This window comes from Streptomyces sp. NPDC048612, from assembly GCF_043199295.1.
GTDB lineage: Bacteria > Actinomycetota > Actinomycetes > Streptomycetales > Streptomycetaceae > Streptomyces.
In genome coordinates this window covers 227707-285377 of record NZ_JBICVV010000008.1, presented here as the reverse complement: position 1 = coordinate 285377, position 57671 = coordinate 227707, and the positions used below count along the sequence as shown (strand labels likewise).

General features: G+C 70.3%; 39 protein-coding genes (2 of these 39 only partly in view). 24 read left to right on the top strand and 15 right to left on the bottom strand.

Annotation, left to right across the window (positions count from 1 at the left end; all coding sequences use genetic code 11):
* Window positions 1-153 carry the beginning of a hypothetical protein gene (locus ACGFN2_RS15590; RefSeq protein WP_393360557.1) on the bottom strand. Its footprint begins 381 nt before the window's first position, so the window shows 153 of its 534 coding nt (coding positions 1-153); its start codon is at window positions 151-153; its stop codon lies off the left edge, out of view.
* Window positions 154-199: 46 nt separating this feature from the next.
* Window positions 200-1291: a hypothetical protein gene (locus tag ACGFN2_RS15585; RefSeq protein WP_393360555.1), complete on the bottom strand. Its 1092-nt coding sequence runs from the start codon at window positions 1289-1291 to the stop codon at window positions 200-202.
* Window positions 1292-1488: 197 nt separating this feature from the next.
* On the opposite strand from ACGFN2_RS15585, the gene ACGFN2_RS15580 reads away from it, so the two are divergent.
* From ACGFN2_RS15580 to ACGFN2_RS15560, 5 genes are all read left to right on the top strand, one after another.
* A complete protein-coding gene (locus ACGFN2_RS15580; RefSeq protein ID WP_393360553.1) occupies window positions 1489-2301 on the top strand; it encodes a PTS sugar transporter subunit IIA in 813 nt (270 codons plus the stop codon).
* Between the two features lie 63 nt (window positions 2302-2364).
* Entirely contained in the window at window positions 2365-3930 is a 1566-nt protein-coding gene (locus ACGFN2_RS15575; RefSeq protein WP_393360550.1) for a PTS ascorbate transporter subunit IIC, read from the top strand.
* 155 nt (window positions 3931-4085) lie between these two features.
* On the top strand, window positions 4086-5165 hold the full coding sequence (locus ACGFN2_RS15570) for an ATP-binding cassette domain-containing protein (protein WP_393360548.1): 1080 nt from the start codon (window positions 4086-4088) through the stop codon (window positions 5163-5165).
* On the top strand, window positions 5125-5988 hold the full coding sequence (locus ACGFN2_RS15565) for an ABC transporter permease (protein WP_393360545.1): 864 nt from the start codon (window positions 5125-5127) through the stop codon (window positions 5986-5988). The genes ACGFN2_RS15570 and ACGFN2_RS15565 overlap by 41 nt, the downstream gene beginning before the upstream one ends.
* Before the next feature lie 163 nt (window positions 5989-6151).
* The gene (locus tag ACGFN2_RS15560) at window positions 6152-7231 is read left to right on the top strand and encodes a polyprenyl synthetase family protein (RefSeq protein ID WP_393360543.1); all 1080 of its coding nucleotides are present in this window, start codon (window positions 6152-6154) and stop codon (window positions 7229-7231) included.
* Between the two features lie 19 nt (window positions 7232-7250).
* Here the strand turns inward: ACGFN2_RS15560 and corA are convergent, their stop codons facing one another.
* Window positions 7251-8408, bottom strand: coding sequence for a magnesium/cobalt transporter CorA (gene corA, locus ACGFN2_RS15555; RefSeq protein WP_362607284.1), 1158 nt, complete (start codon window positions 8406-8408; stop codon window positions 7251-7253).
* Between the two features lie 221 nt (window positions 8409-8629).
* On the opposite strand from corA, the gene ACGFN2_RS15550 reads away from it, so the two are divergent.
* From ACGFN2_RS15550 to ACGFN2_RS15505, 10 genes are all read left to right on the top strand, one after another.
* Window positions 8630-9019, top strand: coding sequence for a cell division protein SepF (locus ACGFN2_RS15550; protein WP_362607282.1), 390 nt, complete (start codon window positions 8630-8632; stop codon window positions 9017-9019).
* A gap of 55 nt (window positions 9020-9074) precedes the next feature.
* Window positions 9075-10499 (top strand): biotin transporter BioY, encoded by a 1425-nt coding sequence (locus ACGFN2_RS15545; RefSeq protein WP_393360541.1) that lies wholly within the window; start codon window positions 9075-9077, stop codon window positions 10497-10499.
* Window positions 10496-10855 carry a nucleotide pyrophosphohydrolase gene (locus tag ACGFN2_RS15540; RefSeq protein WP_393360539.1) on the top strand — a complete coding sequence of 120 codons (360 nt, stop codon included), beginning with the start codon at window positions 10496-10498 and terminating at the stop codon, window positions 10853-10855. The genes ACGFN2_RS15545 and ACGFN2_RS15540 overlap by 4 nt, the downstream gene beginning before the upstream one ends.
* Window positions 10856-11328: 473 nt before the next feature.
* On the top strand, window positions 11329-11784 hold the full coding sequence (locus ACGFN2_RS15535; RefSeq protein ID WP_362607276.1) for a DUF6099 family protein: 456 nt from the start codon (window positions 11329-11331) through the stop codon (window positions 11782-11784).
* Between the two features lie 550 nt (window positions 11785-12334).
* Complete coding sequence (locus ACGFN2_RS15530; protein ID WP_362607275.1) at window positions 12335-13258, top strand: LLM class F420-dependent oxidoreductase; 924 nt, start codon at window positions 12335-12337, stop codon at window positions 13256-13258.
* Between the two features lie 62 nt (window positions 13259-13320).
* Window positions 13321-14868 carry a 3' terminal RNA ribose 2'-O-methyltransferase Hen1 gene (locus tag ACGFN2_RS15525; protein WP_393360536.1) on the top strand — a complete coding sequence of 516 codons (1548 nt, stop codon included), beginning with the start codon at window positions 13321-13323 and terminating at the stop codon, window positions 14866-14868.
* Window positions 14865-17624 (top strand): polynucleotide kinase-phosphatase, encoded by a 2760-nt coding sequence (locus tag ACGFN2_RS15520; protein WP_393360534.1) that lies wholly within the window; start codon window positions 14865-14867, stop codon window positions 17622-17624. The genes ACGFN2_RS15525 and ACGFN2_RS15520 overlap by 4 nt, the downstream gene beginning before the upstream one ends.
* 138 nt (window positions 17625-17762) lie before the next feature.
* Window positions 17763-18998, top strand: coding sequence for an arginine deiminase (locus ACGFN2_RS15515; protein ID WP_393360532.1), 1236 nt, complete (start codon window positions 17763-17765; stop codon window positions 18996-18998).
* Between the two features lie 134 nt (window positions 18999-19132).
* Complete coding sequence (argF, locus tag ACGFN2_RS15510) at window positions 19133-20137, top strand: ornithine carbamoyltransferase (protein WP_362607268.1); 1005 nt, start codon at window positions 19133-19135, stop codon at window positions 20135-20137.
* Window positions 20138-20317: 180 nt separating this feature from the next.
* Window positions 20318-21832, top strand: a complete 1515-nt coding sequence (locus ACGFN2_RS15505; protein WP_393360530.1) for an amino acid permease — start codon at window positions 20318-20320, stop codon at window positions 21830-21832.
* Here ACGFN2_RS15505 and ACGFN2_RS15500 read toward each other — a convergent pair.
* Window positions 21795-22652: a hypothetical protein gene (locus ACGFN2_RS15500; RefSeq protein WP_393360527.1), complete on the bottom strand. Its 858-nt coding sequence runs from the start codon at window positions 22650-22652 to the stop codon at window positions 21795-21797. The two genes, ACGFN2_RS15505 and ACGFN2_RS15500, sit on opposite strands and share 38 nt — an antisense overlap.
* A gap of 301 nt (window positions 22653-22953) precedes the next feature.
* On the opposite strand from ACGFN2_RS15500, the gene ACGFN2_RS15495 reads away from it, so the two are divergent.
* Both ACGFN2_RS15495 and ACGFN2_RS15490 read left to right on the top strand, forming a co-directional pair.
* The gene (locus ACGFN2_RS15495; protein ID WP_362607264.1) at window positions 22954-23781 is read left to right on the top strand and encodes an enoyl-CoA hydratase family protein; all 828 of its coding nucleotides are present in this window, start codon (window positions 22954-22956) and stop codon (window positions 23779-23781) included.
* 2 nt (window positions 23782-23783) lie between these two features.
* Entirely contained in the window at window positions 23784-26111 is a 2328-nt protein-coding gene (locus ACGFN2_RS15490) for a bifunctional salicylyl-CoA 5-hydroxylase/oxidoreductase (protein ID WP_393360607.1), read from the top strand.
* Window positions 26112-26212: 101 nt separating this feature from the next.
* On the opposite strand, the gene ACGFN2_RS15485 is transcribed toward ACGFN2_RS15490, so the two are convergent.
* Window positions 26213-27193: a ScbA/BarX family gamma-butyrolactone biosynthesis protein gene (locus ACGFN2_RS15485; RefSeq protein ID WP_362607262.1), complete on the bottom strand. Its 981-nt coding sequence runs from the start codon at window positions 27191-27193 to the stop codon at window positions 26213-26215.
* A 145-nt stretch (window positions 27194-27338) separates the two neighbouring features.
* Window positions 27339-27935 carry a ScbR family autoregulator-binding transcription factor gene (locus ACGFN2_RS15480; protein WP_393360524.1) on the bottom strand — a complete coding sequence of 199 codons (597 nt, stop codon included), beginning with the start codon at window positions 27933-27935 and terminating at the stop codon, window positions 27339-27341.
* Window positions 27936-28161: 226 nt separating this feature from the next.
* Between ACGFN2_RS15480 and ACGFN2_RS15475 the strand changes: the two genes are divergently transcribed.
* Window positions 28162-29190, top strand: coding sequence for an NADP-dependent oxidoreductase (locus tag ACGFN2_RS15475; protein WP_362607258.1), 1029 nt, complete (start codon window positions 28162-28164; stop codon window positions 29188-29190).
* Between the two features lie 27 nt (window positions 29191-29217).
* Here ACGFN2_RS15475 and ACGFN2_RS15470 read toward each other — a convergent pair whose 3' ends face one another.
* Window positions 29218-29850: a TetR family transcriptional regulator gene (locus tag ACGFN2_RS15470; RefSeq protein ID WP_393360521.1), complete on the bottom strand. Its 633-nt coding sequence runs from the start codon at window positions 29848-29850 to the stop codon at window positions 29218-29220.
* A gap of 490 nt (window positions 29851-30340) precedes the next feature.
* On the opposite strand from ACGFN2_RS15470, the gene ACGFN2_RS15465 reads away from it, so the two are divergent.
* Window positions 30341-31063: an HAD family hydrolase gene (locus ACGFN2_RS15465; RefSeq protein ID WP_393360519.1), complete on the top strand. Its 723-nt coding sequence runs from the start codon at window positions 30341-30343 to the stop codon at window positions 31061-31063.
* A 24-nt stretch (window positions 31064-31087) separates the two neighbouring features.
* Here the strand turns inward: ACGFN2_RS15465 and ACGFN2_RS15460 are convergent, their stop codons facing one another.
* Window positions 31088-31936, bottom strand: coding sequence for a PaaX family transcriptional regulator C-terminal domain-containing protein (locus tag ACGFN2_RS15460; protein ID WP_393360517.1), 849 nt, complete (start codon window positions 31934-31936; stop codon window positions 31088-31090).
* Window positions 31937-31940: 4 nt separating this feature from the next.
* Window positions 31941-33548 carry an AMP-binding protein gene (locus ACGFN2_RS15455; protein WP_393360515.1) on the bottom strand — a complete coding sequence of 536 codons (1608 nt, stop codon included), beginning with the start codon at window positions 33546-33548 and terminating at the stop codon, window positions 31941-31943.
* Window positions 33549-33901: 353 nt separating this feature from the next.
* On the opposite strand from ACGFN2_RS15455, the gene ACGFN2_RS15450 reads away from it, so the two are divergent.
* The 5 genes from ACGFN2_RS15450 (at window position 33902) to ACGFN2_RS15430 (ending at window position 38961) form a co-directional block, all read left to right on the top strand.
* Window positions 33902-35035: an acyl-CoA dehydrogenase family protein gene (locus ACGFN2_RS15450; protein ID WP_393360513.1), complete on the top strand. Its 1134-nt coding sequence runs from the start codon at window positions 33902-33904 to the stop codon at window positions 35033-35035.
* 397 nt (window positions 35036-35432) lie between these two features.
* On the top strand, window positions 35433-36233 hold the full coding sequence (locus ACGFN2_RS15445; RefSeq protein WP_393360511.1) for a VOC family protein: 801 nt from the start codon (window positions 35433-35435) through the stop codon (window positions 36231-36233).
* A gap of 642 nt (window positions 36234-36875) precedes the next feature.
* Window positions 36876-37304: a hypothetical protein gene (locus ACGFN2_RS15440; RefSeq protein WP_393360509.1), complete on the top strand. Its 429-nt coding sequence runs from the start codon at window positions 36876-36878 to the stop codon at window positions 37302-37304.
* 77 nt (window positions 37305-37381) lie between these two features.
* Window positions 37382-38572 carry a hypothetical protein gene (locus ACGFN2_RS15435; protein WP_393360507.1) on the top strand — a complete coding sequence of 397 codons (1191 nt, stop codon included), beginning with the start codon at window positions 37382-37384 and terminating at the stop codon, window positions 38570-38572.
* 23 nt (window positions 38573-38595) lie between these two features.
* Window positions 38596-38961: a hypothetical protein gene (locus ACGFN2_RS15430; RefSeq protein ID WP_393360505.1), complete on the top strand. Its 366-nt coding sequence runs from the start codon at window positions 38596-38598 to the stop codon at window positions 38959-38961.
* A gap of 1446 nt (window positions 38962-40407) precedes the next feature.
* Here the strand turns inward: ACGFN2_RS15430 and ACGFN2_RS15425 are convergent.
* The 6 genes in view from ACGFN2_RS15425 to pglW are tightly spaced (at most 11 nt apart) and all read right to left on the bottom strand, a layout consistent with a single transcriptional unit that may run on beyond the window.
* A complete protein-coding gene (locus ACGFN2_RS15425; protein WP_393360502.1) occupies window positions 40408-42540 on the bottom strand; it encodes a DEAD/DEAH box helicase in 2133 nt (710 codons plus the stop codon).
* Window positions 42537-43865: a BREX system ATP-binding protein BrxD gene (brxD, locus tag ACGFN2_RS15420; RefSeq protein ID WP_393360500.1), complete on the bottom strand. Its 1329-nt coding sequence runs from the start codon at window positions 43863-43865 to the stop codon at window positions 42537-42539. The genes ACGFN2_RS15425 and brxD overlap by 4 nt, the downstream gene beginning before the upstream one ends.
* The gene (pglZ, locus tag ACGFN2_RS15415; RefSeq protein ID WP_393360498.1) at window positions 43862-46624 is read right to left on the bottom strand and encodes a BREX-2 system phosphatase PglZ; all 2763 of its coding nucleotides are present in this window, start codon (window positions 46622-46624) and stop codon (window positions 43862-43864) included. Before pglZ ends, brxD begins: the two co-directional genes overlap by 4 nt.
* An 11-nt stretch (window positions 46625-46635) precedes the next feature.
* Entirely contained in the window at window positions 46636-50535 is a 3900-nt protein-coding gene (locus ACGFN2_RS15410; RefSeq protein WP_393360496.1) for a PglY protein, read from the bottom strand.
* The gene (gene pglX, locus ACGFN2_RS15405; protein WP_393360494.1) at window positions 50528-54274 is read right to left on the bottom strand and encodes a BREX-2 system adenine-specific DNA-methyltransferase PglX; all 3747 of its coding nucleotides are present in this window, start codon (window positions 54272-54274) and stop codon (window positions 50528-50530) included. Before pglX ends, ACGFN2_RS15410 begins: the two co-directional genes overlap by 8 nt.
* A protein-coding gene (gene pglW, locus ACGFN2_RS15400; RefSeq protein WP_393360492.1) for a BREX system serine/threonine kinase PglW crosses the window boundary here: on the bottom strand, window positions 54271-57671 show its 3' portion. It continues 1045 nt past the right edge of the window; only the last 3401 of its 4446 coding nucleotides appear in the window; the start codon falls outside the window, past its right edge; it ends in the stop codon at window positions 54271-54273. The genes pglX and pglW overlap by 4 nt, the downstream gene beginning before the upstream one ends.

Sequence of the window (57671 nt, the reverse complement as noted above, 5' to 3'; positions counted from 1 at the left end):
CCGGAGCCGCTCGGCACGCTGCGAGCGCGCGGCGATCTCCGCCTGCACCCTGGCGGCCCGGGTGCTGCCGCGGCTGGTGACCCAACTGGCGAGCACCGCCGTGCCACCGGTCACCGCCGCGATCGCCAGAGTCCATACCGTGCTGTCGCCCACGCGGCGCCACATTACCGAGCGGCTCCGGCGCACCGGCGGCCGCCTACTAGGACGGGAACTCGCCGGGCGGCACCGTGCTCGTGGAGGCGTTGCCGCCGACCACCTTGTTCAGGGTGAAGGTCAGCACCGTGTACTGGGTCCCGCCGGTCACCCGCACCGTCCGGAAGTTCGCCCTGTCGTCGAACTTCTCGAAGCTGCAGCCGCGGGTGAAGGAGTCCTTCGCGCCGTTCCAGTCCTCACCGGTGGTGAAGTACACCGTGTACGACCCGCTGTTGACGCTGCGGACGGTCGCCTTCGAGCCCTTGCGGACGTACACGGAGAACGCCGTCCGGCCGCCGCGGGTCAGCGTCACCACCGCGTCGGAGCTGGTGCCGTTGTTCACGGTCAGCCGGCCCAGGCCGCCCCGGCTGCCGTCGCGCACGAAGGCGCCGTTCGCCAGCCGCCGGTGCTTGGCCCGCTCCGTACGCGGCATCCGCAGCGAGGCGTCGTAGCCGAGGGCCTTGAGCGCGCGGGTGGCTTCCCTGACGCTCTGCGGGCCATGGGCCGTGTCGAGTTCGACCCGGGGTGAGGTGGCGCAGCGGCCGCCGCTGCCGCGGGCGCTGCGCAGATCCTGGCCCAAGGCCCGCAGGGCGGTGGCGAGTTGGCTGTTGCCCGCGATCGCGTTGTCCGGTGTGGCGGCCGACTGGAGTGCGTCGGCGGCGGTCTCGGCCCTGGTCGCGGCGGTGTCCAGCGCCCTGTTGAGCGCCCCGCCCTCAGGCGCCCCGTCGACCGTGCGCAGCGCGCCGTCGAGCGGGCCGAGGGCGCCGGTCAGCGCCTGGCGGTAGGTGGCCGGGTCGACGGTCGGTGTGGGGCTGGGAGAGGGCGCCGCACCGGCCGCTGCGCTGCTGGAGCCGCCCGCCGGATCACCGCTCGCCCGGCCCGAAGAACAGGCCGCCAGCGGCAGCGTCAGGGCGAGGGCCACCGCCCCGAGCGCGGCGGCCCGTCCCGTCCCGCGCGCCGCCCGTAACCGCGCTGTCCGGCGGGTGGCGGCTCCGGCGCGGAGCCGCACGGGCCCCGATGCCCTGTCGGCGTCCGGCGACTTCCCGTCCGTGTCCGCCAATGCCCCCGCCGTGGTGTGCGCAGGCGTGTGCTTCACCATGAGTCCCCCGATTCCCCCGGTATCCCCCGACATCCGGCAACCGCCGGAAGAAACAGGCTTCTCCGCCCACAAGTGACTGTCAAGGCCGTTGTGGATAACGGCAGTTGCGCGGGGAGCGCGGCGGCGCGGGGATCTCCCGGAATTCGTTGTTCCGCACCGGTGTGCCGATCACCTGCGGATATGTAGAGTCCCCTGCCATGGCAGCGCTGAGTGATCTTCTCCCCGTGGCGGCCGTACGTCTCGACGTCCCTGCGGCGGACTGGCGGGAGGCGGTACGGACGGCGGGCGGGCTCCTGGTGGAGACGGGTGCCGCCACCGGCACCTACACCGCGGAGATGATCCGCAACGCCGAGGAGAACGGGCCGTACTTCGTCATCGCGCCCGGCTTCGCCCTCGCCCACGCCCGCCCCTCGCCCGCCGTGCTCCGCACCGGGCTGTCGTGGGTCCGTCTGGAAGCGCCGGTGGAGTTCGGCCACGAGGCGCATGACCCGGTGCAGCTCGTGGTGGCACTGGCCGCAGCGGACTCCGGGGCGCACACGGCGGCGATGGCGGCCCTCGCGAAGCTGCTCGCCGATCCGGCCACGGAGCGGGCCCTGCGGGAGGCGGCCGACCCGGAGGCGCTGCACGCGGTGCTCGCGGGCGCGGCCGGGGAGCGCGGGGAGACGGGCGGGGAGCGCGGTGAGACGGCGGGGGAGCGCGGCGAGCGGCCGCCCGGCGGGCCGGCCGTCCACAAGATCCTCACGGTCTGCGGCAACGGCGTGGGCACCAGCCTCTTCCTCAAGAACACCCTGGAGCAGGTGCTCGACCGCTGGGGCTGGGCGCGCCATGTGACGGTGGAGGCGACCGACACCATCTCGGCCAAGGGCAAGGCCGCCGAGGCCGTCGCGATCCTCACCTCCCGGGAGATCGCCAGGACGCTGGGCGAGGTCGGCATACCGGTCACCGTCGTCGAGGACTTCACCAGCGCCGTCGAGACCGACCGCGCACTCCGCGCCACCTACGACGTCTGAGCGGCGGCGCCCGCCCCCGACACCCCACGCCCCATCCACCGAGCCGGGAGGACGGACACCACCATGGACTGGCTCATATCCCTGGCCACGTTTCTCGTGAACGAGATCCTCAGCCAACCCGCGTATCTGATCGGCCTGATCACGGCGGCCGGTCTGATCGCGCTGAGGAAGACCGCGGGCCAGGTCGTCGGCGGGGCCCTCAAGGCCACGCTGGGTTTTCTGCTGATCGGCGCCGGCGCGGGCCTGGTGGTCAGCTCCCTCGGCCCGCTGGGCGGCATGATCCAGGGCACGACCGGCGCCCACGGCGTGATTCCCACCAATGAGGCGATCGTCGGCATCGCCCAGGCGCAGTTCGGCGCCCGGGTCGCCTGGCTGATGATCCTCGGCTTCGCCGTCGCCCTGCTGCTGGCCCGTTTCACCCCGCTGCGCTATGTCTTCCTGACCGGCCACCACATGCTGTTCATGGCGACCCTGCTGACGATGGTCCTGGCGACCTCCGGCCGGTCGGCGGTGAGCGTGGTGGTCGTCGGCGGGCTGCTGCTGGGTGTCCTCCTGGTGGCGCTGCCCGCCTTCGCGCACCCCTGGACCAAGCGCGTCACCGGCAACAACAGCATCGCCATCGGCCACTTCGGCACCGCCGGCTACGTCCTGGCGGGCGCCGCCGGACAACTCGTCGGCCGGCGCAGCCGCAGCACCGAGGACATGAAACTGCCCGAGGGCCTGCGCTTCCTGCGGGACTCGATGGTCGCCACGGCACTGTCCATGGTGCTGCTGTACGTCGTCATGTCGCTGGCCTATCTGGCCAGGGCGGGCCGGGCGACGGCGTTCAAGGCGTTCGCGTCCGACGGCGGCGGCAGCGCCGCGACCGGCCTCGGCGACTACGTCATGCAGTCCGTCATGCAGGGCCTCCAGTTCGGCATCGCCGTAGCGGTGATCCTCTTCGGCGTCCGGACGATCCTGGGCGAGCTCGTCCCGGCCTTCCAGGGCATCGCCGGCCGGCTCGTACCGGGCGCGGTGCCGTCGCTCGACGCCCCGATCGTCTTCCCGTACGCGCAGAACGCCGTGCTCATCGGCTTCCTCGCCAGCTTCCTCGGCGGCCTGGCCGGTCTCGCGCTGCTCACCTGGGTGGGCCATCCGGCGTTCGGTCTCGCGCTCGTCCTGCCGGGACTCGTACCGCACTTCTTCACGGGCGGCGCGGCCGGTGTCTACGGCAACGCCACCGGCGGCCGGCGCGGTGCGGTCGTCGGCGCCTTCCTGAACGGTGTGCTGATCACGCTCCTGCCCGCGCTGCTGATCGAGGTGCTCGGCGCGTTCGGCAAGGAGAACACCACCTTCGGCGACGCCGACTTCGGCTGGTTCGGCACCCTGATCGGCAACGCCGCCAAGGCGGGCGCCACCGGAGGCAGCATCGCGATACTGGCGATCGGTGCCGTCCTGCTCGGTGCCGCGATCCTCTTCCAGAAGCGCGTCGTGGACACCGGCTGGGACCCGGGCGCCCGCCGCGACGCCGTCCTGCCGCGCGCGACCCCCGCACAGGGCGGCACGGCCACGGCGGCGGGCCGGACCCACCCGAAGATCGCCCCACCACCGGGGGCGCCGGTTCCGCCGCCCCCTCCGGAGGAGGGCTGACCGGGGGGGCGTCCCCGGGTGGGCCGTTCGATACCCCGCCCAGCGCGTCCCGGTCCGCGGGTCCTCCCCGGACCTAAAATCGGAGCATGCCCGCAGGGAGTCCCGACCCGCCCGCCGAGGACGGGCCGGTGGCCGGCGGCTGATCCGGAGGGCACATGACCACCGACGACGAGGGTGGACGGGAACGGCCGACCGGCCCCGCGGGGCCGGACGAACGGCCCCCCTCCCCGGCCGCCCGCACTCCACACGCGCCCGGCCCGTACGCGGCCGCTCCCGGCCCGCAGCCGCCCGCACCCGACGCGGTGACCTGCCGTGCCCTGCGCTACTCCTTCGGCGAGACCAAGGCCGTGGACGGCGTCGACCTCGCCGTCCGGCCCGGCGAGGTCTTCGGCCTGCTCGGCCCGAACGGCGCGGGCAAGACCACCGCGATCCGCTGCATCACCACCCTGTTGCCCGTCCCGGCCGGCATGGTGCGCGTCTTCGGGCATGACGCGGCGAAGGAGCGGATGGCGGTGCGCCGGCTGCTCGGGTACGTCCCGCAGCAACTGTCCGCGGATGCCGGGCTGACCGGCCGGGAGAACGTCGCGCTGTTCGCCCGGGTCTTCGATGTCTCCCGCCGCGAGCGTGCCGCCCGCGTCGCCCAGGCGCTGGCGGCGGTCGGCCTCACCGACGCGGCCGGCCGGCTCGCCCAGACGTACTCCGGCGGCATGATCCGCCGTCTCGAACTCGCCCAGGCCCTGGTCAGCGCGCCCCGGCTGCTGATGCTCGACGAGCCGACGATCGGGCTCGACCCGATCGCCCGCACCAGCGTCTGGGAACACATCAACGCCGTACGGGCCGCCACCGGGATGACCGTCCTGGTGACCACGCACTACATGGACGAGGCCGACCAGTACTGCGACCGCCTCGCCCTGATGCACCAGGGCCGGATTCGCGCCCTCGGTACTCCCGAGGAGCTGCGGTCCGCCCTGCGCGCCCGCCGCGCCGCCCGTGCCGAGGCGGCCCCGCACCCGGCCCCGCACCCGGCGCCGGACACCCCGGGCACCGCCAACCCGGCCCCGCCCGCCAGTCCCTCCTCCTCTTCCTCTCCGTCGTCGGCCCCCTCGCGCCCGGAGGACGCCGCGCCGACCCTGGAGGACGTCTTCCGGGACGTCGCCGGCAGCGGCCTCGACGAGCAGTCAGGAGACTTCCGCGATGTCCGAAGCACCCGCCGCACCGCCCACCGGGTCGGCTGACCCCGCCACCGGCCCCGGCCGGCTGGACCTGCTGCTGGTACCGCCGCGCGCCCGCACCGGCTGGCGGGTGCCGGCCGCCCGGGTCGTCGCGATGTGCGTCGTCGAACTGCAGAAGCTGCGCCACGACCGCACCGAGCTGTACACCCGTGCCGTCCAGCCCGCCCTGTGGCTGCTGGTCTTCGGCGAGACCTTCACCCGTCTCAAGGCCATCCCGACCGGCGGCACCCCGTACATCGACTATCTGGCGCCCGGCATCATCGCCCAGTCCGCGATGTTCGTCGCGATCTTCTACGGCATCATGATCATCTGGGAGCGGGACGCCGGCATCCTCACCAAACTGCTGGTCACCCCCACCCCGCGGTCCGCGCTGATCGCCGGCAAGGCCTTCGCGGCCGGAGTGAAGGCGATCGTCCAGGCCGTGGTGGTGATCGTCATCGCCGCGCTGCTCGGGGTGGCCATGACCGGGAACCCCCTCCGGCTGCTCGCGGTCGCCGTCGCCGTGATCCTCGGCTCGGCGTTCTTCTCCTGTCTGTCCATGACGATCGCCGGAATCGTGCTCACCCGGGACCGTCTCATGGGCGTCGGCCAGGCCATCACCATGCCGCTCTCCTTCGCCTCCAACGCCCTCTACCCGGTGGCCATCATGCCCGCCTGGCTCCAGACGGTCAGCATGATGAACCCCCTCAGCTACCAGGTCGACGCCCTCCGCGGCCTCCTCCTGGGCACCCACGCCCATCTGGCCCTCGACTACACCGTCCTGGTGGTCGCCGCCGCCCTGGGCATCGCGGCCGCCGCTTCCCTGCTGGGGCGTCTGGCCCGTTGAGGGGGTGGGGTTTTCCGGATGCGTACGGGAGCGGGACCGGCGCCGAAGAAATCTCGCGAACTCGACAGACCTGTCCCGAGCACCAAGCGCTGTCGCCCCGTGGCAGGCGACGAGGAATACGGCCGGACGAGTACTTGGAGGCGAGCCTCATGAAGGTGGACCAGTGACCGCGAGAGAGGGAAGACCGGCAGGCGTACGGCCCGGCTCCTCCAGCCCCCAGAATTCCGCCGGACCTGATGCCTGGCGTCTCCTCAAAACTGCCCGGGAGCTGACCGAGCCGGAACTCCGCAAAGCGGTGGACCGCCTCGCCGAACCGGCCCGCTCGGTCGCCGGCTACCACTTCGGCTGGTCGGACGAGCGCGGCCGGCCGGCGAACGGGGCGGGTGGCAAGGGCGTACGCGCGGCCCTGGTACTGGCCGCGGCGCAGGCCCTCGGGGCGGCGGCCGAGGAGGCGGTGGCACCCGCCGCGGTGGTGGAACTCGTCCACAACTTCTCGGTCGTGCACGACGACCTCATGGACGGCGACCCCGTGCGCCGGGGCCGCCGTACGGCGTGGTCGCTGTTCGGCACCACACAGGCGATCCTGGCGGGCGACGCCCTCCTGGCCGTCGCCGTCGACACCCTCGCGCACCGTTTTCCCCAGCGGTGCCCCGAGGCCGTACAGGAGCTCTCCGGGGCCCTGCTCGCACTGGTCGCCGGCCAGGGCGCCGACCTCGTCTTCGAGGACCGGGCGGACGTGGGGCTGGACGAGTGCCTGGACATGGCGGCCGGCAAGACGGCGTCCCTGCTCGCCGCCTCCTGCGCGCTCGGCGCCCTCGCGGCTGGCGCCGGGGCGGAACAGGTGGACGCCCTGCGGGAGTTCGGCCGCCACCTCGGCCTCGCCTTCCAGCTCGTCGACGATCTGCTGGGTATCTGGGGCGACACCGCCGTCACCGGAAAGCCGGTCGGTTCGGACCTCCGGGCACGGAAGAAGAGCCTGCCCGTCGTCGCAGCCCTGCGCAGCGCCACCCCGGCCGGCGACCGGCTCGCCGGGCTCTACCACCGTACGGAGCCCCTGGACGACGCCGAGATCCGTACGGCCACCCGGCTGATCGAGGAGGCCGGTGGCAGGCGCTGGGCACAGGAGGAGGCCAAACGGCAGCGGACCGCGGCGCTCGGCCGACTGGCCGCCACCGAGGTCACTCCCTACGGCAGCCGCGCCCTCACCGCGCTCGCCGGACTGGTCACCCGCCGGGACCTCTGACCTCGCGCGGGGAGGTTGTTCACAGCCAGTCCCGCCGTTTGAAGATGAGGTACAGACTGGTGCAGACGACCGCCATCAGCACGATCGCGAAGGGGTAGCCGAATGCCCAGTGCAGCTCCGGCATCTGGTCGAAGTTCATGCCGTAGATGGTCCCGACCAGGGTGGGGGCGAAGAGGATCGCCGCCCAGGAGGAGATCTTCTTCACCTCCTCGTTCTGCTCGAAGCCGGCCTCGGCCAGCGCGCGCATCTCGGCGTTCTGCTGCTGGTTCACCAGGGTCGCGTTGACGGTGAGAATGTCCTGCAGGGCCTGCCGGAAGCTGTCCACACGGTCCGTGATGTGCAGGACGTGATCGGCCACATCGCGCAGATAGCGGCGCAGTTCCTCGTCGATGGCGTATTTCTCGAAGCCCGCTGTCAGGCCCTCCAGGATGCTGTTCAGCGGGCGGGTGGCGCGCTGGAACTCCACGACCTCGCGGGAGAGTTCATAGATGCGCCGGGAGACCCGGGGGTCGCCGCCGAAGACCTCGGTCTCGATCTCGTCGATGTCGTTCTGGACGCCGTCGACGACCGGCGCGTAGTCGTCGACGACCTCGTCGAGGATCGCGTAGAGCACGGCCTCGGGGCCGCGTTTGAGGAGTTCGGGGGTGTCCTCCATGCGCCGGCGGACGGCCGAGAGGTCGGGGGCGCCGCCGTGCCGCACGGTGATCACGAAGTCGCGGCCGACGAAGACGTGCAACTCGCCGAAGTCGACCTCCTCGGCGTCGTCGAGGTAGCGCGCGGCCCGCAGTACGACGAAGAGCGTGCCGCCGTAGCGCTCCAGCTTGGGCCGCTGGTGTGCCTCCAGGGCGTCTTCGATGGCGAGCGGGTGGAGGTCGAACTCCGAGGCCAGGGTGACGAGTTCGGCGGGGGTGGGGCGGTGCAGGCCGATCCAGGCGAGGGTGCCGGAGGCGGCGCGCTGCTGGCGGAAGGCGTCGGCGAGCGTGTCATGGGTGCTGACGCGGTGTCCCTCGCGGTAGAGGGCGGCGGTGATGACGCTGCTGCCGTTCCCGGCCGGCGGCTCCGGCGTGGCGGAGGCGTCCGTGGTCTCGGCGGGCGGGGGTCCGGCAGGCCGCTTCTTCGCGGGTTTGCGCAGGCCACGCAGGCCACGTGGCCGACGGCCGGGAGGCTCGGAGCTCACTGCGGAACGGACCTCCGTCACAAGCGGGGATGAAGAGGCACACAGAATCTCGACGCAGGATATCTGCCGAGGATGTCAGCACAGGTCAGCGGCCATGGTGCAGGATGGAAGCGGACGTGACGCGGCGTGTGTCGCGTCCGCCGGGCTTTGTATGTTTATCTCTAGAATCGTGCGATGCAGATACCGCAGACAGCGCGCGCTCCCCTGGGTGAGGTGATTCGGTGAACGGCCCCGATGCCACCGACGAGCAGTGGGAAGGGCTTGCCGAGGTCGTCCCGCTCCGCAGCAGCAGCGAATGGCCTTCCTGGCCCGACCACCGTGCCCTCCCCGAGGAGGAGCCGGCGGAGCAGATGCGGCGGTTCATCGTCATCCGCGTCCAGACCTTCGCGGACGCCCGCGAGGTCGCCGAGTACCTCATGGCGCAGATCCCCGTGCTGCTGGACCTCAGCAGCGCCGACTCCGATGTCGCCAAGCGCATCCTGGACTTCTCCAGCGGAGTCGTCTTCGGGCTCGGCAGCGGGATGCACCGCGTCGACACCAATGTCTTCCTGCTGGCCCCTGTGGGCACCGAGGTCGCGGAGACGGCACTGGGCGGCGTCCCCCGTTCGTAGGAAGAGCTGTTGGGCGTAACGGTTCTCCGGTCGGGGCGCTGCATAGCGTCCCGGCATGAATACCGACAACGTCCGGCCCGCGGTCACCGAATTACGGCTGTCCGCCTTCAAGATCCATCGTGGCGTCACCCTCCCGCTCACCCGGCTGACACTGCTGAGTGGCGAGAGCGGAAGCGGCAAGTCCAGTGCGCTGCAGGCGTACGAGATCCTCGCCCGGCTCGGCAGCGGGGAGTCGCTCGCCCGCGCCGTGCGGGAGGTGGCGGGCAGCCCGGCGGCGTGTGTGCCTGCGGGTGCGCGCCCCGACGAACAGGGGCGGCGGGGCTTTCGTATCGGCTGCACGGTCGACGGTCCGGCCGGTCCCGTCAGCCTCGACCTCGCCGTGCAGGCCGAGCCCGAACTCCGCATCGTCGGCGAGCGGTTGACCGGCGGCGGCGAGACCCTGCTGACCACCGCGCTCACCGACCCGGACCGCCCCACCGTCCAGGCGGCCTGGCACACCGCGGGTGCGACCCCGGTGACCCGCGCCCCGCTGCCCGACGACCGGCTCGGGACCTCACTGCTGCCGCTGCGCGTCGCCGGCAAGACGGCGGGCCAGCGGCTGGTGCTCGCCGCGGCCGAACAGGTCGTGGTGGCGCTGCGGTCGGCGTTCGTGTGCGACCCGCGGCCGGAGATCATGCGGGGAACGGGCACGGACGGGCCGGGGCGAACCGGGCCGGGCGGTGGACACGGTGCGGACGGTGCCGAGGGGGCGGGCCGCGGCGCCGGAGCGCGGCGGAGTGGCCGGGAAGCGGGCTCGCGCGGCGGGCCGGGGAAGCCGGCCGGGGCCGCCGGGGCCCGGGAGACACGGAAGCGCAAGGGGAACGGCGGCGGTGACGCGGGCGGCTGGGTCCGCGAGGCGGAGGGGGCGCGCGGCGAGGGACGGCTGCGGTCGTGCTGCGACAACCTGCCCGCGGTGCTGGAGCGTACGAGCCAGGAGTGCACGCGGCGGCACGCGGTGCTGGTCGCGGCGGTACGGGAGGCCTGTGCCGGGCCCGTCGAGGGGCTGCGCGCGGTGCCGCGGCAGGCGAGCGGCGGGGGAGCGGAGACCGTCGCCGCTGTGGTGGCCGGGCCGGTCGGCTCACCGGGGGCGCGGGCCGGGGCGGCGGTGCGCGCCGTCCTCGACCGGGGAGAGCTGGGTGAGCTGCCCGTCGAGCAGCTCGGCGACGGCGAGCTGCGGTTTCTCGCGCTGGCGCTGGTGCTGCTCACCGGGCCGGACGTGCTGGCCATGGACCCGGTCGGGGAGGTCCCGTCCGCGCATCAGCAGATGACGGTGGTGGCGGACGGCATGGACCGCTGTATGGACCCCAGGCAGGCGCGCGAGCTGGTGTCGCTCGCCCTGCGGATGACCGAGCGCGGGCATGTGCGGCTGCTGGGGACGGTGCGGGACCCCTCGGCCGCCGAAGGGCTGCCCGGCGTACAGGTGCTACACCTAGGGGTATGAGCGAGGATCTTCATGCGCTGCAGCGACGCCTGGCCGAGTTCGCGGCCGCGCGGGACTGGCAGCAGTACCACACGCCCAAGAACCTGGCCGCGGCGCTCAGTGTCGAGGCAGCCGAACTCGTCGAGATCTTCCAGTGGTTGACGCCGGAGGAGTCGGCGAAGGTCATGGCGAACCCGGGGAAGGCCGCCCGAGTCGAGGACGAGGTCGCCGACGTGCTGGCGTATCTGCTGCAGTTCTGCGAGGCGCTGGGGATCGACGCACTGACGGCGCTCGCCGCGAAGATCGAGCGCAATGAGACGCGGTTCCCGGCAGTCCGCTCGGCCCGGCCGGACCGGCCGCGGGAGGGCGAGGAATAGGGAACGGGCGCGGGCGGAGGGCGCCAGGGGATAGGGGGCAGGGGCGGGGCCGGCGGGGTGTGCGTGCCGGTCCCGCCCCTGTCGTTGCGGTTCGCGGTGCTCGGCGGACCGTGCGGCTGGCCTTCGCCGGGCTCGGCTTTCCCCCCCCGGCTCGGCTTCGCTCCGGCTCGGCTTCGCTCCGGCTCGGCTTCGCCCGGCTCGTTCGGCGTGGGCGACTCGTACTTCACCGGCGCCGCTTCGGGGGTTTCACGTGGCATGTGCCCGTCGTGTGAGGCGTGGGGGTGCTGGGACGGGAGGGGAGGGAGCGGGGCCGTAGCCGTGGCTTGTCACTCTCCGGAGTGGTGGATCTTTCCACACCGCCTTGCTTGTCCACAGATTTGCGAATTCCCCTGGCTTTTTTGGGTGTTCACCTTCACTCTGGGTAGTGAGAAGGGTGCAGGGTGCATGCGAATGGAGAGGAAAGGAGGGAGCGAATGGACGCGGTGCGGATCATCGCGGCAAGCCGGCGCGGTCTGGCGGAGGCGAACACGGTGCAGGGAGTGATCGTCGAGGCATGGCAGGCGCAGGCCCTGGCGGAGGCGGTCGGCAGCCATCTCGCGATATTCGGGCCGTACGAAGTGCGGTCCAGGGCCCAGGGGCTGGGCGACGCGGGCGGGCGGTTCAGCGGGGGACTGCTGTGCCCGGCGTCGGTCACCGGCGGGCTGCGGGCGGCTCAGCTGTCCGAAGTGCGCGATGCCAAGGCGGCGTTGACCGGCCTGTGCCGGCTGCTGAGAGAGGTGTGCGAGGCGCTGGTGGCCGTGGTGCTGCTGGCGGACGAGGACGGGATGTACTGGACGTGCGTCGAGGCGATGGACACGGTCGATGAGTCGAGAGACCGCGTGGCCGGAATACTGGAGAAGCTGGAGGTGCGCGACCGGAATCCCGCCTGAGCGGAACCCCGCCGAACCGACCGCGGCCACGCGGCTTCCACGCCCCGAGCGGTAACGCACCGACCGCGGGCCGAGAGCGCTCGTGCCCAGCACCCCGACACCCGCGAAACCCCGGACACCCCGACGGCACGGCCGAGCCGTCGCGGACGCCGCTGTCGCGGACGCCCCTGGGGATGCCACTGCTGATCCACCCTGCCCCGCACGACCTGACGGCCCAGCGCGCGCCGCGCGCCCCTGCCCCGCCTATGGCCCTGGCTGTCCACCCTCTGCACTGCCTCGGCCCGCACGCCGCTCATGCCACCTGCGCCCCATCGCATCTCTATGCGGCCCCCACCAACACCACCGTCAACGGCCATCACCAACTACGCCCCGCATGCCGCCCCAGCTCCCGCCCGCCGCAAGCCCGAACGGCCCACCCAAAACACCCCGACTACCCCGACCACCCCGCCCGCCCCGATGCTCAGCCCCGCATACGCACCCCCACCGACAGCCCGCTGAACTGCGCCGCTCTCCGGCGGTTGGGGGGTCGTCCGGAGTGCAGGATGGAGGTATGGACCTACGAATCTTCACCGAGCCCCAGCAGGGGGCGTCCTACGAGACTCTGCTGAAGGTCGCCAAGGCCACCGAGGATCTTGGATTCGACGCGTTCTTCCGGTCGGACCACTATCTGCGGATGGGGCAGGCCGACGGGCTGCCGGGCCCGACCGATGCCTGGATCACGCTGGCCGGCCTCGCGCGGGAGACCCGGCGCATCCGTCTCGGGACGCTGATGACGGCAGGCACCTTCCGGCTGCCGGGTGTGCTGGCCATCCAGGTGGCCCAGGTCGACCAGATGTCCGGTGGCCGGGTCGAACTGGGCCTCGGGGCGGGCTGGTTCGAGGAGGAGCACAAGGCGTACGGCATTCCGTTCCCCAAGGAGAAGTTCGCGCGGCTGGAGGAGCAGCTGGCGATCGTCACCGGCCTCTGGGCCACCGGCACAGGAGAGGAGTTCAGCTACGACGGGACCTACTACCGGCTGGAGAATTCGCCCGCGCTTCCCAAGCCCGCCCAGGGCAAGGTGCCGGTGCTGGTCGGCGGACACGGTGCGACGCGTACGCCACGGCTGGCGGCGCAGTACGCCGATGAGTTCAACATCCCCTTCGCCTCGCTCGAAGACAGTGAGCGCCAGTTCGGACGGGTGCGGGCGGCCGCCGAGGCCGCCGGGCGGAAGGGCGACGAGCTGGTGTACTCCAACGCCCTGGTGGTCTGCGTGGGGAGGAACGACGCCGAGGTGGCGCGACGGGCCGCGGCCATCGGGCGCGACGTGGATGAACTGAAGGCCAACGGCCTGGCGGGCTCGCCCGCCGAGGTGGTCGACAAGATCGGCCGCTATGCCGCGATCGGCGCGTCCCGTGTCTACCTGCAGATGCTGGACCTGGACGATCTGGACCACCTTGAGCTGATCTCGGCGCAGGTGCAGTCGCAGATGGGCTGAGGCCGGCGGCGCTGCCGGAAATCCGGTGGGGATCGGGCGGCCGTGCGGCAATACTCGGACGCGTGTTCCTGACGATAACCACCACCGGCAGCGCCGAACGTCCCGCGACCGACCTCGGATTCCTGCTGCACAAGCATCCCGACAAGGCGCAGCAGTTCTCGACGTCGCACGGCACCGCGCATGTCCTCTACCCGGAGGCCGACGCGCAACGGTGTACGGCCGCGCTGCTGCTGGAGGTCGACCCGATCGCCCTCGTCCGCCGCAGCCGCGGCAAGGGCCGTGGCGGCACTCCGGATTCGGCGCTCGGGCAGTATGTGAACGACCGGCCGTACGCGGCCTCCTCGCTGCTGGCGGTGGCGCTGCGGAGCGTCTTCGCGAGCGCGATGAAGGGGCAGTGCACGGCCCGCCCCGAGCTGGTGGAGCGGGCGATGCCGCTGCGTATCGAGGTGCCGGTGCTGCCCGCCCGGGGCGGCCCGGAGCTGGTGGAGAAGCTGTTCCGGCCGCTGGGCTGGACGGTGCGGGCCGAGTCGGTGGCGCTGGACGCGACGTTCCCGGAGTGGGGCGACTCGCGCTACGTCCGGCTCGTCCTGGAAGGGGAGCGGTCGGTCGCCGAGGCGCTGCGGCATCTGTATGTGCTGCTGCCGGTGCTGGATGACGCCAAGCACTACTGGGTCGCGCCCGATGAGGTCGACAAGCTGCTGCGGGCGGGCGAGGGCTGGCTGGAGGGCCACCCGGAGCAGCGGGTGATCGTCGGCCGCTATCTCGCGCGGCGCTGGTCGCTGACCCGCCGGGCCATGGAGCGGCTGGAGTTGGAACGGCTCGCCGAGTCGGACGACGTGGCCGCCGAGGAGCTGGACAACGCGGTGGACGAGGAGGCGGACACCGAGGAGCGGCCGGTGCCGCTCGCCGAGCGGCGGCGGGAGGCGATCCTCGCGGCGCTGCGCTCGGCAGGGGCGGCGCGGGTGCTCGACCTGGGCTGCGGGCAGGGCCAGTTGATCGGTGCGCTGCTCAAGGAGGGGCGGTTCACCGAGGTCGTCGGCGTGGATGTGTCGATGCGGGCGCTGCACGAGGCGCGGCGCAGGCTGCGGCTGGACCGGATGCCCGAGCGCCAGGCGGACCGCGTACGGCTCGTCCAGGGATCGCTGGCATACACCGACAGCCGGCTGACGGGGTATGACGCGGCGGTGCTCAGCGAGGTCGTCGAGCATGTCGATCCGGTGCGGCTGCCGGCGCTGGAGTACGCGGTGTTCGGGTCGGCCAGGCCGCGCACGGTCGTGGTGACGACACCGAACGTCGAGTACAACGTGCGCTGGGAGTCGCTGCCGGCCGGCCAGGTGCGGCATGCGGACCACCGCTTCGAGTGGACCCGGGAGGAGTTCCGGCAGTGGGCGCGCGCGGTGGCCGCCCGGCACGGCTACGAGGTGGACTTCGGCCCGGTGGGCCCGGACGACCCCGAGGTCGGCCCGCCCACCCAGCTCGCGCACTTCCGCAGGCTCGGCGACGAGAGCGGTGGTCCCCGGGACGGCGGCCGGGGAAGCGGGGAAACCGGAGAGGACAACAGCGCGGCGGACAGCGGCGCTTCGAGGAGCGGGAAGGAGGCCGTGGCATGACGGACGACGACCGTACGGAGAACGGCCGGAGGAGCCGGCAGGCGCAGCAGGACCGGCCGGAGGGCGGTGCCCGTCAGGAGGACGGGGAGCGGTCCGTGGCCGGGCCGGCCGCGCGTACCCTCGCCGTGCCCGATCTCTCGCTCGTGGTGCTGATCGGCGCCACCGGCTCCGGCAAGTCCACCTTCGCCGCCCGGCACTTCCGGCCGACCGAGGTGCTCTCCTCCGACGTCTGCCGCGGGCTGGTCAGCGACGACGAGAACGACCAGAGCGCCAGCGGTGACGCCTTCGACGTCCTGCACTACATCGCGGGCAAACGGCTGGCCGCCGGGCGGCTGACGGTCGTGGACGCCACCAATGTGCAGTCCGAGGCGCGCACCCAGCTGGTGCGGCTGGCGCGGGAGCACGACGTCCTGCCGGTGGCGATCGTGCTGGACATGCCCGAGCAGGTCTGCGCCGCCCGCAACGCCGCGCGCGCCGACCGGGTCGGGCTGCCCCGCCGGGTCATCCAGCGCCACCAGCGTGAACTCCGCCGTTCCCTGCGCCACTTGGAGCGGGAGGGATTCCGCAAGGTGCATGTGCTGCGGGGCCCGGAGGAGGCGGAGGCCGCCGAGATCGTCACCGAGCGGCGGTTCAACGACCTGCGCCATCTCACCGGCCCGTTCGACATCGTCGGCGACATCCACGGCTGCCGTTCCGAGCTGGAGACCCTGCTCGGCAAGCTGGGCTACGCGCTGGTCCGCGACGAGCGCGGCCGGCCGGTGGACGCGGTGCACCCGGAGGGCCGTACGGCGGTCTTCGTCGGCGACCTCGTCGACCGCGGGCCGGACAGCCCCGGAGTGCTGCGGCTGGTGATGGGCATGGTCGGGGCCGGGCACGCGCTGTGCGTGCCGGGCAACCACGAGAACAAGCTCGGCCGCTACCTCAAGGGCCGCAAGGTCCAGCACACCCATGGGCTCGCCGAGACCGTGGAGCAGCTGGAGAAGGAGGACGCCGCGTTCCGCACCGAGGTCGGGGAGTTCCTCCGCGGCCTGGTCAGCCACTACGTCCTGGACGGCGGCGGTCTCGTGGTGTGCCACGCCGGGCTGCCGGAGAAGTACCACGGCCGGACGTCGGGACGGGTGCGCTCCTTCGCGCTGTACGGCGACACGACCGGTGAGACCGACGAGTTCGGCCTGCCGGTGCGCTACCCCTGGGCCGAGGACTACCGCGGCCGCGCCGCCGTCGTCTACGGCCACACCCCCACCCCGCGCGCCAACTGGCTCAACAACACCCTCTGCCTGGACACCGGCTGTGTCTTCGGCGGCGCGATGACCGCGCTGCGCTGGCCCGAGCGCGAGCTGGTGGACGTCCCGGCGGAGCGGGTCTGGTACGAGCCCACGAAGCCGCTCGCGACGGAGGCGCCCGGCGGGGCGGACGGCCGCCCGCTCGACCTGAACGATGTGACCGGGCGGCGGATCGTGGAGACCCGCTCCATGGGCCGGCTCGCCGTCAAGGAGGAGAACGCCGCGGCCGCGCTGGAGGTGATGAGCCGCTTCGCGATCGACCCGCGGCTGCTGCCGTACCTCCCGCCGACCATGGCGCCCTGCGCGACCTCGTCGGAGGAGGGGTATCTGGAGCACCCCGCGGAGGCGTTCGCCGGCTACCGGGCCGACGGGGTGCGGGAAGTGGTGTGCGAGGAGAAGCACATGGGGTCCCGCGCCGTGGCCCTGGTGTGCCGCGACGAGAGCGTGGCCGGGGAGCTCTTCGGCGTGCCGAAGGGGGTGTCGGGCGCCCTGTACACCCGTACGGGCCGGCCGTTCTTCGACGACCCGGAGGCGACCGAACGGATTCTGCGGCGGGTCAGGGACTGCGCCGAGGAGGCCGGTCTGTGGGACGGGCTGGAGACCGACTGGCTGCTGCTGGACGCCGAGCTGATGCCCTGGTCCCTGAAGGCGACGGGGCTGCTGCGCCGGCAGTACGCGGCGGTGGGCGCGGCGTCCGGGGCGGCGTTCCCCGGTGTGCTCGGCGCGCTGGAGGCGGCGGCCGCCCGCGGCGTCGAGGTGTCGCCGCTGCTCGACCGGCAGCGGGACCGGGCGGCGGACGCGGCCGCGTTCACGGAGGCGTACCGGCGCTACTGCTGGCGCGTGGGGGCGGGGACGGCGGACGGCGAGGGACCGCAGGAGCCGGACGGCGCCGGGCTCGGCGCGCTGGACGGCATCCGGCTCGCGCCGTTCCAGATCCTCGCGGTGCGGGGCCGCAGCCTCGCCGGGCTGCCGCACACCGACCAGCTCGCCCTGCTGGACCGGCTGATCGCGGCCGAGAGCGCGGTGGCGGCCCGGGACGGCGGCGCCCCGGACCGCCCGGGGCTGCTCGCCACGACCCGGCGGCTCCTCGTCGACACCGAGGACGAGTCCTCGGTCGCGGCCGGTGTCGCCTGGTGGCAGGAGCTGACCGCGGACGGCGGCGAGGGCATGGTGGTCAAGCCGGTGCAGCCGCTGCTCCGGCAGGCCGACGGGCGGCTCGTCCAGCCGGGCATCAAGTGCCGTGGCCGCGAGTACCTGCGGATCATCTACGGGCCGGAGTACACCCGCCCGGAGAACCTCCGGCGGCTGCGCGTCCGTCACCTGGGGCACAAGCGCTCGCTGGCCCTGCGGGAGTACGCGCTCGGCCTGGAGGCGCTCGACCGGATGGCGGACGGCGAACCGCTGTGGCGGGTCCACGAGGCGGTCTTCGCGGTGCTCGCGCTGGAGTCGGAGCCGGTGGACCCGCGGCTGTAGAACGGGCCGGGAGGGGAGGGACGTCCCTGGGGAGAGGACGGACCGTCGCTCCCCTCCCGGCCCCGGCCGTTCCGGCCGGACCGGACCAACATCGCCCGACTCCCTCCGCCGGGCCGTCCGAACGGCCAAGATGGGTGGATGGGATTCCAAGTCGACTCCGAGGCCGGGCGACTGCGCCGGGTCATCCTGCACCGCCCCGATCTGGAGCTGAAGCGGCTCACGCCCTCGAACAAGGACGCCTTGCTCTTCGACGACGTGCTGTGGGTGCGCCGGGCGCGGGCCGAGCACGACGGGTTCGCGGATGTGCTCCGGGACCGTGGCGTGGAAGTGCACCTCTTCGGGGACCTGCTCGCCGAGAGCCTCCAGATCCCCGAGGCCCGCCGGCTCGTCCTCGACCGGGTCTTCGACGAGAAGGAATACGGGCCGCTGGCGACCGATCATCTCCGGGCGGCCTTCGACGAGATGCCGGTGGCGGAGCTGGTCGAGGCGCTGGTCGGCGGCATGACCAAGCGGGAGTTCCTGGAGCGGCACGCCGAGCCGGTCTCGGTGCGCTTCCATGTGATGGACCTGGACGACTTCCTGCTGGGCCCGCTGCCCAACCACCTCTTCACCCGCGACACCTCCGCCTGGATCTACGACGGGGTGTCCATCAACTCGATGCGCTGGCCCGCCCGGCAGCGCGAGACCGTGCACTACGAGGCGATCTACCGCCACCATCCGCTCTTCCGCGACGCGGGCTTCCACGTCTGGTCCGAGGGGCAGGCGGACTTCCCCTCGACGATCGAGGGCGGTGACGTCCTGGTGATGGGCAGCGGCGCGGTCCTGATCGGGATGAGCGAGCGGACCACGCCACAGGCCGTCGAGCTGCTGGCACGGGGGCTGTTCGCGGCGGGTTCGGCGCGCACCATCGTGGCGCTCGACATGCCCAAGCGCCGCGCGTTCATGCACCTGGACACCGTCATGACGATGATCGACGGCGATACCTTCACCCAGTACGAGGGGCTGGGGATGCTCCGCTCGTACACCATCGAGCCGGGCTCGGGCGAGCAGGACCTCAAGGTCACCGACCATCCGCCGGAGCACATGCACCGCGCCATAGCGGCTTCGCTGGGCCTGTCGGACATCCGGGTGCTGACCGCGACCCAGGACGTGCACTCGGCGGAGCGTGAGCAGTGGGACGACGGCTGCAACGTGCTGGCGGTGGAGCCGGGCGTGGTGGTGGCGTACGAGCGGAACGTCACCACGAACACCTTCCTCCGCAAGCGCGGCATCGAGGTGATCACGATCCCGGGGAGCGAGCTGGGGCGCGGCCGCGGCGGGCCGCGCTGTATGAGCTGTCCGGTGGCGAGGGACGCGGTGTCCGGGGCAGCCTGAGCGTGACCGGTACTCCGCGGGGGACCGGGCACCGGCCCGTACGGCACCGAGCGGCCCGTATAGGGATACGAGTGTTCGTATATAATTCCAGGGTCCGAGTCCGTTCCGACCGCCGCGAAAGCAGGAGCCCACCCATGGCGATAGACCTCACGGGCCGCCACTTCCTCAAGGAGCTGGACTTCAGCGCCGAGGAGTTCCGCCGACTGATCGACCTGGCGGCCGAGCTGAAAGCGGCCAAGCGGGCCGGCACCGAGGTCCCCCGCCTCCAGGGCAGGAACATCGCCCTGATCTTCGAGAAGACCTCGACCCGGACCCGTTGCTCCTTCGAGGTCGCGGCCGCGGACCAGGGTGCCTCCACCACCTACCTCGACCCGTCCGGCTCGCAGATCGGGCACAAGGAGTCGGTGAAGGACACCGCCCGGGTCCTGGGCCGGATGTTCGACGGCATCGAGTTCCGCGGCAGCCGCCAGTCCGACGTCGAGGAGCTGGCCGCGTACGCCGGGGTGCCGGTCTTCAACGGGCTGACCGACGACTGGCACCCGACCCAGATGCTCGCCGACGTCCTGACCATGGTCGAGCACGGCGGGGGCCGCCCCCTGGCGGAGACCGCCTTCGCCTACCTCGGCGACGCCCGCAACAACATGGGCAACTCCTACCTCGTCACCGGCGCCCTGCTCGGTATGGACGTACGGATCGTGGCCCCCCGGCAGCTGTGGCCCGAGGAGGCGGTGGTCGCCGAGGCGCGGCGGCTGGCGGAGACCAGCGGGGCCCGCGTCACGCTCACCGAGGACGTGGCCGAGGGCGTGCGCGGTGCGGACTTCGTGACGACCGACGTCTGGGTCTCCATGGGGGAGCCCAAGGAGGTCTGGGACGAGCGGATCGCGCTGCTCGCGCCGTACGCCGTCACGATGGACGTGCTGCGCGCCACCGGCAAGCCGGAGGTGAGGTTCTTGCACTGCCTGCCCGCGTACCACGACCTGGGTACGGCGGTCGGCCGGGAGATCCACGCCCGGCACGGACTCTCGTCACTGGAGGTCACCGACGAGGTCTTCGAGTCCGCGCACTCCGTCGTCTTCGACGAGGCGGAGAACCGGATGCACACGATCAAGGCGGTGCTGGTCGCGACGCTGGGCCGCTAGAGGCGTCCGCCGCCGGGCGGACGGAACGGGCAGCGCACAGCCCTGTGTGCGGCCGGGCGATCATTCGGCGCCGGCGGTTACCATCGAGCGCTCGCGGGGTTCGGACCCACCGGTCCGGACCCCGCTCCGTGCGTGGCCCACCCCCGCCGCGCGCACCGCACCACCAGAGAGAGAACCACCGTGCGCCCGCCCGCCCGCCGTCCGTCCGGACTGCGTATCAAGTCGCCCGACCTCCTCGTCGCCGAATCCGGCGCGGACCTCGAAGGCAACGGCCTCCGGCGCAGCATGGGGCTCTTCCAGCTCATCTGCTTCGGCGTCGGCGCCATCGTCGGCACCGGCATCTTCGTCGGCCTGTCCGACACCGTCGCCGAGGCCGGCCCCGCCGTCCTCGTCTCCTTCGCGCTGGCGGCCGTCACCTGCGTCTTCACCGCCTTCTCCTTCGCGGAACTGGGCGGCGCGATACCGGTGTCCGGCAGCGCCTACTCGTACGCCTACGCCACCCTCGGCGAGCGCATCGCCTTCCTCGTCGGCTGGTGCCTGCTGCTCGAATACGGCATCTCGGTCTCGGCGGTCGCCGTCGGCTGGGGCCAGTACCTCAACGAGCTGCTCGGCAGCCTGATCGGCTGGCAGCTGCCCGCCGCACTCTCCCAGCCGCCCGGCGACGGCGGGATCATCAACATCCCGGCCGTCGTCGTCATGGTGCTCGCCGCGCTGCTGCTGGTCCGCGGCATCCGGGAGAGCGCCCGCGCGACCGCCGCGATGGCCGTGCTGAAGCTCGCGATCCTGGTGCTGTTCTGCGTGATCGGCCTCAGCGCATTCCAGGCCGGCAACCTGACGCCGTTCGCCTCGGAGGGTGTCGCCGGCATCACCTCGGGCGCCTCGCTCGCGTTCTTCTCCTACATCGGCTTCGACGCGATCACCACGGCCGGTGAGGAGGTCAGGGACCCGCGGCGGAACATCCCCCTCGCGATCATGGTGTCCCTCGGCGTGGTCACCGTCCTGTACTGCCTGGTCGCGGTCTCCGCCATCGGCGCGCTCTCCGCCGACCAGGTCGCCGGCCGGCCCGCCGCGCTGTCGCTGATCGTCAACCACGTCACCCACTCGGCGCTCGGCGGCGGGGTCATCGCGTTCGGTGCCGTCGTCGCCATCGCCTCGGTGGTCCTCGCGGTCCTGTACGGCCAGACCCGCATCCTGATGTCGATGTCCCGCGACGGACTGGTCCCGCGGATCTTCGAGCGGGTCTCGCCCCGGACGTCCACCCCCGCCGCCAACACCTGGATCGTCACGGCCGTCTTCGCCGTGCCGGCCGCGGTCGTCCCCCTGGACGCGGTGATGAACCTGTCCACCATCGGGACACTGGCCGTGATGGCCGTGGTCAACCTGAGCGTGCTGCTGCTCCGCCGCACCCACCCCGGCCTGTCGCGCCGCTTCCGCGTCCCGCTCTTCCCGGTCAGCCCGGTGCTCGGCATCGGCTTCTGCCTCTACCTGATGTACGGCACCGGCCCGGCGACCTGGCTGCAGTTCGCCGGGTTCCTGGTGGCCGGTGCGCTGGTCTACGCGTGCTACGGCCGCCGTCACTCGCGGCTCGGCGCGACGCCCCGGCCTCCGGTGAACGAGGCCGACACGGCCGAGGGCGAAACGACCACCGCGCCCGGCGTCAGCGTCGGCGCGGGCGCCGCAGCTCGGGAAGGGTGAACCAGACCGCCTTGCCACGCGGCGTCGGCCGGCACCCGGAGGCCGCACTGAGGGCCCGGATCAGCAGCAGCCCCCGTCCGTCGTGCTCACCGCAGCCGGGGGCGGCGGGGGACGGGGTGTCGAGGTCGGCCTCGGCGTCGGTGTCGTCCGTGGCGTGAGCCCCGTCGGCGGTGTCCGGGTCGTGGCCGGCGAGGGCGGCGGGACCGGGGCCCTCGTGGCCGTCGGCGCCCTCGCCCCTGTCGGCCGCCTCTTGCCCGTTGGCCTCCTCCGAGCCGCCCCGGTCGGCCCCGCCACCGTCCTCGTCGTGCCTGTCCTCCGGCCCGTGCGCGCTCTCCGCCCCGCGCCCGCCGTCCGGGGCGTCCCCGTCCCCCTTGCCGCCGTCCGGCTCGTCCCCGGATCGCCCCTCCCGCCCGGGGGCCTCCGCGCGCTGTGCCGGTACGTGGCTGTCGGCCGGGCCGGGTCCGTCGGCCGTGAAGACCGGTGGGAGAGCGGCCGGTGCCGTCGCCGTCACCGGGGTGCCCGGTTCCGTGAGCGGGAGCGGATCGCCGAGGCCCTCGACGAGCGAGGGGTTGTCGTCGTGCACCTCGATGCGGCAGCCCGCCGGCCGCAGCTCCACCACCAGCTCGATGGGGCCGGCCCCGTGCGTGTGCTTGAGGACGTTGGTGACCAGTTCGGCGGTCAGCAGTTGTGCGGTGGTCCGGTCGGCCGTCGCCCGGAGGTCCTGCATGGCGGTGCGGACCATGGCACGGGCGATGGGGACGGCGGTCACGCCGCGCGGCAGCGTGATGTGCCAGGTCGCGGGGGTGTGCGGTTCCAGCATGTGCGGTTCGTCCGTTCACGAAAGGCCGGGTCGGCGGCCCGAGACGGGATCGGATGACTCCACCGTAGGGAGCGCGCGGGCGGGGAATCAGGGGCGGGCGACCGGAGCGGGCATGACCTAGGTCATGCGGCGCCAGGACCTTCGGCAGGTGCATCCGTACGGCTCCGGCGGGCCGCGGGGCGCCGTCGTCCGGCTGCCTCGTATCGCGTTCTCATGACGACGGTCATGAAGGGGTGATAACTTCGAGGAGCATCCGGAACAGCATCCACCGGCCGACCGGCCAAAGGGGGCAGACGGCCCGATGAGCCCGTTCGCAGGATCAGCCCGCGGTACCGACACCTGGCAGCACCTCCACGTGACGAGGCAGGACGGGGTCGCCACCGTCACCCTGGCCCGTCCGGACAAGCTCAACGCGCTCACCTTCGAGGCCTACGCCGACCTCCGCGACCTGCTCGCCGAGCTGTCCAGGGAGCGTGCGGTACGCGCCCTGGTGCTCGCCGGAGAGGGGCGGGGCTTCTGCTCCGGCGGCGACGTCGAAGAGATCATCGGCGCCACCCTGGGCATGGACACCGCACAGCTGCTGGACTTCAACCGGATGACCGGGCAGGTCGTCCGGGCGGTGCGGGAGTGCCCGTTCCCGGTGATCGCGGCGGTGCACGGGGTCGCGGCGGGGGCGGGCGCGGTGCTCGCGCTGGCCGCGGACTTCCGGGTCGCCGACCCGTCCGCCCGGTTCGCCTTCCTCTTCACCCGGGTCGGACTGTCCGGCGGTGACATGGGCGCGGCCTATCTGCTGCCCCGCGTCATCGGCCTCGGGCACGCCACCCGGCTGCTGATGCTCGGTGACACCGTCCGCGCGCCGGAGGCCGAACGGCTCGGTCTGATCAGCGAGTTGGCGGAGGAGGGCCGGGCCGACGAGGCGGCCGCCGCACTCGCCCGGCGGCTCGCCGAGGGGCCCGCGCTGGCGCACGCCCAGACCAAGGCCCTGCTCACCGCCGAGCTCGACATGCCGCTGGCCGCCGCCGTGGAGATGGACGCCGCCACCCAGGCGCTGCTGATGAACAGCGACGACTACGCGGAGTTCCACGCCGCCTTCACCGAGAAGCGGGCCCCCAAGTGGCAGGGGAAATAGCCATGCGGGTCGCCGTCATCGGCGGCGGGCCGGGCGGGCTCTACGCCGCCGCCCTGCTCAAGCGCCTCGACCCCGCCCGCGAGATCACCGTATGGGAGCGCAACGCGCCCGATGACACCTTCGGCTTCGGCGTCGTGCTCTCCGACGAGACCCTCGGCGGCATCGAGCACGCCGACCCGGAGGTCTACCGCGCCCTCCAGGCGGAGTTCGTCCGCTGGGACGACATCGACATCGTCCACCGGGGCCGCACCCTGACCTCCGGCGGGCACGGGTTCGCCGCCCTCGGCCGGCGCCGGCTGCTGGCCGTGCTCCACCAGCGCTGCCGCGACCTCGGCATCGAGCTGCGCTTTCGCACCGAGGCCCCGCCCGCCGCCGAACTCGCGCGCACCCACGACCTGGTGATCGCCGCCGACGGCGTGCACAGCGCGACCCGCACCGCACACGCCGACGCCTTCCGCCCGCGGCTGACCACCCACCGCTGCCGCTACATCTGGCTCGCCGCCGACTTCGCCTTCGACGCCTTCCGCTTCGAGATCGCGGAGACCGAGCACGGCGTCGTACAGCTCCACGCCTACCCCTTCGCCCGCCCGGAGCCCGGTGACGATCCCGGGGCACCGTCCGCCGGTCCCGAGGGCTCCGCCGGCGCCAGCACGGTCATCGTCGAGATGCGCGAGGAGGTCTGGCGGTCGGCCGGACTCGACCGCTGCGATGAGCGCGAGTCGGCCGACTGGTGCGCCAAGGTCTTCACCGAGGCCCTGGGTGGCCGGTCGCTGCGCGCCAACAACTCCGGCTGGACCGCCTTCCGCACGGTCGTCAACGACCGCTGGTCGCACGGCAACACCGTGCTGCTCGGCGATGCCGCGCACACCGCGCACTTCTCCATCGGCTCCGGCACCAAGCTCGCCGTCGAGGATGCCCTGGCGCTGGCGGCCTGCCTCCAGGAACAGCCCGACACCGCCACCGCCCTGGCCGCGTACGAGGAGGAGCGCCGCCCCGTCGTCGCCTCCACCCAGCGCGCCGCCCGCGCCAGCCTCGCCTGGTTCGAGGAGCTGGCCACCTACCTCGACCAGCCGCCGCACCAGTTCGCCTTCAACCTCCTCACCCGCAGCCGCCGGGTCACCCACGACAACCTGCGGCTGCGCGACGCCGGATTCGTCACGGCCGTCGAGGACGAGGCGGGCACCCCGCCCGGCACACCCCCCATGTTCCTGCCGTTCCGGCTGGGGGACCTGACGCTGCGCAACCGCGTCGTGGTCTCCCCGATGGACATGTACTCGTCCGCGGACGGCAACGGCACCCCCGGCGACTTCCACCTCGTCCACCTCGGCGCCCGCGCGCTGGGCGGCGCCGGGCTGGTGCTGACGGAGATGGTGTGCGTCAGCCCCGAGGGGCGGATCACCCCCGGCTGTACGGGGCTGTACGCGCCGGAGCACGAGACGGCCTGGCGCCGGGTCACCGACTTCGTGCACACCTCCGCCCCCGGCACCGCCATCGGCGTCCAGCTCGGCCACTCCGGCCGCAAGGGCTCGACGCGGCTGATGTGGGACGGCATCGACCAGCCCCTCCCGCACGGCAACTGGCCCCTCGTGGCGCCCTCCGCACTGCCCTACCGCCCCGGCGTCAACCAGACCCCGCACGCCCTCGCCGAGCCCGAACTCGCCCTCGTCCGCGACCAGTTCGTCCGTGCCGCCCGGTCCGCCGCCCGTGCCGGCTTCGATCTGCTCGAACTCCACTGCGCCCACGGCTATCTGCTCTCCGGGTTCCTCTCCCCGCTCACCAACCACCGCACCGACGCCTACGGCGGCGACCTCACCGGCCGGCTGCGCTTCCCCCTGGAGGTCTTCGACGCGGTCCGCGCCGTCTGGCCGGCCGGGCGCCCGATGACGGTCCGGATCTCCGCGACCGACTGGGCGGACGGCGGCACCACCGCGGCGGACGCGGTGGCGATCGCCCGGGCCTTCGCCGAACACGGCGCCGACGCCATCGACGTGTCCACCGGGCAGGTCGTGCCGGATGAGCAACCCGACTTCGGCCGCTCCTACCAGACCCCGTTCGCCGACCGCATCCGCAACACCCTCGGGGTACCCGTCATCGCGGTCGGCGCCATCTCCTCCTGGGACGACGTCAACTCCCTGGTGCTGGCCGGGCGTGCGGACCTGTGCGCGCTGGCCCGGCCGCATCTGTACGACCCGCACTGGACGCTGCACGCCGCCGCGGAGCAGGAGTACGCGGGCCCCGGCGCGCCCTGGCCGCTGCCCTACCAGGCCGGCAGCCGCACCCCGCCCACCGGGCGCACCGACGCGCCGAAGCCCCGCCTCACGCTGCGGTGACGGGGAGGCAGAGCAGCGGGGCGGGGCCGTGAGGGGGCCGGTCCGGCGGGACACCGGCGGCGGGGAGAGCGGTCAGGCGGGAGGGCCGGTGCGGCGACCGCTCAGGGCGTCGGCACGCTGGTGATCTGCGCCGCGACGACCGGCCGGCCGTGCTGTTCGACGGTGACCTCGACCTGCCGGCGGTCGTCGTCGCCCCGGCCGGTGGTCCGCGCCTGGACCCAGGACGGCGCGTCGAGTTCGGCGTAGCGCGAGAAGGAGCAGTCCAGCGAGACCGGGAGCGTGACGCCGGGCGTGGCGGCCTGCGCGGCCTGCCGGGCGGCCTCGACCATCAGCATGCCGGGGGCGTGGTCCACGGGGTGGTCGAAGAGGACCGGGTGCGAGGTGTCCACCCGCAGTTGCCAGCGGTCGGGGCGGTCGGTGGGGGAGAGCACCACATCGCGGTCGTGTTCCCGGGCGACCAGCCGCGGGCTCACGGCCTCGGGCAGCGGCAGCGCCCGGGAGTTGGCGAGCGCCAGATCGCTGTACTCGCCGCGCAGCCGGCGGTAGACGGCCGGACTGTGACAGGAGTAGTCGAGCGTCGCGGAGGCCAGTTCGGCGCCGTCACACACGATCCGGAACTCCTGGAGGGCGCTCACCAGCCGCTTGCCGCGGAAGACCATGTCGTGGTCGGTGATGTGCAGCGCGACCTCGGCGGGCCGCTGGGCGGTGCGCAGCGCCTGCGGCGCGAGGTCGTAGCGGACCCGCTGCCAGATGATCGGGTGGTCGAGCGGCACCCGGTGCACGACGTGGCTCAGTAATATGCCGGTCTGCCGCACCGTCTCTATCAGCAGGATCGGGTCGTGCAGTCCGTGGAGCGGGCCGTAGAAGGTGTGGGCGCGCGGCCACTGGGCGCTGACCACCCAGGTGTCGGCCGCCGCGCCGCGCCGCCAGTTCGTGAGGAACACCTCCGACACCGCGGTGCGGTGGACGTACTCCCGCGGCACGGTCGTGGTGAGCGCCGACGGTCGGTTTGCGTCGTCGGCCCGGCCGTCGCTGTCGTGGTGCTGATCGCGTAAGTGCGGCGCGAGCGTAGCGCTGGCCATGGGAGGTTCCTTTCCGAGGTGCGGCTCTCGTGCCCTTGACGGGCGGAGGCTTGGTAGCGGCCCTGCCACACTAAGATACGGACCATGTGGTTTGTTTTCCAGGGCCCCTGAAGAGCCGATGACTCGTCAGGGCGTGCCGAGGGCGTCATACCGGGATCTGCACGCAGCGGCCGTGCGGGTCCAGATGACCCAGCGCGCCGGGCGAAGCGAGGCCCGGAAGCGTGTGCTTCCACAGGGCCGTGACCCGCTCGGGGAGGTCGGCGCGGTTGGTCGCGGCACGCGAGAACAACTGCACCCCCATATAGGCGGCGACGAAGAACTCGGCCGCCCGGTCCGGTGCCACACCGGGCAGCAACTCCCCGTTGTCCCGGGCCTCGGTGAACATCGCGGTGATGATGTCGGTCCAGGCCTGGTAGGGGACCAGCGGGTCCTCGCTGAAGGTGGTCTCCACGGCGATGCGCGTGCCGGCCTGCAGCAACGGGTCGCTGCGCAGGGCCAGTGCCACCTGGTGGGTGAAGTCGATGGCGTCCTGGAGCCGGGACTCACTCACCTGTGGCAGAAACGGGTCGGTCTGCTCCGTTATGACCGCACGGGCCAGCGCGTCCTTGGACGTGAAGTGGAAGTACACCGCTCCTTTGGTGACCCCCGCGCGCTGGATGATCTCGGCCATCGTGGCGGCCTGGTACCCGCGGGTGCCGATGACGTGAGCCGCTGCTTCGAGGACGGCGCGTCGGGTGCGCACTGCGCGTTCCTGCTTGACCACCGATCATCCTCCGTATGCTCTCTTGGAGTTGTTGTGCCTGGGCGCGACCCGCTGCCGTGGCCGCGCAGTCTATTTCCGCATCATAAAGAAGCCAACCATGCGGTATTGAATTTGCGCCCGGCGGGGGAGCGGACCGGCCGGGTACGAACCGGCGTCGCCCTCCGGCGCGGCGCAAGTCAAGGCCACGAGCGCGAGGAGCTGTCCGATGTCCCCCAACGCCTTACCCGCCATACCCGACGTGCACCGGGAGGTCCGGCTCGCGTCCCTGGCCCCGGGAGAGCCGGCCGCCCGCCACTTCATCCTCGCCGAGGTGCCCGTACCGCAGCCGCGGGCGGACCAGGTCCTGGTGCGCAACCAGGTGATGGCGGTGACCGCGGCGATGCGGACGCAGATGACCGGAATCCGGCTGCCGATGCCGTCATTCTCGCCGGGTGCGGCGCTGTGGGGAGCGGCGGTCGGCGAGGTGGTGGCCGCGCCCGGCGGCGGCTTCACACCCGGCGAACTGGTTCATCACCCCTTCGGCTGGCGGGAGTTCGCGGCGGTCGACGTGTCGCGGGTACGGCGCCTCGACGCCGATGCGCTGCCGTCGCCGGCCGCGCATCTGTCCCAGGGGGCGACCGCCTGGGGCGCGCTCCGCCGGGCCGCCGAGATCAGGCCGGGGGACACGGTGTTCGTCAGCGGAGCGGCGGGCGGCGTGGGCAGCATGGCCGGGCAGCTCGCGCGGCGGCTGGGCGCCGGACGGGTGGTCGGCAGCACCGGCTCGGAGCGCAAGGCCGCCCGGCTGCGCGCCGAGTTGGGCTACGACGACACGGTCGTGCGCGGCGCCGGGCCGATCGAGCGCCAGCTGCGGCGGGCGGCGCCGGACGGCATCGACGTGCTGCTGGACACTGTGGGCGGCGAACAGCTGACGGCGGCACTCGCGGTGGCCCGGCCCGACGCGCGGTTCGCGCTGGTCGGCGCGCTCTCCAGTCAGCTGGGCGGGGACGGCGGCGTCATCGCCCCGGTGGAGCTGGACCCGGGGCTGATCATCACGCGGCGGGTCGCCCTGCGCGGGTTCGGGCTGTACGCCCACCCGGACCTGCCGCAGGAGTGGACGAAGGAGTTCGGACAGGGCCTGCGGGAGGGCACTCTGGTCTTCCCGCATGCCCTTCTGAAGGGGATCGAGCAGGCGCCGCGGGCGCTGTGTGAACTGACGCAGGGGTGTCATATCGGGGCCGTGCTGGTCGAGTTGTGAGACCGGCGGCACGGTGCCGGGGCCCGGTCAGCCGACCGCCGGGAGCTGCGCCGGCTCCGGCACGGCGGCCGGGATGCGCCCCGGCGCTGACGGCAGCAGCGCCCACAGGTCGGCGACGGCCTCCTTGTCCCACCAGGTCCCGTCCTCGCTGCCCAGATGCAGCAGACCCACCACGATCGAGGTCAACAGCTGGGCGGTGCGCCGCGGTTCGGCGTCCGAGGTGTGCGCCCCGGCGGGCCCGCCGGTCCCGCAGGTCATCGCCTTGTCGAGAAACAGCGCATACCAGCGCTGCTCCAGGGCGTAGATACCGAGCCCCGGCGCGGTCTCCGGCCGCAGCCGCAGTCCGGCGCGCAGGACGGCGTCCGCCTCCACGCGGGTGAAGAGCGCGACGGTGAAGTCCCGTACGGCGGCGGCCAGTGGCTGCGGGGAGCGGGTGAAGGCGTCCTCGAGTTCGCGCAGGGCCTCCAGCGCGGCGTCCCGCACCGCGAGCGTGAGGTCGTCCTTGGACGTGAAGTGGAAGTAGAGGGCCCCTTTGCTCAGCCGGGCCCGCCGGCTGATCTCGACCATGCCCGCTGCGGGAACCCCCTTCTCCAGGAAGGTCTCTGCGGCCGAGCGGATGAGTGCCTGGCGGCTCTGGATGGCGCGATGCTGGGTGGGCACGGTGTCCGTCCCGTCTCTAGTACGGCTGCGAGCTCATTGCAGTCTACATAGAAAACCAACCATGCGGTTCGATATGCTCGGCGGGATTGGCCGGAACTGGCGGGCCGTGACGCGAAGGCGGCGCTCGGCCGTTCGTCCCGGCGCTGACGCCTCGATGGGGCGGCTGTCCCCAGTCTGGCCCCGCGAAAGGGTGTTGTCGACCCGTCAGCAACGACCAGCATGCATTGACAAACAGCGCAGGCGGTTTTTAAATCTCGGAAGGCGGTCAACGGGGCGTCTCCCTTCCGTTGCACCGCCTCGACGGTTGCGTACCGCCCCGGACGGCGGTGCGCCATGGCGAGACCGCCGCTGTTGTTGCCCGTCGTCGACCGCAGGCCGCCCATCAGCCGAGCCGGCCACACCCCCGAGCCCTGCACCCCCCATCGGAATCCGGAAAGGTCTCCAGCCCATGCGCGTAGCAACGGAAGTCGCTGAACGTCCCGTGAGAGGTGTGCGGGGCGCCGGAGGTGAGACGATCAGGGCCGCTGTCTTCGATCTGGACGGCACGCTCGCCAACACTCTCCCCGCGATCAGCAAACTGCTGATCAAGGTGGCCGCGGAGCAGGGCTGTTCGGTGACCGCCCGGCAGGCGGCCGCCGCCATCGGCAAGCCTCCCGGGCCCGCCTTCGGCCGGCTGCTGGGCAGGCCCGAGGACGACGGCCGGGTGCAGGCCGCGATCTCCCGCTACCGCGAACTGTTCGCCTATGAAGTGCTGTGCCTGGGGCCGCAGCTGCTCTTCCCGGGCGTGACCGCGGGCCTGTCCGCGCTGCGTGCCCACGGGGTCGAGCTGGCCGTCGCCACGTCCAAGACCACCCGCAGCGCGGAGGCGCTGCTCGACGTCATGGGCATCCGCGACCTGGTCGGCCCGGTCATCGGCCAGGACATGGTCCGGCGCGGCAAGCCGCACCCGGAGATGGTGCTGCGGGCGGCCGGCCGGATCGGTGTCGCGGCCTGGCAGAGCGCGTATGTGGGGGACACGGTGGGGGACATGAGGATGGCGGTCACCGCGCGCATGGAGCCGGTCGCGGTGACCTACGGCGTCGGTACGTTCGGCGAGCTCGCCGGGGTCGCCGGCACCCGGATGTGCGGCTCCTTCAAGGACGTGGTCTCGGTGATCGCGGCCGCCCGGCCGCGCGCGGGCGTTCCGGTGGGGGCCCAGCAGCGCCGTCGCTGAGACGGGGGAGACGGGGGAGGGCCGCTACGCCCCGGTGATCGCCTCGTGCGCGTAAGGGGCCCCGGCGTCCCGGAGTTCGGTGTGCAGACGGCCGAACACCTTCGCCGCGCGTCCGCCCGGCCAGTCCTCAGGCAGGAGGGGAGAGGGCAGTCCGGGATCGGCGTAGGGCAGCCGGCGCCAGGCGTCCAGCGCCAGCAGATAGTCGCGGTAGGCCGCTTCGGGGGGAACCGAGCGGCGCCGCGACCACCGCTGGAGCACCGGCTCCTGCTCGTCGAGGAAGGCGCGGTACCGGGCGGCGACGGCGTCCAGGTCCCACCAGCGCGCGACGGCGTCCGCGGTGGGCGCGAAACCGGCGTGCGCGCCGGTGAACAGATCGACGTACGGGGACAGTTGCAGCCGCTCCAGGGTGTGCCGGGTCTCCTCGTAGAGCTGCGCGGGGGCGATCCACACCCCCGGTGCGGCGGTGCCGAAACCGAGCCGGGCCAGCCGCGAGCGCAACAGATGGCGCTTGTGCCGCTCCTCCTCGGGGACGGAGAAGACGGCCAGCACCCAGCCGTCGGACAGCTGTGCGGCGGGGCGGCCGAAGATCCGGCGGTCGCCGTCCTCCAGCAGCTGGCGGGCCGCGTCGGACAGCCCGTACGCGGCCGCGCCGGACGCCGTGCGGGCGGACTCCAGCAGCCCGCGCCGCTTGAGCCGGGAGACCGCGGAGCGCACCGACGGCGGATCGACCCCGAGCGCACCGAGCAGCCGGATCAGGGCGGCCACCGGCACCGGAGCGGCCGTGCCGCCCGGCCCCCCGGGGCCGCGCCCGTACGCGCCGTAGAACGTGACGATCAGGGACCGTGGGGTGCGCTGCGTTTGCTGGTCGTTCACCGGGTCACTCTAGAGGGGCCCCGCGCAGCCGGAAGCGCTGGAGCTTGCCGGTCGGGGTGCGGGGCAGCGCGTCGTGGAAGACGATCTCGCGTGGGCACTTGTAGGGCGCGATACGGGTCTTGGTGAAGGCGCGCAGCGCGGCGACGGTGTCCTCGCCCCGGGGAACGCCGGTCCGCAGCACGACATGGGCCACGACCACCTGTCCGCGGTCCTCGTCGGGCCGGCCGACCACCGCCGCCTCGGTCACGTCCGGGTGCCGCAGCAGCGCGTCCTCCACCTCCGGGCCCGCGATGTTGTAGCCGGCCGAGATGATCATGTCGTCCGCGCGGGCCACATAGCGGAAGTAGCCGTCGGGTTCGCGGACGTAGGTGTCGCCGGTGATGTTCCAGCCGTCCCGTACGTACTCCGTCTGCCGGGCGTCCGCGAGGTAGCGGCAGCCGGTCGGCCCGCGGACCGCGAGCAGCCCCGGTGCGCCGTCCGGCAGCGGAACGCCGTTCGCGTCCACCACCCGCGCCTGGAAGCCGGGGACCGGCAGCCCCGTCGTCCCGGGCCGGATGTCGTCGTCGGCGGCCGCGATGAAGATGTGCAGCAGCTCGGTGGCGCCGATGCCGTTGATGATCCGCAGACCGGTCGCCTCGTGCCAGGACTGCCAGGTCGCGGCGGGTAGGTTCTCCCCGGCCGACACACACCGGCGCAGCGAGGAGACCTCGTGCCCGGCGAGCTTGGGCAGCATCGCGCGGTAGGCGGTCGGCGCGGTGAACAGCACCGTGATCCGGTGCGCCGCGATGTCGGTGAGCAGCTGCTCGGGCCCGCCCCAGTCGGCGAGATAGGCGGAGGCGCCCGCCCGCAGCGGGAAGATGACCAGTCCGCCGAGGCCGAAGGTGAAACCGAGCGGCGGGCTGCCGGCGAACACGTCGTCCGGCTCGGGGCGCAGCACCTGTGCCGAGAAGGTGTCCGCGATGGCGAGCACATCGCGGTGGAAGTGCAGACAGCCCTTGGGGCGCCCCGTCGTGCCCGAGGTGAAGGCGATCAGCGCGACGTCATCGGCGGCGGTGGCCACGGCCGGGTACGGCGTCCCGTCAGGCCGGGCGAGCTGCCGCAGATCGTCCGGACCGTCCCCGCCGAACGTGGTGATCCGCAGGTCCGGGACCTCGGCCCTGGCGAGGTCGTCGACGGACCGCACCTCGCACAGCGCGTACCGCACCTGCGCGATCCGGCAGATCGTGGCGAGTTCCTCGGGGCGCTGGGCGGCCAGCACCGTCACCGCGACCGCCCCCGCCTTCATCACGGCGAGCCAGCAGGCGGCCAGCCAGGGCGTGGTGGGCCCGCGCAGCAGGACGCGGTTGCCCGGCTGCACCCCCAGCCGGCTCGTGAGCGCATGGGCGATCGCGTCCACCTGCGCGCGCAGCTGCCCGTACGTCCAGACCGGCCCGCTCGCGTCGCGGACCGCCGGCCGGTCGGCACCGAGCCGCGCGATGGTGCCGTCGAGCAGCTCGGCGCCGCAGTTCAGCCGGTCCGGATAGCCCAGATCGGTGAGGTGCGGCCACTGTTCGGGGGGCGGCAGCCGGTCGCGCGCGAAGGTGTCGGTGTGGGCCGAGGACCGTAGCTCCATGACGGGTGCCCCCTAGGGCCTCTCGTTCGGATCGTGCCGGGCTCGCGTGCCCCGGTGCCGCGCCTCGCGGCGTTGTCGTCGGTCGCCAGGGCTCCGCCGTGGCTCCCTCCTCCGCCTTGCGGTCCACGGCACCGGGCCCCGCTCCCTGGTCCGGCCTGATCCGAACGACAGACCCAGGGCGGCCGGGAGAGGAACGGGGACGGTGGAGGCCGGTGCGGGAACCGGTCGGGGACTGCGCGGTCGGCTGCTCGTCCTGCGGTCGGGGACTGCCGTTCGGATCGTTCGTCAGCGTAACGTGTTCGTGACGGCAGTCAACAGACCGCGATAGAGGACCGCTACCAGGGAGCCGCCTCGTGACCGTGTTCGCGCTGGGACCGGAGGAGCAGGAATGGTGTGCCGCGCTGCGCGCGCTGACCGCCGAACGGCTGAGCCCGCTGGCCGAGAAGGGCGAGGAGGGCCGGGTCAACCGCCCGCTGGTCGCCGCCCTCGGTGAACTGGGCCTGCTGCGGCGGCTGTTCCCCGCCGACGGCGCGCCGCGCGCCCTGGACCTCTGTCTGCTGCGGGAATCCCTCGCCCAGGAGTGCACCGCCGCGGAGACCGCGCTGGCGCTCCAGGGCCTGGGGGCCTGTCCGGTGGCGCAGTCCGGGACCGCGGCCCAGCGTGCCCGCTGGCTGCCGGAGGTGGCCGCGGGCCGCGCGATCGCGTCCTTCGCGCTGAGCGAGCCGGACGCGGGCTCGGACGCCGCTGCGCTGTCCCTGGCCGCCGAGCCGGACGGCCCGGACGGCTGGCGGCTCACCGGTGAGAAGTGCTGGATCTCCAACGCCCCCGAGGCCGACTTCGCCACCGTCTTCGCCCGCACCGGCGGCGCGGCGGGCGCGCGCGGTGTCACCGCCTTCCTCGTCCCCGCCGACCGTCCCGGCCTGACGGGCGCGCACCTGGACATGCTCAGCCCGCACCCGATCGGCACCCTGGTCTTCGACGGCACGCCGGTGACCCGGGCGGATGTGCTGGGCGAGGTGGACGGCGGCTTCGCCGTCGCGATGGCCACGCTGAATCTCTTCCGGCCGAGCGTCGGCGCGTTCGCGGTCGGGATGGCGCAGGCCGCGCTGGACACGGCGCTGACGCACGCGGGCGCACGCACCGCGTTCGGCGGCCCGCTCAAGGACCTCCAGTCCGTCGGCCACCAGCTCGCCGAGATGGCCACCCGGGTCGAGGCCGCCCGCCTCCTGGTCTACGCGGCGGCCTCCGCGTACGACACCGGGGCCCCGGACGTCGCCCGCCGTGCGGCCATGGCCAAGCTGCTGGCGACCGAGACCGCCCAGTACGTCGTCGACGCCGCGGTGCAGATCCACGGCGCCCGCGCGCTGCGCCGTGGCCATCTGCTGGAGCACCTCTACCGCGAGGTCCGCGCGCCGCGCATCTACGAGGGCGCGACGGAGGTACAGCGCTCCCTCATCGCCAAGGAGCTGTACCGGACACGCACGTGAACTCCCTTTTGATGCACGTCGGTTGTGCGCCTCCGCTGTTCGTCTGCCAGACCTGGCCCGGCTTGCAGCGGCCCGCCTTCGGCCCCTGGCCGTCAGGGCCCTTTGTGCGAATGCCGGGCACCGGTCAGCGCGACGACGACCAGTGCGCACGCGGCCACAGCGCGGACATGGCGAAACCGCATGATCATTTCTCCCCCGTCTGACGGCCACCCTGGGGACGGCCGCTCCGTACACATACCCATACGCGCAGACGTGTGACGATGCGCTCGCCGGATGTGCTTGGCGAGCACGCGTCAGGCTGGCCGGCGCGGGCGGGGCCGCCGCATTCCAGTCGACGGGCGCGTGCCGGTGGTGGATGTCAGGCTGACAGCAGAGGAGATCCGCGAAGGGAATCGCCATGATCACTACTGACTTCGTTCCCGGCTCCCCGTCCTGGCTCGATCTCGGCGCCCCGGATGTCGAGGCCGCAACGGCCTTCTACCGGGCCGTGTTCGGCTGGCAGGCCGAACCGCACGGCGGCCGGGACACGGGCGGCTACACCCTGTTCCGGCTGGACGGCAAGGCCGTCGCCGCGGTCGGCCCGCTCACCGAGGACGGCGCCCGCTCCGCCTGGACTCTCTACTTCCAGACCCCCGACGCGGAGGCCACAGCCCGCTCGGTGGAACGGGCGGGCGGGACGGTCCGGGTGCCGCCGGCCGGGGCCGGCGCGGACGACGGGCGGTTCGCCCAGCTCACGGACCCACAGGGAGCACAGTTCGCCGTCTGGGAACCGGCCTCGTACCCAGGCATGGAGGCCGCGGACGAGCCGGGCACGCTGGTCTGGACCGAGCTCTACACCACCGACCCCGCCGCCGCGCAGACCTTCTACCAGTCCGTCTTCGGCTGGACCACCCAGGACATGCCCCTCCCCGGCGGCAACGGCACCTACACCCTCCTCACCCCCGCCGGCTGCGGCGACGACCGGATGCACGGCGGCCTCATGGGCGTCCCGGCAGACCTCCTCGGCCCCGGTGGGACCCCGTACTGGCACCCGGTCTTCGGCTGCCAGGACTGCGACGCCACCGTCGGCCTGGCCACCGGCAACGGCGGCACCCTCTCCATGGGCCCGGAAACCGCCAAGGGCGTCGGCCGCCTAGCCGTCTGCAACGACCCCGCAGGCGCGGAGTTTGTGGTGCTGACTCCGGAGGGGGAGCTTTGAGGCCGACGGTAAACTTGGTCAACGACATTTGTGATGACGGGCAGTCGGAGAAGTTCGAGGAGACGCGGTTCCTGAGGGTGCATCGGCACAGCGGCCGGCAGCCGGCTGATGGTCTGGCGTCGCCGATGCCGGCCGACGGCCATTGTCAGTGGCCCATGTGACAACCCCTCGCATACGCCGGAGTGCCCAGGGCCCTCAGGGCTTGTCATCCCGGAGCGCGTGCACGTTCACACGGGATTGCCCGGTCGAAGCCCGCCTCCCTGCAACCAGTCTGTTCGTACTGATGTCATGATCAGAGGAGGACTCGTGTCCAACTGCCAGGGGGCGGCATGACGATGTCCATCGGGACATCTGGATTACGACAGAGGCGTTGCGGGCGGCAGCCGACAGCTTGGATCAAACCGGTCGTGATCTCCGCGCCGCCCATGGCGCTGCCCGAGCGAGATATTGCGGCGGCGCCTGCAGGCCGACAAAGACCTGCACATCGGTCGGCAGGGCGATGGTTGCTCACGACCGTGAGACGTTGCGTAGCCGATCAGCGGTGCCACCCCTGGCGACGCAAAGTTCCTCGTGCTGCGAATCTGATACCAGCAGCCACGGCCCGATCATCAAGTGCGGTCCAGCTGCGCCTCAAATGTCTGAATGACCCGCAAGGAGACGCCTGTGCCTGATGAATCTGAAAAGCAGATCAACGAGTCCGAGTTCGAGGAAGTCACCAAGGATCCGGCAGCGGCCCGGGCTCTACGTAAGTCGCTGGAAACGCTCGCAGGTGGAGGCGCCGGGGACACGTTGAAGGAGATGGCGCGTGAAGTCCTCTCCGGGCGCATTGGTATTCGTGAGGCGGTGAACGTGCCGGCTTACTCCGAGGCGTTGATCGCAAACACTCAGTCCGCGCGGGACGAGTGGACAGCGATGTCCGATAGTGAGCGTGAATCTCGCGCAGACGAAGGTGAACGATACCTCGAAGAGCAGCGCAACGAGATTGAGGAAGAGTGCCGCAGTCGACCACTGGGTGGAAAGAGTTCGCAGCGCAAGCCTCGTCATAGCGGGAGCGAATGGTCCCTGCATTAGGGGATGGGCGTCCTGCGCGGATGTGCCTAGCCGGTTTCGGAGCGCTATAGGTCATCGGCAGGTACTGAATTGGTCGAGTGCATGATATTGCAAAGGGGCGGGATCTAGTGGAATTCAGCGTCGAACCCGGAAATCTCAGCGCATACGGGAAGCTGATTGGTCGTGCTGCCGACGACATGCGGGCAGCCGTCAAACACTTGAAATATGCAGAAGTGGACGAGTCCTTTCCGGGGGATTTATGGCAGAAGGCATACGGCGAGCACGAGGTGCAACTAGGTAAGGCTCGCGAAGCGCTCAATGGGTTTGCGCGGATCTTGGATGCCTCCAGCGCTGAACTTGAGAGGTCTGCAAAATACTATCGGGATACAGACCGGGTGCAGGCGGCGAAAGTTGACGCTACCTACCCGCAGGGGGACGGTCTCCCCGCCTACAGCGATGACTACTCTGGGAACCCCGGTGACTTCCGGGACGCAGTCGATGCTGGAAGTCATCTAAAGGCCCCAGATCCAGAGCCCAGCTTTCTGGGTCACATGAAGGTCTGGGAAAACATGGCAGATTACTTTCCCGGGCATTCCGAGGAGTTCCAGTACAACCCGGCGATCAAGACTTTTGGCACGGGCCTGGATATCGCCAGTCCGTCGGCTTGGGTGAATGAGGGTATCAAGCTCGTCTTCGGATGGGACGTCTTGGGGGACGCCAGTCAGTGGGTTGCTGGAAACTGGCAGAGCTATATCGATTGTGCGGGAGTGTGGGACAGCCTGGCCAAGGTGTGTGGTGCAGTTTCGGATAATGTATCGCATGGCAATTATGTGCTGGATGCGACCTGGAACGGCAACGCGGCTGACACGGCATACGATTACTTCGACTCACTCGCCGAGAAACTGTCTGCGGCGAAGGAGTCGTTCGAGGCTCTCCGTGACAGCTATATACAGATGTCTGTGGGTGTATTCGGATTCGCAGAAACCGTGAAGGCCGGAATGGCTGACATCCTCGACTGGGCTCTTGAGATCGGAATCGCGGCTGCTGCCGCCTGGGCGGAAACGGCGACCGGAGTCGGCGCAATCGCCGCCGTGGCTAACCTCGCCCTCATGGCGGACCGCGCGCGTAGAATGATTTCCACCTATGATAAACTGCTGGACGCGTGGGGGCTTGCCATGAAGGGTATCACCCTAATTTTGAGTGCGGGTGGGGTGTCCATGGCGAAAACGGGTGATGAGGTCAAGGCTTTCCCGGTTGTCGGCCACGGATATGACAACCCTGCCGCATGACGATGTGAGGGAGCGCAGCCGCAGTGGTCTCGGATAGCAGCGATCAGCGTGATGAGCAAGAAGCGCTCCGTAGGTGGGAGGCTGCAACGAAAGAGGAGCGGCGCGAGATGGTGCGCGCAGGGTATTCGCCACACCTCAAGCCCTCGTACGAACGCGGGTGTGGGATAACCCTGGCTGCGATCGTCCTTCTGGTGGGCGCCGTTGGCTTGGCGCCTCGCCTGGTTGCCGGCGACCTTTCGTTCTTTGTCGGTATCCGCGCCGGCCTCATGCTTGTGATTGGACTGGCAGCCGGCTTCCTGTTCCTGCGCGGCCGGACACGTCTGGGCTTCAAGGTCCTGGCCCTCACCGCCATCCCGGTCATCGTGCTCAGCCTGAACGGTAGGGGCTGACTCCGCGGGTTTCCGTCCTCGGGTGGAGGAGTTACCCAGGTGACCGCGGCATCAGTCCCCGGCCTTCCGATGGGAGGTCGGAGCCCGGGGCGAATTCTCCATCAGCTGCGTTGGGAGGCGTGCCACAGTCGCCCCTTTCCGGCAGTGAAGCCGGTGTCAGGGCGTGTGCCGTAGATCGTGACTGGGTGCAGGCAGGGGACTTACCTGAGCTGTCAACGATGAACTGCACCGCTACTTGAGGCGCATGGCGCATGCGGAAGTTCCTGACACAATTCGACAAGGACATCTCCGGGGCATCGATGTCCGCCGGGTGTGCTTGAAGAGCCGAGGCGAAGCAAAGTTAGGCGGCATACCTCCCGCGGACTGGGGTCCTCCGGCCAGATCCTCACGGAACGGACACGGGGCGGCGGCGCTCCTGCGAAGGCTCGTCAGATATCCCGGAAGAGACCGGCGAGGCACGTGACCTGCGGTGATGGGCAGTCGCGGGGCGCTGACCAGTATGAACGGCCTTTCGGCTGTTTCACGCACGTGCCTGTTGACGCAGCTGGAAGTCCCAGAGAAGTCCCAGGGCGTTCCCAGCGGCGGCCCATGCAGCGTGTGCCTGCATGGTGTGCGCTCACGTGCGCCCTTCCTCAGTACTGCCTGGTTCTCGGCGGTGGTCAACGTGGAACAGACCGTGGGCGTCCACCACCAGGTAGGTCTCGGGTGCGGTGGCTTCGAGGGCCACCGTAGTGAGGGGGAAGCGCGGTTTTCCGTCAAGCGGTGCGCCCAGGACCGGTCGTGGGAGGTCGTGAAGACCCTCGCGGAGCCGGCGCTGGACGATGGGCCTGACTTCCTCCTGACGCTCGCGGTATTCGCGGCGACCGGCCGTCGACCGCCTCTTCCAGTTCTTCCTCCTCGGCGTCGGTGGTGTGGTCCTCCTCGCGTAGCCCCGGCTTCCGATCCGCGAGCTGCCGGTCGGCTTGGAAGAGTTCGGCGCAGGTTGCGTAGGGCCTCGATCAGCCAGTGGCGGCCCTCGGAATGGTGCCTGCCCCACAATTCGGACCGAGGATTCTTCTGCCCCTCCACTGGCTTGGTTCCGGCTGCCGGGTCCTGGATGCCCAAGGGCCAGGTGTTCTCGATGTGCCATGTGTCGCCGAGGCCATCAGTGAGCGGCAGGCCCAGTCGGCCAACGCCACGCCAAGCTGGTAGTTGAGCGCGCCGAAGGCGCTGGCTTCGGTGCCGTATTCGAGCACGACGTTCGAGGTCAGCCGCCTTCCGGCGTTGTAGTCGTGTAGGCGGGGACCGTCGTGACGGTCCAGATACGTGTTCAGGTGCGGGATCCGCGCTCCGATCTCGCGCAGGGTGTAGTGCGGCCGCCGGTTGAGCCAGGGGGAGAAGCCACGTCCCACGCCGCCCCGCGGCCTGAAGGATGTTCCACTCACCGGTGCTGCCCTTCGGGGTCGCTCAGTCGCCCGCAGCCAGGAACCTTGAGGTTTCCTTGAGTGCAGCCGATGCGCCATCGAGATCCGCGAGACGCGCGGCGAGTGTGGCTTCTGCAAGCCGCTGAGGGAGCGCGGCACTGAACTTGAGCCCATGGATAGCGCGAGTGTCCACGGCGGGGAGGCAAAGCTGACCGATTGCCGAGGCCTTGGCCCGATTCCACTCGTCCAGAGTCAAGTCTTCGCGGAGCCGGATGTACATGTCTGTAGGGCGCTGGAGAGGGTCGGCAATGCCCGCGAGCGTGGCAGCCAGGGTGACGTTGGCCTGATAGCCGGCCCAGGTCCACCAACGCACGTTCGTGTCCCTACCACCGCGGATAACAACTGTCCCGGCAGGGTGCACCGACTTCGCACCGCTGTCGCGTGCCTGAGCGAGGGCGGCTTCAGCCCGACGAGTCAAAGTGATGGGCGGATCGGTGCCGAGCAGGACCTCCCGGGCGGAGCGGGCCAGCTCGTACGAGGCTGAACGGCCGGATCCGACCCCACCCCAGCGCGCCTTTCCGCCGCCCTCGACCGGCTCGACGAAGCACCGCCGCCGGGACCAGTCGATGTACGTCACCTGCCAGCTCCGTCCGGAGAGGAGCAGTCGCCTGGGTCCGGCAACTTCCTCCGTCAGCAATGCCGGGTTGGTGGTGCCGATCTCGTTGCGGCCCGCCAGCACTGTGAACTCCGGCGCGGCTGTGAAGACCGCGGTGAGATCCATGAAGTGCCGGTAGCCGAAGTGGCGTTCGGCTTCAGGGCCGATGAACAGCATTCCGCCGTCCCGCTCCAGGAACCCCTCCTCGATCAGATGGCGCACGACGGGTTCAGCGGAGGGACCGAAGGGGCCGAGCCCGCCCCACCACTCCTGCCAGAGCCGGTCTCCGACCCGGTGTTCTTGCAGGCAGAGAGCCAGCACCTGCTGGGCGACGATGTGCCGGGGTTCCGGTGGGGCCACCACCGGCTCGACCCAGCCACGTGACCACAGCAGAAGCAGGGCTGCTGCGCCGAGCAGACCGTCCTCGTCGGTGGCGAGGAACAGGCAATTGCGAGTGGAACCCGAGCGCCGGCCGGTACGACCGAGCCGCTGGAGGAAGGAGGCCACGGTGTGGGGTGCGTCAATCTGGATGACGCGATCCAAGTCGCCCACGTCGATGCCGAGTTCCAGTGTGCTGGTGGAGACGATCACACAGTCTCGCGCATCGGCGAATGCCTCTTCCGCCCGCCTCCGCTCATCCATTGAGAGAGACGCATGCGAGAGGAAGGTGGTCACACCCTTGGCCCGCAGGCTCTCGCCGAGCATCTCGACCTGCCGACGCGATTCACAGAACACCAGCCGCTTCTCCCCGCGATGCAGGGAGGTGATCACCGTCGCTGCGTTCTCCAGGGACCCCACATAGTCGAGCTGAATATCGCCGGGGGGCGGCAGGACTGGATTCTCGTCGCGCAGATGTGGAGCAACAACGTGAGCCGCGCGTGTGCCGCGCCCCGAGCCCTGCAACCAGGTGAGCAGCTGTTCAGGATTGCCCACCGTCGCGGAGAGCCCGACCCGCTGTACTGACCGACCGACGACTCGCTCGAGCCGCTCGAGCACGGCCAGCAGGTGCCAGCCCCGGTCGTCACCGGCGAAGGCATGCACTTCATCGACGACGATGGTCCGCAGCCCGGAGAAGAAGGCCCGATGGTCGACATTGGCGCTGACCAGCATCGCCTCCAGCGATTCTGGCGTAGTCAGCAGGATGTCCGGCCGATCCCGCAGAATCCGCTTGCGTCGTGGCTGCGAGACATCCCCGTGCCACAGCGCCGCGGTCCGGCCCAGCCATGAGGTGTAAGTCTCCAGACGGGGCAGGAGATTGTTGAGCAGCGCCTTGAGCGGACATACGTAGAGAACTGACGTCCCTGTCCAGTTCTCCGCAGCCATCCTGGACAGCAGAGGGAAGGACGCCGCTTCGGTCTTGCCGCCCGCCGTCGGTGCGAGCAGTACTGCATCCGCACCGTCCAGCAGCGGTTCGATTGCCTCTTCTTGGAGAGGGCGAAGACCAGGCCACCCCAGAGTGTTGACGATGTGATGTACGACCCCGGGGTGCAGCCGGTCCAGCGGTTCGGGTGCACCTGTCACGGCAGCTCCAGCTCGATCTCGTCGGCGCTGTCTGCCGCAGCGTTGCGCTCGACTTCGCTCAGCTCGTCGCTGCTGACGGTCAGCGCGTAGTGCTTGCGCGGGTCGAAGTCGTCAAACTCGTCCACCCGGTCCAATACGTCGGCGACGAGTTTGCGCAGGAAGAGCCTCGGTGCGATGCCGGCCCGCCCGCCGAGCCTTCCCGTCATGGCAGTGGCCAACTCCGCCACGTACGTATCGTCGACAACGGCAGCGATACGCTCAGGATTCCGGGCCGATCCCGCGTACAAGTCGCGTACGGAACGTCCCAGTTCGCCCAGCCGCTGGAGATCGAAACCGGTAAGTCGCAGCTGGACCGCACGCGGTGAGTCGAAGCGCGGATCGGTGGAGAAGTCGGTTGCCAGCCGCTGGGCCAGCGGAGTCAGGCGTTGAACTCCCTGCTGTCCGTCGTAGAAGGCAGGTGTGCCGGTGATGACCAGGAAGAGCCCGGGAAAGCGGCCCGCGTCGATTTCATCAAGGAGCTGTCGTAGGGCGTTGAGCCCCTTCTCGCGCACATCTCCCCGCACCCGTTGCAAGGTCTCGATCTCATCGAGGACCAGCAGGAGTCCGGGATGCCCGAAGTCTTTCAGGACAGTGAGCAGCCCCTGAAGGAAGCCCAGTGCCGCGAAGTGGTCGAGATCTCCGCGCACCCCCGCAGTGCGGCGCGCGGAGGCGGCGACCGACTTCTGGCCGCCTAGCCAGGCGATGATGGCTTCGGCGGTGGCTGCGTCCCCGTCCAGCGTGGCTTTGCGATAGCCGCGCAGGGCGGCTGAGAAGGCGGGAGTGGTCTGGGCGACGCCACGGAGCCGCTCCTCCAGCAGCCCTGCAACCGCAGATTCCAACGCCTCACTGTTTGCCGCGAGCTCGGGTTGCTCCTCGGTCACCTCATCTTCGAGGGTGTAGAACCAGCCATCGATCACCGAGCGCAGGGCGCTGGCAGGCTCGGTTGCTGTGGTCAGCTGCTCGGAGAGCCGTCGGTAGACGGTTTCCAGCTTGTGCAGCGGTGTCTCTGTCTCCGAGATCTGAATCTCGGCGGTGGCGAGCCCTGCCTGCTTCGCCCGTTCGGCGAGCCAGCGGGCGAAGAAGGTCTTGCCGGACCCGTACTCGCCGCGAATGGCATGGAAGGCCGCACTGCCCGTCGCGATCGTGGCGATCCGCTCGTCCAGCGCGGGCGCGAAACGGTCCAGCCCGACAGCGAAGAGGTCGAGACCCGACTGTGGCACGGTCCCGCGCCGCAGCGCGTCGATGACCTCGCGGCGGCGGGCCGCGCTGACGGATGCGCCGCTCATGCGTTCTCCCTGGGCAGTTCGAACTGCTCGCGCAGTGTGTCGCGGTTGAGCCGGACCCGGGTCCGGGAGTCGATCAGGCTGATGACTTCGTAGCCTTCGATGTTCAAAAGCCGGGTCAGCACAGTGACGAAGCCTTCCGGGCGGGTGTTGGTGCGGCCCCCCGAAGCGACGGCGGCACCAGCGACTGCTGCGAGTGAGAGTGTGCCGCCCGATGCGTCGAGTGCGTCGATGACAGCGGCCACCACCTTGCGGTCCGGGACCCTGCGCACGAACTTACCCTGATGCTCGTAGAGCTTGGTGTCCACGACCTGACGGCCGAGCGTGACCGGGGCCGGCGTGTCGATGGATGCGGGCCTGGTCGGGGGCGCTTCGACCGCGTCGTCGGCGAAAAGCTCACCCTCCTGTGGCCGTGCCCTCGGTTTGGCGGGTGGCGCCTTCCGCGCGGGCTTCGTGGTGCTTTGGGTCTTCAGCGGTGCCGGGGCGATTTGCGCTTCCCACCATGACGGCTGGACTGACTCTCGCGGTAGCTCGGCCCATCCGTCGGGTGCGAGGTCGATCGACGGAGTCAGGACCAGTACCGGCACCGTCATCTCGGCGAGGGCGGCGCCGCCGTGGTAGCCGGCCTTACGCGGGGTGTAGCGGATCTCCTCCGACCAGGGGGCTATGACCCCACCGCTGTTTTCCAGCACGCGGGGGCCTGCCAGCGCGATCTCTCCCTCACCGGCAGCCGTCCCCGTACGCCAGCGGGCGGACTCCACCCCCTCAGCGGTCACTGGTCCTGCGTCGGACCTCGTCCGATCCAGTACATGTCCGTGACCTGATACCAATACCACTGGACGCCCTTGTCCCCGCGCGGAGTTGAGCAATTCGGTGAGGTACTTCACCCGGCTCACCGACCAGTCGGCCAGCGAGCTCTGCTGCCCGTGGTCGAGGCTGTCGTCGATGGTGTTCAGCACGACACCGACCACGGCATCCGAGGCGATGGCCTCGACCAGCCGCTGGTCGAGCAACTGTCCCGCAGGACCGGCGATCTCGCTCTGGTGGAAGAGAGCAGCCGTACGCCGGTGCTGCTTCCAGAAATCGGCGAATCCCTCCTTTTCCGCACTCTGCCCGCCCGATACCGGGCGTCCGCAGAGCAAGGTGGCCCGGCTGACGACAGTTACCGACGGGATCATGGCGACCGCAGCCGCCCGCCGCCCGTCGCCGGACAGTTCGCTCCACCGGCCCGCACCGGTCAACTCTTCGCCGAGCTGCGCCGCGACCGCGCTGCTCATCCCGTCCAGTACGAGGAGCAGCGGCGGTCGCTTCTCTGCCAGCTTCAATGCGATCTTCTCCAGCACGTCTTCGATGAGCAACGTCCCACCGGACTGCGACGTACTGGCATGCTGTGCCCACGGCCCGAGCTCGGCCGCGAAGGCTTCGTCGAGCGTCGCCCGTCGCCGCCGCGCCGCATCGTGCACAGTGCGGTACGCATGAACCAGAACGGGCTCGGCGTCGGCGTCTCCCACCCACAGCTGTGCCAGTGCTCGGTCCACCCACCCCCAGTTGGCGACATGCGTGTGCACAGCCTGGTCGACCGAGGACGCCACCGGCTCCGGCGCGTCCAGCCAGTGCTTCAGCCGTACGGCCATGCGCGCCAGCTCGATCCGCTTCGCATAGAGAACAGCGGCAAGGTGATGCTCTTGTACGTGCTCCCAGGCCGTCTGCGCTGCTTGGGGCTCTCCGGCCAGAGCCTCGGCCAGCCGCCGCAGCCGTGCCTGGAACCCTGAGGGGAGAAAAGGATTGTCGGCGAGCGCAGCAGAGAGATGGGCCGCCGTGGCCAGCTGATCGGCCTGGCGCAGTACGTCGAGAACCCGCTGCCGTGCTTCCTCGCTCTGGGCGCCCCGTCCCGTCGCCTCACCGATCCATCGGGTGAGTGTGCCCTCCACTGCCCTTGCGTAGGCGCGCAGTTCGGACGGGCGTGAACCCATGCCGAAGACGGAGCCCAGAGCGACGGCCGCATCGGCCGACGCGGCGTCCCCGTTCATGACGGAGGCCAGCACACCCAGCGCAGTGGCCTCGGGGCCGCGGCCGCTGAGCGCGAGTCGCAGTAGCACGGGGGCAGCCTCGCCCGCGTTCTGCTCCAGCCACTCGGCGATGCCCTGCTGTTCGGCTTCCGGCAACGCCGCAAAACGCTGGGGCCCGCCGGGTGTGCGCGACCAAGCCAGCAACGCATCGACATCCACCGAGGCCTCGCCCTCGAAGACGCCCTCGAGCCCGAGCCGCACTCCGACGAGGGCGCGCATCGCCGCGTCCAGGGTGAGCACGGCCCCACGCTGCGGCCAGCCGCCGTCCGGTTCGGCGACGATCAGCGCACCGGGCAGCCAGAGCCATGGGTCGCGCCGCATACGAGGGTCGAGGTCAGCGGCGCCGAAGAGCTGCTTGACGATGTCTGCCTCGTCGACGGCGATGATCTGCGAGCGCACCATCTCGCCCACCAGGTCGAGACTGATCCGATCACCGGACACGTCGGTGGTGACCACCAGCAGGTCCGACCCCTCGATACCCAGATGAGCCTGCCAGGCGTCGGTGATGCCGAGCACCGAAGTGGTATGCGTGACCCGGACCTTGCGGCGTTCACCTTCGCCGACCGGCACGGTGAACTCCTGCGGCCCGCCCACCATGTACTTACCGTGGACCAGCACCAGCCGCCGACCCTTGGTATGGGCCAGTCGTGTGGTCAGAAGTCCGGTGATGACCCTCTGGTTGAGTTCGGGCACCGTGGCTCCCATCAGCCCTCGCCGCCGCGCGCCCGCACGTCATCGCCCTGGTCGGCGTCGGGTACCCGCCACTGGATTTCGATCTCAGCGCCGGGGTGTGCGGCCGCGTAGTCGCGGATCTCGCTCTGTATCGCGTTGAGGGCCTGACTGAGCGCGGTCTCCAGCACACTCGGAGACCCCGCCGAGACCCGACGCGTACGGCGAGGGGCAACCGGAGCGACCGGGGGACTGGGCGCCGGCTTCGGCTGCTCGACCAGCTCGTCGTCCTCGTGGTCCGTCTCGTCAGAGGGAGAGACCACCACCGGCTCCACGGGCGGGGGCGGCGTGGGCGCGACGGGCGCCACGACACTGCGGCGCGCCGCCTCGTTGATCATCGACACGGCCTGACTGCGCGCACTGCGCAGCACCGGGGCGAGCTCGGTGTCGAACTCGTCGGCTGCCGCTGTCTTCGCGATTTCGTTGAGCAACAGCCTGGACCGGTCAGCGAGATCGTCTCCGCGCTCGGTGTACTGCCGAAGACTGTCGATGAGGTCCCAGTCGGTGCTCTCCAGAGCATCCAGCACGCGCTGCGCCGAGGACATGGTCTTGGCCAGTACGACATCAGCGCTCGCATACGTTGCCGCGGCAAGGTCACGGGTGAGCGGAGTCGGCTCCGGGTTCTGCTTGATCCGAGCCAGCAGGTCGGCCGCGTCGCGCACCGACTGCTCGCGTGCGCTGAGGGCCTCGCCACTGATACCGAGTGCGGTCCTGAACTGGGACAGTGCCCGCCGCAACCCGCTGACAGCGGCCTCTCGCTCCGCCGCTTTCGCGTGCACGTCTGTGGCAAGTGCGTTGACGTTCCGGGCGAACAGCATCTGCGGGACACTCGTGCCGAACAGCGCCGCGGCCCGGGTGTGGGCCGCTGTGAACTCGTCCTCGGTGGGTCGCTCCTGAGCCCGCAGTGCCCAGCCGGGGCCGATCTGGTCCAGCGCGGGGGCCTCTTCCGCCTGCCCATTGTAGATCCAGGAGCGGTCCGACAGCAGTGCGTACGTGGCGATCACCAGGTTGGAGACCAGCTTGTCGAGGCCCGTCCAGCCGAGCTCGGCGATCCAGACGCGGATGTCCTCGACCGAGAAGTCGCCCTTGGCTCCGCGCTTGCCCGCCTGCTGGTCGATGTGGCGGCGCCAGTCCGTGGAGACGTTCAGCGGTCCGTCGTGGACCTCACCCAGTTCCAGCGCGTGCACGATCCGCGCCACGTCCGCGATGTCACTGCTGTCGACCACGGCCCGGCGTGAGCCGTCATCCATGGCCCTGGCGATCCAGCCGTATGCCTTCTTGAACTTCGCGGGAGTGACCGGCTTGCGGCTCTCCTGACGATCGAAGTTCGGGTGCTTGGGATACAGCGTGTCCAGCAACCCATCGGCGAGCTTCAGCAGGTTGTACTCGAAGAGGCCGCCGCCCTGGAGCTGCGGAGTGTGCCCGGCGTACAACGAGTGGACATGCTTGCCCTCGGTCACCTGGGCGCCGAGGTCGGTCTCGTTGGCCTTGGCGATTCCGTACGCCTGGTGCAGTACTTGGCCCAGCTGCGAGACGAGCGTCTCGCGCTGCGCCTCCAACTGATGCCTGACCCTGACCTGGTCGTCGGATGACAGGTGGGTCGCGAAGTCCTTCAACCGGTCCCTGTCGAGCAGGTAGTTGATCTTCAGGAGCCGGCCGAGCTGGGTGCCTCGCTGGGCGGAGAGGAAGGACGGCAGCCAGACGATGGTCGCCGTATCAGGCTTCTCCCGCTGCAGGCGGAAGACCCGGTTCTCGTCGGCGCTGGGCTGGCCGTCTTCGTTTTCGTCGAAGGGGTAGTCGATGACGAACCGGATCCGGTCCGGCGAGGACGGCTCGAACTGCGCGTCGGGCAGGATCTGGGGGTCGCTCACGTTCTCGAAGACAAACTCAGCCATGCGCCGCGTGCCGTGCCAGACGATCTCGCGATCGGCGACGAAGCCACCGTTGTCGACGACGCCCAGCTCTCGCCACAGCCATTCCTGCACCCACCGCTTGCGGGCGCCGTGCGTGTCCTTCTCGCCGACACTGTCCAGTATCGGCTCCACGTCCAGATCGGACAGATGCAGCGTGAAGACCGGGTCCGCGTCGTTGCCGTCACTGCGCAGCTCACCGGGAAACTCCGCCTGGAGCTCCTGCATCCGCTTGACCACGATCCGGTCCTCCTGCCCGGTGCGGGAGCGGATCGATCCGTGGTTCAGAGCGGCGAGACGTGGCCCGGTGAGGCGAGTGAGAGCAGGCACCTCGGGCGCGAGGTAGGCGAGCAGCATCGTCTTGATGAAACGGTCGTCGGCCTTGTACTTGGCGTCGTCCGCCGAACCATACTTCTGGAGGAGGTGGTCCTTGACCTTGCCGTGGAAGCGAGTTGCCGCGTCGGCCTCGCTGCGCAGCCGGTCGGTGAACGCCTCGCCCATTCCCTCGGCCAGCACGTCCCACAGGTCACCCAGCGGTATCAGCTCACCGACCTTCATGTCCTCGCGCCGCTTGTAGAGCATCTGCTGAAGCAGCTTGAGACCGGTGCGCTCGCGCTGGAGCGCACCGGAGAGCGCGACCAGGACGTTGAGGAGGACGGGCGAGACCGGGTACAGCGCCTTGAAGTCGGCCCAGTCCGCGTGGGTGGCGCCGTTGGCGTCGAGCAGCACGTCCCGCACCGACTGGTTGGACGTCTCGACCCGGGCGAAGGCGGCTTCGAGCGCGGCCTTGGCGGCCTCGTCCTTCGGCTTGAGGACCCGCTCCTTGATGATCTCCGGGAGGTTGCGGTCCTCCAGGCTGATCGGGTCGATGCGGCCCGCCAGGTACTTGACCTGCTGTTCCAGGTTCTTGGCGTCAGCGCCGACCGCGTCCGAGCCGATCAGCTCGGAGAGGTCACGCTGGCGGGAGATGAACGAGATGACCGGCAGGGCGCGGCCACCCGTACCTGACTCGATCAGCTTGACGAGCTTGTTCACCTCGTCATTGACGAAGGTCCGCTCACGCAGGTGCGCCTGGAGCCACAGGATCAGCTCGTCGAGGAAAAGGATCAGTCCGTTGTAGCCGAGGGACTTGGCGTGCTGGCTGATGATGTCGAGGCCGTTCTCGAGCGGCAGGAAGGCATTCTTCGCGCCGATCGCACTCAGCGAGTACGAGGAGTACGGTCCGGAAATCAGCGCGGAGGCCAGCCAGTTGCGGATCTTCTCGCCCGGGGCGGCGGCGAAGGCCTCGTCGAGGAGCGCCGGCGTCCAGACCTCAGGAGCCTCCTTGACGTCGAGGTTCACCAGATCGTCCTCGTCATCGGCGGTCGCCTGCGGGACGGTGCTGGTCTCCTTCGGCAGCGAGGGGTTGCCGAGCCAGCGGACGAATTCCGTGTCATCGGAGAAGAACTCCCGCTGGCGGCGGGCGTCTTCGAACATCGCGTCCGCTCGGTAGACCGGCGGTACGGGTGCGTCCGCGTGCAAGCGCTGAACCGTGCGGACGTATCCACCGAGGATCGCCGAATCGAGGTCGGTTGCACCGACCAGGTGGAACGGGACCATCAGGAACTTCCGGTCCCGCAGCCACGCGTCATGGTCCGCGATGATCGGCTGGAGCGTCGGCTTGGTGCGAGCGGCTGGGTCGTTGGAGAGGATCGCGTGCAGCACCGTCATGAAGTGGCTCTTACCGGAGCCGAACGATCCGTGCAGATACGCGGCGTCGGACGACCCCGCCCGTACGGACGCCTCAACGATCTTGAGCGCCCTGCGAAGGGACTGCTCCAGTTGTGGGGTGACCACGTACTCACGTACGCGGTCAGCGGTCGCGTCGAAGCCGCCGGACAGCTCGACCTTGAACGACCCGGCGAGCACGGACTCGGGCAGGTCGAGTACGTCCCGGAGGTAGAGGTCGCCGTTGCCGCTACTCATCGTCTTCCGCCACCTTCTTCTTGGCCGTCTTTGTCGTTGCTGTTGCCTTGCGTGCCCGGGTCTTCTTCGCCGGACGCCATTCGGTGAGTGCCGCCGGGATGAGCTGCTCGCGCGCCAACTCGCCATCCAGGAAGCTCTGGAACTCCTCGGCGGCGGACTCCTCGCCCCACTCGTCGTCCACCTCGCCGAACCACTGCCGCAGCCACGGCATCAGTTCGTTGATCCCGGCGAGCAGCGGTACGAGCTGTTCGCCGGACCAGTCCTGCTGCTTGCGGCGTTCGGTGACGATGTTCAGCAGGGCGGTGGCCTGATCACGCTGGTCCCAGCCGGCCCAGCCGAGGAGCAGGGTCGGATCGGAGCCGGGACTCGCGTCCGGGTAGGAGACGAACCGCTCCTTGGGCACGTCCAGTTTCCCGCGGTTCGACCAGTAGGACTGCTTCAGGAAGTCCGCGGAGGTGTACTTCGGCGGTACGGGGATGTCGAGGCGCTCGCCGGACCGGTCCTCCTCGCGCTGCTGCTCCCAGACGTCCTCCCACTGCGCGCGCTTGCGCAGGCCGGTGTCCTTGTAGCGGTACGCGGCGAGGTAGGGGACGTGCTCGGCGTCGATCACGTCCTGGAGGACCTGGGTGAGGGTGAGGTTGGGCTTCCCGAGGTGGGCGGCGTAGAGGGACGCGACATTGAGGATCGCCTTGGCGTCCGGTTGGTTCTCGAGCTCGTCGGCGAGCTGGCCGACGGTGAGGGTGCGGGGCTGCTCGAAGTCGTTGAGTACGTGGAACCAGAGCGACTTGTCCTCGCACTTGTCGAGTAACCAGGTACGAAGGGCGGCCTTCTCCCGCTTTTCCCAGGGGTCGGCGGCCCAGCGTCGCTTGCACTCGGGGCGCTCGATGAGGGCGATGTCGCGGCGGGAGGTGATGGTGTCGATGCGGGCCTGGACGATGTCCTGGTACCAGTCGGGCCAGTGGGCGGGGATCTCGGTGACGGGGGTGGAACCATGCCGATCGAACCAGGCGGTCTCGATCTCCCCGGCGGCCTGCTTGCGCGCGAGAACAATCTCGAACGCTCGTTCCCCGAGCCTCACTTGGGGAATTGTGCTGGGTGTGGGGGAGGGGGCGGTGAGGCGGGCCTTTTCGGCGTCGGTGAGCAGCCCGTAGGAGTGGTAGACCTCCCAGTCCAACTCCTCCTGTAGCGCGATCATGCGCTGGCGGGTACGGGTCCAGGCGTCGTAGGCGGTGTCGAGGCGAGCCTTGCTGGCTGCCTCGTCGGGCGAGCAGATGTTGGAGGGCTCGTGGGCGGCGAGTTCTTGGGCGAGCGCGTCGAGGGAGCGGCCGAGGGGGAGGGGTAGCAGCGCGGGGAGTGGGAACTCCTGGAGCTTGATACCAGTGAACTCGTAGAACTTTTCCCAGTCTTCGCTAGCAATGCCGCCGCCGATCCCTCCATTTCCGCGATCGAAGCAAATTTGTTTCAGCCAGAAGCATGCTGTCGAAGAGTTGAGTGTTGCCGTAAAAGCTAGTGCCTCGTCGTCTGTCACACTCTTTCCCAGTGCGACAGCTGGCATGTGTTGAGTGGTGATGATCCCCTTCTTGTTGAGTGCAGCGTGATTATGCGTGGCAACCTTCGAAAGGACAATAGTGCGTTTGGCGTCTGCGCGTGAGGGTGTCCATCGATACCAGGACCACCATGGGATGCCGGTCTCGAGCCTCGTCTTTCCGGAAAAGTCGGCTAGATTTCCAAGGGTCTGCTTGATGTTCCACAAGTGCCTTGCCCATGGTTCGTGATAGTCGACTCTCATGACCTGCCCATTTGTTTCATATGGTGCGATGGCGAGGTTGTGTGGAGTAATGTTCCAATCTCGTAGTTCCTCGCCAACTGAAACCTTGCGGGTCATGTGCGACGGTGATGAAAAACGCTTATGCCAATCTGGTGAAAGATAGAAAGCGTCATCCGCTCCAGAGAATCCAGCAAAACCTGCTTGGGTGCCAGTGGAGGCTCCGAGAGTCACGACCTGGGCGTCTGCGATAAGTTCCGTGAGGCGACTGGCGCCCCCTCCTTTGAGGCTCCATGGGTATGTGGAAATTTCTGTCCTACTGAGGTCGAGTGAACTAATCCACTCGGATTCACTGCCAGGTCGGTGGATTTGTTCGGTGATCGCAGTCCAAACAACGCCGCATGCTGCAATCTTCGGCTGTGACGGCTCACCTCGCACACCCAGCACGGTCCGGATGGGTTCGTCCTGCCGTGATACGTGATTCCGCCCGACCAGAATCACTGTAGGCGTCCCATGCCCTGGGATATACGCCCCCGAAGTGTCGATGATGTGAGTCAGGTGGACTCTGAGTCGAAAAAAATCTTCGATCAGTTTCTTGCCGAACTCTCGTTTCATGAAGGAGTTCGCCGTGATCTGTCCCACATACCCCGCATCCCGCACAGACCCAGCCGTCCGCACCGCCAGCTGGAAAAGCCGCTCAGTGAACGGTACCGATAGTGCGTACTTTCCCGAGCAAGACTCGTATACCCGGTAGTTGAGGTTCTCCTGCTTGTCCTTGACCGTGATGTACGGCGGGTTACCTACGACCACGTGGTACGTGTCGCGCGTCATCAGGTCGCAACGCTCTGCGTACTCGTCGATGTCCTCGGGCCGGTAGAAGAAGCTCTCGAGGCCTTCCTCCGACAGCGAGAACATGGTCTCCGATTCTCGCTTCGGCGCACCGCGACCGTGGATCAAGGAATCGCCCACCGCCACATTGATCGGGAATCCTGGCGCTGTATCGAGGCGCCCCGCACCCGCCGCCTTCAGCGCAGCGATCAACAGCCGGAACCGGGCGATCGACACGGCAAAGGGGTTCTTGTCGCACCCGTGCACCGCATTCAGAGCCCGGCGGATCAGCGTCCAGTCATCCGCACTCTTGTCCTCATCCCGCCACTTCGCCAACAGCCGCTCGAAGAGCCCCAGCAGAAAGTGTCCCGAGCCGCACGCCGGGTCAATTGTCCTTAAACCCACGGGAAGTTCCCGATCGACACCGTGCCCGTCGCGAATTTTGACGACCGGCTCCAGTCCAAACTCCTCAACCGCCGGCTCCAGTGTCAGGTCGAGGATGAACTCCTCCACGAACACCGGGGTCTGGAGCAGCGCGTACGTCTTCCGAGCGTGCTCGCTGAGGTCCTGGTACAGGTCGCCCAGGAAGCGCGTGTCCAAGTCGCTGTCCACGAATGAGTGGACGAGCTCACCGTCGGAGTCGACCCGTCGCCAGAACTTCAGAAGGGCCGTCGCCGCCTCGTACGAAGGGGCGATCTCCCACAGGGGGTTGTGCCTGCGGTCAAAGAGACCTGCCACCGTCGGGTTGGTCCCGGCCAAGTGGTCGAACGCCGCAACGATCCAGTCGCGGTCATTCTTCTCCGGGTTCGCCGCGAAGAACGCCGCGTCGTGATCCTCCGCGTCCTTCAGACGCTCCCCGACACCCGCCAGCCACGCACGCTCGATCAGCCCGTTGTCCTCGCAGAACCGCACGAAGACGCAACCGAGCACCCACGCCGCCGCGACCTGCGTAACCCGCTCATCGCGCCACGACTCGTACGTCGCCGCCGTACGGTCCGCCGTATACGCCCGCGTGTACTCGGCCGTGAGCCGGTCCCGGTACTCCTCCACCGACTCGCTCCGCGCCCGCAGGTCGTCCTCCAGGAGCGTGACCTGCTTGCGGAGGTCCTTCAGCAGACCGTCCTGACCACCATTGCGCGCGCTCACAGTGCCAATCCCTCTCGATGTGCAGCTAAGTCCTTGAGGAAGTCCTCGGTCAGTACCACGCGTTCCGCGTCGCCACCGGTTACCTCCACTGTGCGTCCGTCCAACTGCGGTCCCCCCTGGGGGTTGTGCGACGGCGTGAGCAGCCACAGCCCGTGCGGTCGCCCTCCAGGCTTACGGGCCTCGCGTTGCAGCTCCACCAGCAGTTCGTGCCCGCCCGCTTCGTAGTAGTGGGAGAGCAGGCCCGTGGTGTGAAGGAACAACACCGTCTTGGGCTCGCGAGAGGCTGCCCCTTCCAGCCGCGCTGCGACCCTCGGCCATACCCGGACCACGAACGACCGCAGCCCGCCCGGAAGTTCACGGTTCCTTGTGTGCCGGGTGTCCGCACCCAGCACCTTCGACCAGTCCGCGCCGTGTTCGGCCGCCAGCGCCCGGAACTCCTCCAGGAAGACCCTCGCCAAGTTCACCGGAACCACCGGGAACGCCTCCGTGACCGCTTCCGCAACTGAGCCGGCCTCGCCCCGCAGCCGCTTGACGTGTACGTTCAGTGCGAGGAAGCCGCCCTCCCGTATCGCGGAGTTGAGCTTCGCGGCGAGCAGCGGCGACGGCTCGCGCCCCCCGGCGGCGCCAGCCACCAGTGCGCGAGAAGCCCTTGTCACCGTGCCCGTCGAGGTGGGCCAGCTGCTGGCGCCCACCGCTGACACCGGCACCGGGGGCTTGAAGCGCGCCTCCGCCGTCTCGTAGGTCAGCGGGAACCCGGCCTTCTTCAGCGCGTCCTCGACCTCGACGTACGTGGGCCTGCCCATCGCCATCTCGGGGAAGCGTGAGCGCAGGCGAGAGAGCAGCCCCTCCAGGCTGATGCCTACCTCGCGTCGCACACCGGCCGCGGCTTGAGAGATCTGCAGGGCACGCCAGAGCTCCAGCGTGCGTGGGTACAGCTCAAGCCGGGGAGAGGCGGCTGCACCCAATGAAGTGGCCGCGGCCAGCGTGACCAGCCGGGCGTCCGGCAGCGGGTCCATGCCTTCAGGTGTGCGCACCGCCCGTAGGTCGCGGAGCGCACCTGACCGGTCCGGCAGGGGATCGGCAGTGGCGATCTTCTCCGCCGCTTCGCCCAGCTCTATTGCGTAGGCGGCGAGTTCGTCGGACGTCGGGTCATCGGAGCCGTCCAGCGATTCCAGGGCCACGATCAGCCTGCCCCGCCGCCGCATCTGTGCGAGCCGCGGTTCATGGTCCTCGTCGCGTCCGGTGAGGAGTGTCTCGGCGGCGACCGCGGCTCGTACGACCGCGAGCGCGGCGGCCTCCGTGCCGTCCGTGGACTCGCTCTGAGAACCGTGGCTCGCGGCCAGCACCCGGGACAGTTCCCTGGCGGTCATCACGCGGCCGGCGTCCCGGACGGCGTCTACCAATTCACCGCGCAGGACGTTCATCCAACCCACGTCGGCCCACTCCGTGATCGCCGCGCTGAGGTGCTTCGAGACGGTGAACTCGGAGACCTTCACTGTCTCCGCGACCTGGCGGTTGGTGAGCCAGGAACCCAACTCAGCCTTGCCGTCGAGCCCGAGCCCGAGCCACGCCGCGACGACGTGCGGCCGCTTGTTGTCTTTGCGGCCCGGCGGCATCGGGTTGAGGAGCGCGGCCAAGTGCTCCACGTCCTGCCTGGCTTCGTGCTCGGCACCAAGCTTGTCGTCCGCCGCTATAGGCACCACGGGCCGGACTGGAACAGCGGCGGCTTGGGGCTTCTTGGGACGCAGCGCAGCCGACCACTGACGGTGCCGCCGGTTGAGCTCCTTCTTGACCACCGCGCCGATACCGCGCTTGCCGCGGAAGCGAGGTGAGGGGACGTCCAGCAGCTCGCCGACCGTCACCGCGCCGAGTTCCTCGGCCACCGCAGCCGCCCGCTCGGTCAGCCCCGCGTCCCTCAGTGTCGTGCCGAGCTTCGCCTTCTCCGCGTACAGGTCCCGGATGTCGTCGTCGGAGAGGCCTTCCTGCCGGCCCGCGCCGCCCAGCAGCGAGACCGGGTCCGATGCGGGCGGCGGCTGGGTGCGGTCGGCCTCCACGAAGATGGATCGCCAAGCGTCCCGCATCTGCCGCAGTGACTCGAACCGGCGGCTCGCTTCACGGTGCAGCGCCCGCTCGAAGAACTTCTCGAGTCCTGGCCCCAGGATGGCCACGAAGGCGTCCGTGGCGAGGACGGGGAGGTCGTCCTTGAGGGCCGTCTGTGGGTCGTCCGTGCCGTTGCCCCACATGGGGCGCTCGGCGGCGGCCATCTCATGCAGAACGACCGCGGCGGCGTACCGCTCCGCGTAGTCGTCGTAGATGGGGCGCCGGGCATCTCCGAGGAAGGGATCGAGATAGCCGCGCGTGCCGGCCTTGATGTCACGGTCGGAGACATTGGCCAGGGAGAAGTCGAAGAGCATCAACTGCTGCTCACCGTCGTCCCGGACCTTGATCCCGAGGTTGTCGGGCTTGAGGTCGCGGTGGCGCAGGCCCCTGGCCGCAAGGTCGTCGAGGGCGGTGAACAGGTCCTCGCCGAAGGACGCCAATTCCTCGTAGCCCAGCTGCCCGTAGCCGGCCAGCCGTTGGCCGAGGGTCTCAGGACCGGCGTACTCCAAGGCGAGGACGGTCCGGCCGCCGATCGTGCGCGGGCCTTCGTGCAGCTTGACGATACGGCCGCTGCTGATTTGCTGGAGGGCTGCCGCCTCCGAGACCAGGCGCTCGTTCTTCTCCGCGTCCAATGCGACCTTGAGTACCCGCTCCTCCACCACGCGGCGACCGCGCTCGTCCTCGGTGACGCGCGTCACGTACAGCGCCCGGGCTGTCGCACCTGAGCCGAGCACTCGCTCGACGGTCCAGTCCCCGTCGACAGCCTGGCCGGGGGTGGCGGTGAGCGGGTCGGCCTCCACGGCGACCGTCTGTGTGGCGCTGGCCTGCTCGGCATCGTCGAGCTGCCTGAGAAAGGCGTCGGCAGAGTCGAGGCGATCGTCGACGGACACGCGGGTCGCGGCGTACACCAGCTCGTCGAGACCGGCATCCATGGCGTCGCTGACCGCGTACAGGTGCAGTCCGCCGTCGGCCGCGAGTCGCGCCTTCAGGGCGGTACGGGTGTCGGCAGGCGGCATCCCGGTCAGGATGTGGTGCGCCACGGCTCCGAGACCGAAGACATCGAGGTCCACCGGGTCCGGATAGTCGGCGTCGGTCTCGGGCGCGAGGTAGCACTGGGCGGCGTCCTCGATGTGCTCTCCGGTGAAGGAGCTCTCGCCGAGTGAGCGCAGTGAGGTGGTGTCGAAATCGCGGGCCGATGCCTGCCAGTCGATGATCCGCAGGACGGGGTCGTCGTTGCCGTTGTCGCGGGCGCTGACATACACCGAACGGGCCGCGAGTGCACGGTGGTAGAGCGAGC

What these genes read in the sequence shown, in the direction of transcription:
- ACGFN2_RS15580 (WP_393360553.1), top strand. Translation starts at nt 1,489, where the DNA reads ATGGCAGCGCTGAGTGATCTTCTCCCCGTGGCGGCCGTACGTCTCGAC.
- ACGFN2_RS15485 (WP_362607262.1), bottom strand. Translation starts at nt 27,193, where the DNA reads ATGGCCAGCGCTACGCTCGCGCCGCACTTACGCGATCAGCACCACGAC.
- ACGFN2_RS15515 (WP_393360532.1), top strand. Translation starts at nt 17,763, where the DNA reads ATGGGATTCCAAGTCGACTCCGAGGCCGGGCGACTGCGCCGGGTCATC.
- ACGFN2_RS15575 (WP_393360550.1), top strand. Translation starts at nt 2,365, where the DNA reads ATGGACTGGCTCATATCCCTGGCCACGTTTCTCGTGAACGAGATCCTC.
- ACGFN2_RS15495 (WP_362607264.1), top strand. Translation starts at nt 22,954, where the DNA reads ATGAGCCCGTTCGCAGGATCAGCCCGCGGTACCGACACCTGGCAGCAC.
- argF (WP_362607268.1), top strand. Translation starts at nt 19,133, where the DNA reads ATGGCGATAGACCTCACGGGCCGCCACTTCCTCAAGGAGCTGGACTTC.
- ACGFN2_RS15530 (WP_362607275.1), top strand. Translation starts at nt 12,335, where the DNA reads ATGGACCTACGAATCTTCACCGAGCCCCAGCAGGGGGCGTCCTACGAG.
- ACGFN2_RS15455 (WP_393360515.1), bottom strand. Translation starts at nt 33,548, where the DNA reads ATGGAGCTACGGTCCTCGGCCCACACCGACACCTTCGCGCGCGACCGG.
- brxD (WP_393360500.1), bottom strand. Translation starts at nt 43,865, where the DNA reads ATGAGCGGCGCATCCGTCAGCGCGGCCCGCCGCCGCGAGGTCATCGAC.
- ACGFN2_RS15500 (WP_393360527.1), bottom strand. Translation starts at nt 22,652, where the DNA reads ATGCTGGAACCGCACACCCCCGCGACCTGGCACATCACGCTGCCGCGC.
- ACGFN2_RS15410 (WP_393360496.1), bottom strand. Translation starts at nt 50,535, where the DNA reads ATGAGTAGCGGCAACGGCGACCTCTACCTCCGGGACGTACTCGACCTG.
- ACGFN2_RS15540 (WP_393360539.1), top strand. Translation starts at nt 10,496, where the DNA reads ATGAGCGAGGATCTTCATGCGCTGCAGCGACGCCTGGCCGAGTTCGCG.
- ACGFN2_RS15520 (WP_393360534.1), top strand. Translation starts at nt 14,865, where the DNA reads ATGACGGACGACGACCGTACGGAGAACGGCCGGAGGAGCCGGCAGGCG.
- ACGFN2_RS15585 (WP_393360555.1), bottom strand. Translation starts at nt 1,291, where the DNA reads ATGGTGAAGCACACGCCTGCGCACACCACGGCGGGGGCATTGGCGGAC.
- ACGFN2_RS15475 (WP_362607258.1), top strand. Translation starts at nt 28,162, where the DNA reads ATGTCCCCCAACGCCTTACCCGCCATACCCGACGTGCACCGGGAGGTC.
- ACGFN2_RS15445 (WP_393360511.1), top strand. Translation starts at nt 35,433, where the DNA reads ATGATCACTACTGACTTCGTTCCCGGCTCCCCGTCCTGGCTCGATCTC.
- ACGFN2_RS15545 (WP_393360541.1), top strand. Translation starts at nt 9,075, where the DNA reads ATGAATACCGACAACGTCCGGCCCGCGGTCACCGAATTACGGCTGTCC.
- ACGFN2_RS15535 (WP_362607276.1), top strand. Translation starts at nt 11,329, where the DNA reads ATGGACGCGGTGCGGATCATCGCGGCAAGCCGGCGCGGTCTGGCGGAG.
- ACGFN2_RS15570 (WP_393360548.1), top strand. Translation starts at nt 4,086, where the DNA reads ATGACCACCGACGACGAGGGTGGACGGGAACGGCCGACCGGCCCCGCG.
- ACGFN2_RS15440 (WP_393360509.1), top strand. Translation starts at nt 36,876, where the DNA reads ATGACCCGCAAGGAGACGCCTGTGCCTGATGAATCTGAAAAGCAGATC.
- ACGFN2_RS15565 (WP_393360545.1), top strand. Translation starts at nt 5,125, where the DNA reads ATGTCCGAAGCACCCGCCGCACCGCCCACCGGGTCGGCTGACCCCGCC.
- ACGFN2_RS15490 (WP_393360607.1), top strand. Translation starts at nt 23,784, where the DNA reads ATGCGGGTCGCCGTCATCGGCGGCGGGCCGGGCGGGCTCTACGCCGCC.